53 protein-coding genes (1 of these 53 running past the window's edge) are annotated in these 57,671 nt (G+C 51.6%); 46 read left to right on the forward strand and 7 right to left on the reverse strand.

What is annotated here, in order from left to right; translation table 11 throughout:
• From CLFS41_RS07920 to CLFS41_RS07960, 9 genes are all read left to right on the forward strand, one after another.
• Positions 1–219, forward strand: a 219-nt coding sequence (locus tag CLFS41_RS07920; RefSeq protein ID WP_045091080.1) for an IS200/IS605 family transposase, incomplete at its 5' end; no start/stop codon positions are given.
• A 234-nt stretch (positions 220–453) separates the two neighbouring features.
• Positions 454–1,425 (forward strand): cation diffusion facilitator family transporter, encoded by a 972-nt coding sequence (locus CLFS41_RS07925; RefSeq protein ID WP_227161283.1) that lies wholly within the window; start codon positions 454–456, stop codon positions 1,423–1,425.
• 59 nt (positions 1,426–1,484) lie between these two features.
• On the forward strand, positions 1,485–3,518 hold the full coding sequence (locus CLFS41_RS07930; protein WP_045091988.1) for a molybdopterin-dependent oxidoreductase: 2,034 nt from the start codon (positions 1,485–1,487) through the stop codon (positions 3,516–3,518).
• 68 nt (positions 3,519–3,586) lie between these two features.
• Positions 3,587–3,793, forward strand: coding sequence for a DUF378 domain-containing protein (locus CLFS41_RS07935; RefSeq protein ID WP_007869958.1), 207 nt, complete (start codon positions 3,587–3,589; stop codon positions 3,791–3,793).
• Positions 3,794–4,015: 222 nt separating this feature from the next.
• Entirely contained in the window at positions 4,016–5,038 is a 1,023-nt protein-coding gene (locus tag CLFS41_RS07940; RefSeq protein ID WP_045091989.1) for a GGDEF domain-containing protein, read from the forward strand.
• 15 nt (positions 5,039–5,053) lie between these two features.
• Complete coding sequence (locus CLFS41_RS28955) at positions 5,054–5,947, forward strand: DUF1266 domain-containing protein (protein ID WP_007869954.1); 894 nt, start codon at positions 5,054–5,056, stop codon at positions 5,945–5,947.
• Between the two features lie 289 nt (positions 5,948–6,236).
• Positions 6,237–8,183 (forward strand): oligopeptide transporter, OPT family, encoded by a 1,947-nt coding sequence (locus CLFS41_RS07950; protein ID WP_045091990.1) that lies wholly within the window; start codon positions 6,237–6,239, stop codon positions 8,181–8,183.
• A 13-nt stretch (positions 8,184–8,196) separates the two neighbouring features.
• Complete coding sequence (locus tag CLFS41_RS07955) at positions 8,197–8,550, forward strand: PqqD family protein (protein WP_117451190.1); 354 nt, start codon at positions 8,197–8,199, stop codon at positions 8,548–8,550.
• 307 nt (positions 8,551–8,857) lie between these two features.
• Positions 8,858–10,156, forward strand: coding sequence for a DUF1576 domain-containing protein (locus CLFS41_RS07960; RefSeq protein ID WP_045091992.1), 1,299 nt, complete (start codon positions 8,858–8,860; stop codon positions 10,154–10,156).
• A gap of 9 nt (positions 10,157–10,165) precedes the next feature.
• On the opposite strand, the gene CLFS41_RS07965 is transcribed toward CLFS41_RS07960, so the two are convergent.
• Positions 10,166–10,471 (reverse strand): AzlD domain-containing protein, encoded by a 306-nt coding sequence (locus CLFS41_RS07965; RefSeq protein WP_007869944.1) that lies wholly within the window; start codon positions 10,469–10,471, stop codon positions 10,166–10,168.
• Positions 10,461–11,183, reverse strand: coding sequence for an AzlC family ABC transporter permease (locus CLFS41_RS07970; protein ID WP_045091993.1), 723 nt, complete (start codon positions 11,181–11,183; stop codon positions 10,461–10,463). The genes CLFS41_RS07965 and CLFS41_RS07970 overlap by 11 nt, the downstream gene beginning before the upstream one ends.
• A 310-nt stretch (positions 11,184–11,493) precedes the next feature.
• Here CLFS41_RS07970 and CLFS41_RS07975 point away from each other — a divergent pair, with 310 nt between their 5' ends.
• The 10 genes from CLFS41_RS07975 (at position 11,494) to CLFS41_RS08020 (ending at position 23,248) form a co-directional block, all read left to right on the forward strand.
• On the forward strand, positions 11,494–11,979 hold the full coding sequence (locus CLFS41_RS07975) for a MarR family winged helix-turn-helix transcriptional regulator (RefSeq protein ID WP_007869939.1): 486 nt from the start codon (positions 11,494–11,496) through the stop codon (positions 11,977–11,979).
• Positions 11,980–12,075: 96 nt separating this feature from the next.
• Positions 12,076–13,827, forward strand: a complete 1,752-nt coding sequence (locus CLFS41_RS07980; RefSeq protein ID WP_007869936.1) for an ABC transporter ATP-binding protein — start codon at positions 12,076–12,078, stop codon at positions 13,825–13,827.
• Positions 13,824–15,713, forward strand: coding sequence for an ABC transporter ATP-binding protein (locus tag CLFS41_RS07985; RefSeq protein ID WP_045091995.1), 1,890 nt, complete (start codon positions 13,824–13,826; stop codon positions 15,711–15,713). Before CLFS41_RS07980 ends, CLFS41_RS07985 begins: the two co-directional genes overlap by 4 nt.
• Before the next feature lie 445 nt (positions 15,714–16,158).
• Positions 16,159–16,593, forward strand: a complete 435-nt coding sequence (locus CLFS41_RS07990) for a PTS sugar transporter subunit IIA (protein WP_007869932.1) — start codon at positions 16,159–16,161, stop codon at positions 16,591–16,593.
• A gap of 35 nt (positions 16,594–16,628) precedes the next feature.
• Positions 16,629–17,819 carry a glycoside hydrolase family 88 protein gene (locus tag CLFS41_RS07995; protein ID WP_045091996.1) on the forward strand — a complete coding sequence of 397 codons (1,191 nt, stop codon included), beginning with the start codon at positions 16,629–16,631 and terminating at the stop codon, positions 17,817–17,819.
• 58 nt (positions 17,820–17,877) lie between these two features.
• A complete protein-coding gene (locus tag CLFS41_RS08000; RefSeq protein WP_007869926.1) occupies positions 17,878–18,369 on the forward strand; it encodes a PTS system mannose/fructose/N-acetylgalactosamine-transporter subunit IIB in 492 nt (163 codons plus the stop codon).
• A gap of 23 nt (positions 18,370–18,392) precedes the next feature.
• Positions 18,393–19,181: a PTS sugar transporter subunit IIC gene (locus CLFS41_RS08005; protein WP_040417541.1), complete on the forward strand. Its 789-nt coding sequence runs from the start codon at positions 18,393–18,395 to the stop codon at positions 19,179–19,181.
• Positions 19,171–19,980: a PTS system mannose/fructose/sorbose family transporter subunit IID gene (locus tag CLFS41_RS08010; protein ID WP_007869921.1), complete on the forward strand. Its 810-nt coding sequence runs from the start codon at positions 19,171–19,173 to the stop codon at positions 19,978–19,980. Before CLFS41_RS08005 ends, CLFS41_RS08010 begins: the two co-directional genes overlap by 11 nt.
• A 210-nt stretch (positions 19,981–20,190) precedes the next feature.
• Positions 20,191–22,191 carry an alginate lyase family protein gene (locus tag CLFS41_RS08015; RefSeq protein WP_045091997.1) on the forward strand — a complete coding sequence of 667 codons (2,001 nt, stop codon included), beginning with the start codon at positions 20,191–20,193 and terminating at the stop codon, positions 22,189–22,191.
• 52 nt (positions 22,192–22,243) lie between these two features.
• On the forward strand, positions 22,244–23,248 hold the full coding sequence (locus tag CLFS41_RS08020) for a LacI family DNA-binding transcriptional regulator (RefSeq protein ID WP_007869918.1): 1,005 nt from the start codon (positions 22,244–22,246) through the stop codon (positions 23,246–23,248).
• Between the two features lie 59 nt (positions 23,249–23,307).
• Here CLFS41_RS08020 and CLFS41_RS08025 read toward each other — a convergent pair whose 3' ends face one another.
• From CLFS41_RS08025 to CLFS41_RS08035, 3 genes are all read right to left on the reverse strand, one after another.
• The gene (locus CLFS41_RS08025; protein WP_045091998.1) at positions 23,308–23,826 is read right to left on the reverse strand and encodes an ECF transporter S component; all 519 of its coding nucleotides are present in this window, start codon (positions 23,824–23,826) and stop codon (positions 23,308–23,310) included.
• Between the two features lie 137 nt (positions 23,827–23,963).
• Positions 23,964–24,617, reverse strand: coding sequence for an HAD family hydrolase (locus tag CLFS41_RS08030; protein WP_007869914.1), 654 nt, complete (start codon positions 24,615–24,617; stop codon positions 23,964–23,966).
• A 111-nt stretch (positions 24,618–24,728) separates the two neighbouring features.
• On the reverse strand, positions 24,729–25,703 hold the full coding sequence (locus CLFS41_RS08035; protein ID WP_045091999.1) for an ROK family protein: 975 nt from the start codon (positions 25,701–25,703) through the stop codon (positions 24,729–24,731).
• A gap of 246 nt (positions 25,704–25,949) precedes the next feature.
• On the opposite strand from CLFS41_RS08035, the gene CLFS41_RS08040 reads away from it, so the two are divergent.
• Together CLFS41_RS08040 and CLFS41_RS08045 are read left to right on the forward strand one after the other, a co-directional pair.
• Positions 25,950–26,894, forward strand: a complete 945-nt coding sequence (locus tag CLFS41_RS08040; protein WP_045092000.1) for an AEC family transporter — start codon at positions 25,950–25,952, stop codon at positions 26,892–26,894.
• A gap of 51 nt (positions 26,895–26,945) precedes the next feature.
• Positions 26,946–27,818 carry a DMT family transporter gene (locus tag CLFS41_RS08045; RefSeq protein WP_007869905.1) on the forward strand — a complete coding sequence of 291 codons (873 nt, stop codon included), beginning with the start codon at positions 26,946–26,948 and terminating at the stop codon, positions 27,816–27,818.
• Here the strand turns inward: CLFS41_RS08045 and CLFS41_RS08050 are convergent.
• Positions 27,778–28,794: an asparaginase gene (locus CLFS41_RS08050; protein WP_007869902.1), complete on the reverse strand. Its 1,017-nt coding sequence runs from the start codon at positions 28,792–28,794 to the stop codon at positions 27,778–27,780. The two genes, CLFS41_RS08045 and CLFS41_RS08050, sit on opposite strands and share 41 nt — an antisense overlap.
• A gap of 207 nt (positions 28,795–29,001) precedes the next feature.
• On the opposite strand from CLFS41_RS08050, the gene CLFS41_RS08055 reads away from it, so the two are divergent.
• The 8 genes from CLFS41_RS08055 to ilvC all read left to right on the forward strand — a co-directional run bounded on the left by CLFS41_RS08055 (position 29,002) and on the right by ilvC (position 35,678).
• Complete coding sequence (locus tag CLFS41_RS08055; protein ID WP_007869900.1) at positions 29,002–29,463, forward strand: NfeD family protein; 462 nt, start codon at positions 29,002–29,004, stop codon at positions 29,461–29,463.
• 1 nt (position 29,464) lies between these two features.
• Positions 29,465–30,415: an SPFH domain-containing protein gene (locus tag CLFS41_RS08060; RefSeq protein WP_007869897.1), complete on the forward strand. Its 951-nt coding sequence runs from the start codon at positions 29,465–29,467 to the stop codon at positions 30,413–30,415.
• Between the two features lie 126 nt (positions 30,416–30,541).
• Complete coding sequence (locus CLFS41_RS08065) at positions 30,542–31,936, forward strand: MATE family efflux transporter (protein WP_045092001.1); 1,395 nt, start codon at positions 30,542–30,544, stop codon at positions 31,934–31,936.
• 72 nt (positions 31,937–32,008) lie between these two features.
• Positions 32,009–32,191 (forward strand): HPr family phosphocarrier protein, encoded by a 183-nt coding sequence (locus tag CLFS41_RS08070; protein ID WP_007869891.1) that lies wholly within the window; start codon positions 32,009–32,011, stop codon positions 32,189–32,191.
• 195 nt (positions 32,192–32,386) lie between these two features.
• The gene (gene nudC, locus CLFS41_RS08075; RefSeq protein WP_045092002.1) at positions 32,387–33,220 is read left to right on the forward strand and encodes an NAD(+) diphosphatase; all 834 of its coding nucleotides are present in this window, start codon (positions 32,387–32,389) and stop codon (positions 33,218–33,220) included.
• Positions 33,221–33,237: 17 nt separating this feature from the next.
• The gene (locus tag CLFS41_RS08080; protein ID WP_007869884.1) at positions 33,238–33,906 is read left to right on the forward strand and encodes an HAD family hydrolase; all 669 of its coding nucleotides are present in this window, start codon (positions 33,238–33,240) and stop codon (positions 33,904–33,906) included.
• 144 nt (positions 33,907–34,050) lie between these two features.
• The gene (gene ilvN, locus CLFS41_RS08085; RefSeq protein WP_007869881.1) at positions 34,051–34,554 is read left to right on the forward strand and encodes an acetolactate synthase small subunit; all 504 of its coding nucleotides are present in this window, start codon (positions 34,051–34,053) and stop codon (positions 34,552–34,554) included.
• Positions 34,555–34,667: 113 nt separating this feature from the next.
• Positions 34,668–35,678, forward strand: coding sequence for a ketol-acid reductoisomerase (gene ilvC / locus CLFS41_RS08090; RefSeq protein ID WP_007869879.1), 1,011 nt, complete (start codon positions 34,668–34,670; stop codon positions 35,676–35,678).
• A 135-nt stretch (positions 35,679–35,813) separates the two neighbouring features.
• Here the strand turns inward: ilvC and CLFS41_RS08095 are convergent, their stop codons facing one another.
• Positions 35,814–36,695, reverse strand: coding sequence for a LysR family transcriptional regulator (locus CLFS41_RS08095; RefSeq protein ID WP_007869877.1), 882 nt, complete (start codon positions 36,693–36,695; stop codon positions 35,814–35,816).
• A 553-nt stretch (positions 36,696–37,248) separates the two neighbouring features.
• Between CLFS41_RS08095 and CLFS41_RS08100 the strand changes: the two genes are divergently transcribed.
• The 17 genes from CLFS41_RS08100 to CLFS41_RS08190 all read left to right on the forward strand — a co-directional run.
• Complete coding sequence (locus CLFS41_RS08100; protein ID WP_007869874.1) at positions 37,249–38,442, forward strand: dicarboxylate/amino acid:cation symporter; 1,194 nt, start codon at positions 37,249–37,251, stop codon at positions 38,440–38,442.
• 288 nt (positions 38,443–38,730) lie between these two features.
• Complete coding sequence (hydF, locus tag CLFS41_RS08105) at positions 38,731–39,960, forward strand: [FeFe] hydrogenase H-cluster maturation GTPase HydF (RefSeq protein WP_045092003.1); 1,230 nt, start codon at positions 38,731–38,733, stop codon at positions 39,958–39,960.
• 404 nt (positions 39,961–40,364) lie between these two features.
• Complete coding sequence (nagA, locus tag CLFS41_RS08110) at positions 40,365–41,504, forward strand: N-acetylglucosamine-6-phosphate deacetylase (RefSeq protein ID WP_007869870.1); 1,140 nt, start codon at positions 40,365–40,367, stop codon at positions 41,502–41,504.
• Positions 41,505–41,657: 153 nt separating this feature from the next.
• Complete coding sequence (rimP, locus tag CLFS41_RS08115) at positions 41,658–42,125, forward strand: ribosome maturation factor RimP (RefSeq protein ID WP_007869868.1); 468 nt, start codon at positions 41,658–41,660, stop codon at positions 42,123–42,125.
• 43 nt (positions 42,126–42,168) lie between these two features.
• Positions 42,169–43,341: a transcription termination factor NusA gene (gene nusA / locus CLFS41_RS08120; RefSeq protein WP_007869866.1), complete on the forward strand. Its 1,173-nt coding sequence runs from the start codon at positions 42,169–42,171 to the stop codon at positions 43,339–43,341.
• A 37-nt stretch (positions 43,342–43,378) separates the two neighbouring features.
• Positions 43,379–43,645 (forward strand): YlxR family protein, encoded by a 267-nt coding sequence (locus CLFS41_RS08125; protein WP_207740207.1) that lies wholly within the window; start codon positions 43,379–43,381, stop codon positions 43,643–43,645.
• Positions 43,635–43,970 carry a ribosomal L7Ae/L30e/S12e/Gadd45 family protein gene (locus tag CLFS41_RS08130; protein ID WP_007869863.1) on the forward strand — a complete coding sequence of 112 codons (336 nt, stop codon included), beginning with the start codon at positions 43,635–43,637 and terminating at the stop codon, positions 43,968–43,970. The genes CLFS41_RS08125 and CLFS41_RS08130 overlap by 11 nt, the downstream gene beginning before the upstream one ends.
• A complete protein-coding gene (infB, locus tag CLFS41_RS29365; RefSeq protein ID WP_082082532.1) occupies positions 43,957–47,379 on the forward strand; it encodes a translation initiation factor IF-2 in 3,423 nt (1,140 codons plus the stop codon). The genes CLFS41_RS08130 and infB overlap by 14 nt, the downstream gene beginning before the upstream one ends.
• An 85-nt stretch (positions 47,380–47,464) precedes the next feature.
• Complete coding sequence (rbfA, locus tag CLFS41_RS08150; protein WP_007869850.1) at positions 47,465–47,866, forward strand: 30S ribosome-binding factor RbfA; 402 nt, start codon at positions 47,465–47,467, stop codon at positions 47,864–47,866.
• Positions 47,866–48,834, forward strand: a complete 969-nt coding sequence (locus CLFS41_RS08155; protein ID WP_007869848.1) for a bifunctional oligoribonuclease/PAP phosphatase NrnA — start codon at positions 47,866–47,868, stop codon at positions 48,832–48,834. The genes rbfA and CLFS41_RS08155 overlap by 1 nt, the downstream gene beginning before the upstream one ends.
• Positions 48,835–48,880: 46 nt before the next feature.
• Positions 48,881–49,861: a tRNA pseudouridine(55) synthase TruB gene (gene truB, locus CLFS41_RS08160; protein WP_007869846.1), complete on the forward strand. Its 981-nt coding sequence runs from the start codon at positions 48,881–48,883 to the stop codon at positions 49,859–49,861.
• Positions 49,862–49,865: 4 nt separating this feature from the next.
• Positions 49,866–50,816 (forward strand): bifunctional riboflavin kinase/FAD synthetase, encoded by a 951-nt coding sequence (locus CLFS41_RS08165; protein WP_007869844.1) that lies wholly within the window; start codon positions 49,866–49,868, stop codon positions 50,814–50,816.
• A gap of 159 nt (positions 50,817–50,975) precedes the next feature.
• Positions 50,976–51,242, forward strand: a complete 267-nt coding sequence (gene rpsO, locus CLFS41_RS08170) for a 30S ribosomal protein S15 (protein WP_007869843.1) — start codon at positions 50,976–50,978, stop codon at positions 51,240–51,242.
• 258 nt (positions 51,243–51,500) lie between these two features.
• Positions 51,501–53,621: a polyribonucleotide nucleotidyltransferase gene (locus CLFS41_RS08175; protein ID WP_045092004.1), complete on the forward strand. Its 2,121-nt coding sequence runs from the start codon at positions 51,501–51,503 to the stop codon at positions 53,619–53,621.
• A 43-nt stretch (positions 53,622–53,664) separates the two neighbouring features.
• Positions 53,665–54,366, forward strand: a complete 702-nt coding sequence (locus CLFS41_RS08180; RefSeq protein ID WP_082082533.1) for a hypothetical protein — start codon at positions 53,665–53,667, stop codon at positions 54,364–54,366.
• 165 nt (positions 54,367–54,531) lie between these two features.
• Positions 54,532–56,010 (forward strand): glutamate--tRNA ligase, encoded by a 1,479-nt coding sequence (gene gltX / locus CLFS41_RS08185; protein WP_007869834.1) that lies wholly within the window; start codon positions 54,532–54,534, stop codon positions 56,008–56,010.
• A gap of 21 nt (positions 56,011–56,031) precedes the next feature.
• Positions 56,032–57,671 carry the 5' portion of an ATP-dependent helicase gene (locus CLFS41_RS08190; protein ID WP_045092005.1) on the forward strand. Its footprint extends 187 nt past the window's final position, so only the first 1,640 of its 1,827 coding nucleotides appear in the window; its start codon is at positions 56,032–56,034; the stop codon falls past the right edge of the window.

The following is a 57,671-nucleotide window of genomic DNA, read 5'->3' on the forward strand; positions in this document are numbered from 1 at the left end:
CTCATGATATTCGAGAAGCATGCGAACCTAAAGTATAAGTACGGAAACCGTCATTTCTGGTGCCGTGGATATTACGTGGACACAGTAGGAAAGAATACGGCGGCAATAAAGGCATACATACAAAATCAGATAAAAGAGGATTTGGAATATGACCAGATGTCGTTAGTAGAGTACATAGACCCGTTTACGGGTGAGCCGGTGAAGAAAAACAAGAAGTAAGACTCTTAAGAGTCAGTAGGGAGTCAAAGCAAACCAGTAAGCCCCTTTTGGGGCTAAGCCGGAGTAAGGAAGCACTGAACATGCCCTTTTAAGGGCAGCTGAGAATGTGGTGCAGCAGGCAGACTTTTCAGTGCGCCTTCCGGGCGCAAGCAGGTAACAGCCCCTTATAGGGGCAGAACAAGCCACCGGCTAAGCCGGTGGTCTTGACTGTTTTAATTGGGAGGAAGTGGTTGGATGAGACGGATGTGCATACTGCAGAAGATTCAACAGAGATTACAGCGGGGCCTTCGGGGCCAAGGGAATGGAGGGCGTACGGACAAAGACCTGGCTTTGCATGTGTCCTGGATCAGTATCCTGGTCAATGTTGCCCTTACTATTGGAAAATTGTCGGCCGGTATCCTGGCCCATTCCAATGCAATGATATCGGATGCGGTCCATTCCGCATCGGATGTGTTCAGTACACTGATCGTAATGGCCGGAGTGACTATGGCGGCAAAACAGTCGGATAAAGAACATCCCTTTGGACATGAACGGATGGAATGTGTGGCGGCCCTGTTTTTGGCAGTGGTCCTTCTGGCCATTGGGGCGGGTATTGGGTTTGGAGCGGTGAGGACCATTTTCTGGAATCACGGGACCGCAGCTGTGCCGGGATTTTTGGCCATGGCTGCGGCCGTGGTCTCCATCGGCGTGAAGGAATGGATGTACCGGTATACGAAAAAGGCTGCCTCAGAGATCCGCTCAGGCGCCCTGATGGCGGATGCCTGGCATCACCGCTCAGACGCACTGTCCTCCATCGGAGCCCTGGTAGGGATCGGCGGGGCGCGTCTGGGAATACCCCTTATGGATCCGGCCGCCAGCCTGGTCATCTGTATTTTCATAGGAAAGGCGGCCCTGGATGTGTTAAGGGATTCCCTGAACCAGATGGTGGATAAAGCATGTGATGATGAAACCTCGGATTCCATTAGGATGGCGGCTTTAAGGTCTGACGGTGTGGAGCGGGTGGACGGACTGAAAACACGCCTGTTCGGGCCAAAGGTATATGTGGAGATCGAGATAGCGGTGGACAGGAACATGAAGCTGGAACAGGTCCACCATATTGCGAAAAATGTTCATGACGCAGTGGAGGAGGAATTTCCTCAGGTCAAGCACTGCCTGGTGCAGGTCAACCCTCTTTCGGGGGAGGAGGGGGAGGAAAGATTGGTTTGACGGATGAGGAAAAACTATCTATACTTAACCATGGATAACATGGTTAAGGGAGAGATAAGATGACAGAGTTAAGACATACCCAATGGAAGAAGACAATATGCCCTTATGACTGTCCCACGTCCTGTGGTTTGCTGGCGGAAACAGATGGAAGGCATATCCTGAACATTAAGGGGGATCCGGAGCATCCGGCCGCCAAAGGACTGATCTGCAGGAAAATGCACCGGTATATGGATTCCATCCATTCCCCGGACCGGATCCTCACCCCTCTGCAACGGACAGGGGAAAAGGGGGAGGGGAAATTCATGCCCATCACCTGGGAGGCGGCAGTAGATGAGATAACCGGAAGGTGGAAAGAAATCCTTAAGGAGGAAGGCGGAAATGGAATCCTTCCCTTTTATTACTCCGGGGTCATGAGCGTGGTCCAGCGCAAATGCGGGGATGCCTTCTTTAACAGGATGGGCGCCTGTTCCCTGGTGAAGACCCTGTGTTCTTCGGCCAAGGGGGCGGGATATGAGGCGGTTATGGGCCATACCGGCTGTCTGGATCCCCGTGAGCTTTGTGACAGTGATCTTCTCATAGTCTGGGGCAGCAACATGATGGCTACCAGGCTTCAGGCCATGCCTGCTTTAAAGGCGGCCAGGGGCGGGGGAAAGCGTGTGGTGCTCATAGAGGCCTGTGGGGAGGATATGGCGCCCTATTGTGACCAGATCGTCCTCATACGGCCCGGCACGGACGGGGCCCTGGCTTTGGCCATGATGCATGTGCTTGTAGAGGAGGGACTGGAGGACAGGGAGTTCCTGGAAGAATATGGGGAAGGATTCCCGGAATTTAAGGATACACTGAAGGACTACACCCCAAAGTGGGCGGAGGAGATAACCGGCATTCCCGCCTTGGTGATCCGTTCCCTGGCTCTGGAATATGGCCGTGCATCCCGTCCGGCCATCATACTGGGGAGCGGTCCGTCCCGCTACGGCAATGGGGGGATGACCGTGCGGCTGATCACCATATTGTCTGCATTCACCGGGGCATGGGGAAAACCGGGAGGCGGCCTGTGCGGCTGCAGTCCCACGGCAGGTCCCTATGTGGATGACGCTTTGGTGACCAGACCGGATTTCAGGAAGACGCCGGGCAGGAAGGTAAACCTTAATCTGCTGGGGAATGCGTTAAATGGGGACAGGAACAATGTTCCTGTAAAAAGCCTCTATGTATATGGCAGCAATCCGGTGGGGTCGGTGTGCGGCCAGACCCAGGTGATCAAGGGACTGAGGCGGCCGGATCTGTTTACGGTTGTCCATGAACGGTTTATGACAGACACGGCCCGGTATGCGGACATCATCCTGCCTGCCGCATTTTCCGTGGAGCAGTCGGACTGTTACCTGGCCTACGGATACTGTACCTTCGGGACTGCCTATAAACTGACGGAGCCTGCGGGACAGTGCAAAAGTAACTGGAATACCTTTTCTATCCTGGCTCAGGCCATGGGATATGAGGAGGAGTATTTTAAACGGTCAGAGGAGGAGATGGTAGAGAAACTGTTAGAGGAGCCGGGCCCGGGTCTGGGGCATGTGTCCGGCGAAGAGTGGGAAATACTGAGAAAGGGCGGCGTCATATCCACCCCCTTTGCAGACCACAGGCTGTTTCGCACAGCTTCCGGGAAGATCATGATCGTAAATCCCAAGCAGCCAAACCCCATGCCCTGCTATCTGCCTGCCCACGCAGGAGTATATCCCCTGCGGCTGATCGCGGTGCCAAGCCAGTACACCCTGAACTCCATTTTCCTGGACAGGGAGGAACTGACCGCCGGACGGGGGGCCATGAAACTGATGATCCATCCTGTTGATGCGGACAGCCGGAGAATCCGGGACGGTGATCCGGTTATTGCCTTTAACGAACTGGCAGAGGTGGAATTTACTGCCCGGGTGACAGAACTGGTTGCTCCCGGCACGGCTGCGGCTGCGGGAATTTATTCCATGGCTTCCCGGGGAGCCGGGCTGCTGGTCAATGCGCTCCACCACCAGAGACTGTCGGATATAGGGGAGGCCACCACTTTAAATGATAATAGGATCGATATCCGTTCAGCAGTAAATGTATAAAATTCCATTTTCAGGTACATACTGTAACTGGGTATAAGCCAAATGTCCAAATAAGGAGGTTAACATCTATGGGAAATAAGGCTTTAGATTGTACCGCCCTGACAGTAAGCCTGATTGGGGCAATCAACTGGGGACTGGTAGGATTCTTTAATTTCAACCTGGTATCGTGGATTTTTGGAAACACTTCCTGGATTACCAGGGTCATTTATGCGCTGGTTGGTCTGTGCGGACTGTATCTGATCACTTTTTACTCACGAACAGGACAGGAAGCATAACTGGATACAGCAGAACAGGAACCTGTAAGGCGCGGGGAAAGAAACCCTAAGCCGCGGGTTCCTGTTTTTGTTTTACTGGGCGCTTCCCATATTTCCTGGTAAATCATTACATTTTCCTGAATTTTTTGCCCGCCGTATGTCTATGGATTATAATATGTGCTACAATAGAAAACAACATAAAGTCTGACAGATATATGGCAGATCAAGACAGGGGGTAGAAATATGAGCCAGTATTTATGCCCTGCTTCAGCGCGCGCCAAAAAGAACAAGCTGGAACAGGGGAATATACGATTTTATTCTGAGAAGGAGACAGACTGGCTTACAGGACTTTATAACAGGGAAGCGATGGCCCAGAGGATTACTGCATACATAAGGAAAGGGCTTTCCGGTACCATGATCATGCTGGACCTGGATCATTTTAAACAGGTAAATGACAGGTATGGACATATGGCAGGAGACCGGCTCCTTCAGAGCGTTGCCGCGGTTCTGAAAAAAATGGCCGGAAGCAACAGTCTGGTTGGAAGGGTCGGCGGTGATGAGTTTCTTATCTTTATCAGCAGCGATATGCCGCAGGAGGAGCTGATGGGCAGGTGCCGGAGGATCAGAGAGAGGTTTCAGCACGTTTATCTGAGCCAGTCCACCCTGATCCATCTCAGCCTGACCGTATCCGGCGTGACCAGCACCGGGTTTAAGCGGTACGAGGATATGTACGACTGTGTGTGCAGGAAAGTAAGGGAGATCAAGCGTTCCGAAAAGCAGGAAAAGGAACGGGGAAACGGCCCTGTTCGCAGAAAGCCGGAACTGGTGGAACCGGATATGAGCCTGATTGCAGATGACCTGGGGGAGGATGACCGGGGACCCGGGGCATACTGCCAGGATTACGAGACATTTAAACAGGTATACCGTCTGACCGAACGCAGGCTTCGGAGGGAGATCAGGGGAGTATTTCTGATCCTGTTCACTCTGACGGATCAGGACAAATGTTTTCTTGACATGGAACGGCAGGCCAGGGAGATGGAGCGGCTGGGGGACGGGATCAGGAAAAGTCTTCGCATGGGGGACTTGTATACCCGGTACAGCAGCTGTCAGTACCTGGTCATGGTGTCGGATATTAATGAGGAAGAGGCTGTGATGATCGCACGGAGGATATCAGATGTTTATTACGGCGGGCAGGAGAATGACGGCAGTGTAATACTGCGCTGCAGCTATCCTTTAAAGCCGGAGGATAAAGGATGGAGCGTTTGAGTGGGGAGGCGGGAAATGAAGGGTAAGATAAAAGCAGGAAGAATTTTTGTACTGGCCATACTATGTTCGCTGGCCCTGTGCTTTACCGTGTATGGGAACTGGAAGAACGAGGGCGGCCAGTGGCACTACTATGACAACAATGGGCAGATGGTAAAGAATGATTTTAAAAAGTCGGGGGATACCATGTTTTATCTGGATGAGAACGGAAATATATCCAAGAATTGTGAAAAGGTGATCGGAAACTATCTGTATCAGTTTGACGAACAGGGGAAATTTACCCGCTCCAAGCTGGGAACGGACGGACAGCCCGAGTACCTGGAAGGTGATTATGCCCTGAATCACCGGCAGCAGTATCTGAACAAGACGGCCAATCCATATAATGACGATCAGGTGGTACAGTGGTTTAATGCCACCTATGCCATCCTGACCAAAAGCAACAGCTGTAATATCCGCGCTTACGGCGGTACTCTGATGCTGTCGGGAGTCGAGGGGGAGGACGGGGCTTCCTCGGATGCATATACAAAGGAACAGAACCGGAAAATGCTGTCTTCCAGTTGGGGTGTCACTGACAGGGCCAGCGCGGACGCTGTTCTGGAACGATTGCTGGAATCGGGCGGAGCTACAGGCTCCGCATGGGATTACAGCCGGGCGATGTCCAATCTGGGGTTTTATTATCTGGCCGGTTACTATACCATGGATGAAGCCATGAACCGCTCCCTGGAGGTGGCAAAGACGATCCAGTCCACCTACCACTCATGGGATGAGTTTATATCCAGCTATCTGGCCGGTTACAATGCGTGGGCCGGAAGGGAAGCAGAGGGCCGTGAGTCCATTTATAAAGGGCTTAAGGGAAGCGCCTTTAATCCCTATGCGGTGGATTGGAATCTGGAACTAAAAAAGACCTGGTAGGGGGAGAGTACTGGAATTCATGGATGAGATCCGCGCCTTCCGGGGACCTTCCTTTGCCTGTGAGAAGTAAGATCAAGAGAAAAATGAAATAAAAATAATTTCCGGCCCATATCCTGAAATCTAAAGGTTTAATTAATTAAATAAAGGATATGGGCTAAAAATTTGCCAAAATATGCATTTTAACTTTAGAAATTTCATGTAAATCTTACCATTTTCCTAAAAAATATGGAAATAATTTTTAATCGGTGTTATAATAGGGCGATATTATATTCAAAGGAGTGATAGATACATGAAAGATGAAAATGGTTTTAAACCATTCATACCGGCTGATAAGGTGGTTCCGGAGATAACCTGGGTGTCCATTGTCCTGGGTATTCTTCTGGCGGTGCTGTTTGGCGCGGCCAATGCCTACCTGGGGCTTCGGGTGGGCATGACCGTGTCCGCATCCATCCCCGCAGCCGTTATATCCATGGGGGTGATCCGGGTGATCTTAAAAAGAGATTCCATCCTGGAGAACAACATGGTACAGACCATTGGATCTGCAGGCGAATCAGTGGCTGCAGGTGCGATCTTTACCCTTCCCGCTTTATTTATGTGGATGAGCGAGTGGGGGGAGGGAGCTCCGTCCCTGGTTGAGATCTCCCTCATTGCCCTGTGCGGCGGTGTACTGGGCGTACTCTTTATGATCCCCCTTCGCCAGGCTCTGATCGTAAAAGAACACGGAAACCTTCCCTATCCCGAGGGCACTGCGTGTGCGGAGGTGTTGATCGCTGGAGAGCAGGGCGGTTCCAAGGCCGGTGTTGTGTTTGCCGGAATGGGCATTGCTGCCGGTTATAAGTTCATTGCAGACGGCCTGAAGCTGTTCCCCAGCGATGTGGATTACGATATCCGGAAATACGGCGGCGGCGTAGGAATCTCCGTACTTCCGGCTTTAGCCGGTGTGGGATATATCTGCGGGCCAAAGATTTCTTCTTATATGTTCTCAGGCGGAATCATTTCATGGCTGATCCTGATGCCCATCATCAAGCTGTTCGGCAGCGGCCTTACGGAGCCATTTGCTCCGGCAACTGTCCTGATCAGTGAGATGGGCAGCCAGGCCATGTGGGGTTCCTATATCCGTTATATCGGCGCAGGCGCCGTGGCAGCTGCGGGTATGATCAGCCTGATCAAATCCCTTCCCATGATCGCCGCCACCTTCATGGATTCAATGAAGGATTTAAAGGGCGGACGCCAGACATCCACCCTTCGTACGGACCAGGATATTCCCATGAACATTGTGCTGCTCGGCGTGCTGGCAGCCGTGGTGGTCATCTGGCTGGTGCCGGCAGTTCCCGTAACATTTGTGGGAGCCCTTTTGATTGCTGTATTTGGTTTTCTGTTTGCAGCAGTGTCCTCACGTCTGGTGGGACTGGTTGGTTCCTCCAACAACCCTGTATCCGGTATGGCCATCGCCACCCTTCTGGTATCTGCACTGGTGCTTAAGGCGGTGTCGGGATCTGGCCATGACAGCATGATGGGCGTGATTGCCATCGGGGGTGTCATCTGTGTCATTGCCGCTATAGCAGGGGATACCTCTCAGGATCTAAAGACAGGCTTCCTGGTGGGGTCCACCCCTAAAAAACAGCAGCTGGGCGAGCTGATCGGCGTCATATCCTCAGCCATTGCCATCGGCGGCGTACTCTACCTGTTAAACCAGGCATGGGGATATGGTTCCACAGAACTTCCGGCGCCCCAGGCCATGATCATGAAGACCGTGGTAGAGGGGGTTATGGATGGTAATCTTCCCTGGAACATGATCCTGGCAGGCGGAGCTATTGCTGTTGTGATTGAAATTTTGGGCATTCCCGTTATGCCTGTGGCTGTGGGATTGTACCTGCCTTTGAGGACTACCGCGGCCATCATGGTGGGCGGATTGATCCGCCATTGGTTTGAGAAGCGTAAATTTGCAAAGGAGGAGGACAGGAAGGAAGCCGTGGACAAGGGTATCCTTTATACCTCCGGTATGATCGCGGGGGAAGGCCTGGTGGGTATCCTGCTGGCCGTGTTCGCTATTATTCCGTTCGCCAATCCAAGAGGCGGGAACCTTAGCAATTTCCTGGACCTGTCCGCCATGGATAACGGGCTGGGTGCATTTCTTGTAAGCCCGGGCGCCAAGATTGTTTCCTTGGTCGTATTCGCGCTTCTGATGCTCACCCTGTGCAAATTCACGATCTGGCATAAGGACAATAAGAAATAAAGGATGGTATAAGTTGAGCCGTATAAAGATTAAAGACAGAAATTATCTGGAGCAGATACCTGTCAAAAATCCTGAATTTCCCTGGAAAGAGAACGAACAGGGGATCGTAACCGTGGATATGGTGCATAAAGGTCTGTTTGACAAGCTTGCCCAGAAGCTGTGGATCACGCCCAAAGTCAGCCATATCAAGCTGGACCGGTTCGGAAGCTTTGTATGGAAACAGATTGACGGCAGCCGCAGCCTTATTGAGATCGGGATCCTGGTAAAGGAAGAATTCGGTGACAAGGCGGAGCCTTTGTATGAGCGTCTTGCCAAGTATTTCGACATGCTGAAGAACAACAGGTTTGTTTCCTATAGGAAGCAGTAGATGGTAATAGAACATAACAGAAACAGTTAACAGAAACAAGTGGAATCCGGCCGGAAATAAAAGAGTAAGCCGCTGTCTGACAGTGGGTGAACATTTATTTCCGGCTGTTTTTGTTTGCTGTCATTTCGCGGCGATTTGCAATTTCTTGCGTTTTCCGGATGGTGTTCCGCAGACTGGGCCATCTGCATTTTGCTTTCCCATCCTTCCAATAAGATGATAAATTTGGCATTTAAAGTAAAAAATGTCTTTGCTAAATGCCCCTCTATCAGTTATGATAAATAAAGAGTTGTGATTGGGAGGAAACGATATGAATCAATTGGAGGAGTTCCAGGAGATGAGATCTCTGACGAGGACGCAGAAATTCGGTCTGCTTTCCCTGATTCCGGTCTATTTTATTGTGATAGGGCTGTTGGTTCAGCCCATCCCGGAGATCGGACCCGGCATTGTACGGATCATCAGGGAGCCGGATTTTCTAATTACGGATTATTTTGTTGTGGGCGGTGTGGGGGCTGCCCTGATCAACGCAGGTATGCTGACCCTTATGAGTATAGGGATCATCTACTTTATGGGGATGGATATGGACGGGCATACCATCACTTCCAGCTGCCTGATGTTCGGCTTTTCGCTGTTTGGAAAGAATCTGCTGAATATATGGGCAATTTTGGCAGGGGTATACTTATATGCCAAATACCATAAGACATCCATGAGGCGTTACATCTATATCGGTCTGTACGGTACCAGCCTTTCCCCCATCATTACGCAGCTGATGCAGGTGGGAAGCCAGCCCGTGATCGTGCGCCTGTTCATATCCATTGGTGTGGGACTGATCATCGGCTTTGTGCTGCCGCCTCTCAGTACCCATGTCCACTACGCCCATAAGGGATATTCCCTTTATAATGTGGGATTTGCCGCCGGTATCATTGCCACGGTGATCGTGTCCGTGATCAAGTCCTTTGGCGTGGAGGTGGAGACAAGGCTGATCTGGTCCACGGGCCATAACCGGATGTTTGGAATCCTTTTGTCCCTGCTGTTTGCGGGCATGATCGTATTTGGCGTGGCGGTCAGGGGGAAAGGCATTATAGAGTCCTACTGCAGGATACTGAAATCCTATGGCATCGGCGGTACGGATTATCTGAGGGACGAGGGCGGTGCCACCACTGTTTTTAACATGGGGGTAAACGGACTCTTTGCCACCTTCTTTTCACTTGCAGTGGGGGGAGACTTAAACGGACCCACCATATGCGGGATCTTTACCATTGTGGGCTTCAGCTCCACGGGAAAGCATCTGAGGAATATCGCACCTATTATGCTGGGGGTTTACCTGGCCAGTTTTACAAAGACATGGGAGATCTATCAGCCATCCCCCATGCTGGCACTTTTGTTCTCCACCACCCTGGCGCCTGTGGCAGGGGAGTTCGGGGCAGTAGTGGGAATGATAGCCGGCTTCCTCCACTCATCGGTTGCATTGAATGTAGGGATCGTGTATGGCGGGATGAACCTTTATAACAATGGTTATGCGGGGGGGATCGTGGCCATATTCATGGTGCCGGTGGTGCAGTCCATCAGGGACAGGAGGGCCAGAGCCAGGGGCGGATTGTCACTGTAGCGAAAAACCCTACAGAAACAATTCCAGGACCAGCACGGCAGCGCAGCCGGCCAGGGAGACCTGGAACAGGCTTTTGCCCCTGTAGGCCAGAAGAATGGCTATGGCCAGGGCGGCGGCGCCGGACCATATGGATGCCGTTGCATACAGGATGGCAGGGAAAGTCATGACAGACAGCGTTACATAAGGGACATAATACAGGAAGGACTTTATATAAACATTCTTAATTTCCTTTTTTATCAATGTAAGCGGCAGGAGTCGGATCAGGTAGGTGACTCCTGCCATTACCAGTATATAGAGGTATACGTTATGATTCATTGACCGGTTCCTCCTTTACAGGGAAAAGGATTGCTGCTGCACCTGCAATCATGATGGTGAGTATAATGATCTTAAAGCCTGATGATATGTGGTCCAGGGCCGGGATCCGGGTAAAGAGGAAGCTGAGGGCCATGGATGCCAGGATCACGCCGTTGAGGATACGGTTGCCTTTGGCCGGGGGAATGACCACTGCCAGGAACATTCCGTAAAGGGCCACGTTCAGGGCGCTGAGAAGGCGGGCCGGGAGAAGGTCTCCGGAGATCGCCCCCAACAGGGTTCCCAGGGTCCAGCCGGGCACCGCAACGCATATAAGGCCGTAATTGTAAAAAGGACTCAGCATTCCGGGCCTGCACACGGATACGCCGAATATTTCGTCCGTCACGCCGTAAGCCATGAGAAATCGGTGGAAAGAGGGAATGCCTGATTCCAGTTTCTGCGACAGGGAGCAGGACATGAGGCAGTAGCGCAGATTGATGATCAGCTGGGCCACGGCCATTTCCACAAAGGGGGCTCCTGCCTGGATAATGCCCAGGGCTGCAAACTGGCCTGCGCTGGTAAGGTTGGTAAAGGACATGGCCACAGCCTGCCACGTATCAAGTCCTGCCCCCCGTGCCATGATGCCGAATGTAAAGGATACGGCCAGATAGCCCAGCCCGATGGGAACACCGTCTTTCAGGCCGTATCTGAATTGGGATCCATTGCTATTTTTCATCTTTTCCTCCGATTGAGACGTCCACCCTATTCATGGCGAGTCATAACAAATTTGCCTTGGCGGGAGCCTTGATCCCCTTACGGGATAAAGCCGCCGGCGCCTTTTCCATTATATCAGGAATCTTCCGGATGTAAATTGGGTTTTTGCTAAAAAAGGGGAAATATTGCATGGCACGGCCTGTTACAAATGTGTGAAGTTGATTGACATTCCACTGTGCGTGGCGTAATATTGTTAGGAGGCTAACAGATTAAGGGAATATCCGGAGGCCATTGGAGAAGTGTTTCTTTATCATGAAGGGAGTTTTTGTCTTATGAGCGTACATTCAGGTCCGTCAGATCCCGCGCCGGTCAGGCCAAAGGCGGCCGGAACATTGCCGGTCAATCCCACGGTCCGGCTGATCGCCACGCTTTCCAACCTGGTCAGAAGAAAGATTGACAGTCTGGACTGCATCGCAGGCCTGACCCCGGCACAGAATGGGATCCTTCATTTTATCCTGAGCCGTCATAAGGAGAGGGATCTGTTCCAAAAAGATGTGGAGGAGGAGTTTAACCTGCGCCGTCCCACGGCAACGGAGATCCTGAAGCTGATGGAGAAACGGGGACTTATTTACAGGGAGGAGGCCTCCCACGATGCCAGATGTAAGAAGATCATTGCCACTGAAAAGGGAGCCGGGATGGAGGAGCAGGTACTGCGGGACATCCTGGAAATGGAACATCTGGTCACCAGGGGGATACCCCAGAGGGAGCTTGAGGCATTCATTGCCACCGGTATGAAGATGATAAATAATCTTATGTGATGGGAAAGGGCCTATGGCCGCAAGGGGCGGCATTTACCTAGGCTCTTTAAATTACCTTAAAATCAGGAAAATGAAACAATGAAGGAGGTTTTGACTGTGATAGGGCAACATAAAAAAACGATCCGGACCCTGCTTTCCTCGGTCCGGGAATATAAAAAGCCCTCGCTCCGGTGCCCTGTATTCGTGGTTCTGGAGGTGTTGATGGAGGTGCTGGTGCCGGGTGTAATGGCACTTATCATTGACAGGGGGATCAATGGAGGAAGCATCCATTATATCCTTAAGGTGGGGCTGGTGCTGATCATCATGTCCATGCTGGCCCTGTTTTTTGGGATCATGGCAGGCACCAATGCCGCAAAAGCCTCAGCCGGCATGGCAAAAAATCTGAGAAAGGATATGTTTTACCGCATACAGGATTTTTCATTTGCCAATATTGACCGGTTTTCGCCTTCCAGCCTGGTGACCAGGCTGACCACGGATGTGACCAATGTGCAGAACGCATACCAGATGGTGATCCGAATCGCCATACGTGGGCCCATCATGCTGGTGTTCGCCCTTCTCATGGCGTTGAGGATCAGCAGGGAACTGTCCACTATTTTCTTTGTCATACTTCCCGTGCTGGGGGCAGGGCTGTTCTATATTGTGATCAAGGCCCACCCGTATTTTGAGGCGGTGTTTAAGCGCTATGATGTGCTGAACCGGGTGGTCCAGGAGAACCTAAACGCCATCCGCGTGGTAAAAGCCTATGTGAGGGAGCCTTATGAGGCGGAGAAATTCCACCGCATATCCCAGGATGTGTTTTACCAGTTTAAATATGCGGAAAAAATTGTGGCATGGAACAGTCCGCTGATGCAGTTTTGCATGTACAACTGTATTCTGCTGGTGTCGGGACTGGGAGCCAGGCTGATCGTGGGAAACAGCATGTCCACAGGCGAGCTGACCAGTATGATCATCTATGCGGTACAGATCCTTTCCAGCCTTATGATGCTGTCCATGGTGTTTGTTATGGTCATCATGGCCCGCTCCTCCGCGGAGCGTATTGTGGAGGTGCTGGAGGAGACCAGTACCCTAAATGCCCCGGAACATCCTGTCCATGAGGTGGCTGACGGCAGCATTGACTTTGAACATGTAAGCTTCAGCTACATAGGAGACAAGGAGAAGCTGGCCCTTAAGGATGTGGATATCCATATCCGGTCCGGGGAAACCGTAGGGATCCTGGGCGGTACAGGCAGTTCCAAGACCACTTTGGTACAGCTGATCCCAAGGCTTTATGATGTGACACAGGGAAGACTTTTGGTGGGAGGCCGGGATGTGAGGGAATATGACCTGGAACGCCTCAGGGACCAGGTGGCCATGGTGCTCCAGAAAAATGTCCTGTTCACCGGCACCATCCGCGACAACCTGAAATGGGGGAACCCACAGGCATCGGATGAGGAAATGATCCATGCATGCAGGCTGGCCCAGGCGGATGAGTTTGTACAGCAGTTTCCGGACCGGTATGACACATTTTTGGACCAGGGGGGAACCAATGTGTCGGGGGGCCAGAAACAAAGGCTCTGCATTGCCAGGGCACTGTTAAAAAAGCCCAGGATACTCATACTGGACGATTCCACCAGCGCAGTGGACACCAAGACGGATGCGCTGATCCGAAGGGCTTTCAGAGAGGAGATACCGGATACCACCAAACTGATCATAGCACAAAGGATCTCCTCGGTGGAGGATGCTGATAAAGTGATCGTGCTGAACAACGGCAGGGTGGACGATTTCGGCACTCCCTCAGAGCTCCTTGAGAGAAACAAAATATACAGGGAAGTGTACCAGTCCCAGAAGAAAGGAGGAGAGGAAGAATGAGAAAGGACAATCATTCATTTAAGCTTAACAGCCATTATGCAAGAACGGCAAAGCGGCTCATGGGATATGTGGCCGGCACTTACAGGCTGCAATTTGTCTGTGTACTGATCACTATTGTGGTCAGCGCTCTGGCCAATGTGGCAGGCCCTCTGTTCCTTATGGTTCTGATCGATGACTTTATCACCCCTCTCCTGGGGCGGCAGGGTCCGGATTTTACATCCCTGAACCATGCCATGATGGGGCTGGCCGTATTCTATGTGGTGGGTGTGGCCTGTACCTATATCTATAACCGCCTGATGGTGAATATCGGCCAGGGCGTGCAAAAGAGGATAAGGGATGAGATGTTTGAGCACATGCAGAGCCTTCCCATCCGTTACTTTGACCAGCATCCCCACGGGGAACTGATGAGCCGGTATACCAATGATATCGATACTTTGCGGCAGATGATCAACCAGGCGCTGCCCATGGCATTTTCCTCCCTGATCACCATCATCGCCATCTCAGGGGTAATGATAAGCATCAGCCTTCCCCTGTCCGTGCTGGCAGCGGCCATGGTGATCCTCATGCTGTTTGTCAGCCGTACACTGGCCGGAAGATGCGGGAAACATTTTGTGGCGCAGCAGCTGGCCATCGGCAGGGTGACCGGGTATATTGAGGAGCGCCTAAGCGGCCAGAAGGTGATCAAGGTGTTCAACCACGAGCCGGAGACAAAGGAGGAGTTTGACGCTCTGAATGAAACACTTTTTCACAGTGCCTTTAACGCCAACCGGTATGCCAATGTGATCATGCCGGTGATAACCAATATAGGAAACCTGCAGTTTGTGCTCACGGCCATCACGGGAGGAGTCCTTTCGCTCAGCGGCCTGGCCAGCCTGAGCCTGGGGCAGATCGCCTCCTATCTGCAGTTTACCAAGAGCTTTAACCAGCCCTTTGCCCAGATATCCCAACAGTCCAACTCCATTATCATGGCCCTGGCAGGGGCGGAGCGGATCTTCAACATGATGGATGAGGCGCCTGAGGCAGACCAGGGGGCTGTGACCCTGGTCAATGCCAGGGAAGGGGAGAACGGGGAGCTGACAGAGGTGGGGGAGCGCACCAACATATGGGCGTGGAAATATCCCAATGGCAACGGAACGTTTTCATATACGAAACTTAATGGGGATGTGCGGTTTCAGGATATGGATTTCGGATACGAACCGGGCCGCATGGTGCTGCACAACATAAGCCTGTATGCGAAGCCGGGGCAGAAGCTGGCCTTTGTGGGCTCCACGGGAGCCGGAAAAACCACCATCACCAATCTGATCAACCGGTTCTATGATATACAGAAGGGCTCCATTACCTATGACGGGATCGACATAGGAGAGATACGAAAGGATGATCTGCGCCATTCTCTGGGGATCGTGCTTCAGGACACCCACCTGTTTACCGGAACCATAAGGGAGAACATACGCTACGGCAAGCTGGATGCCACGGATGAGGAGGTTTACGGGGCGGCCATGCTGGCCAATGCGGACCAGTTCATAGGCATGCTGCCGCAGGGATATGACACCATGCTTACAGGAGACGGGGAGGAACTGTCTCAGGGGCAGCGCCAGCTTCTGGCCATTGCCCGGGCCGCCATTGCAGACCCGCCTGTCCTGATCCTGGATGAAGCCACTTCCAGCATTGATACCAGGACTGAGGCCCTGGTCCAGAGCGGGATGGATGAGCTGATGAAGGGCAGGACCGTATTTGTCATTGCCCACAGGCTGTCCACCATCCGCAATTCAGACGCTATCATGGTCCTGGACCATGGCAATATTGTGGAAAGAGGGGATCACGCCAGCCTGATCAGGGAAAAAGGAATCTATTATCAGCTGTATACAGGCGGACTGGAACTGGATTAAAAGCAGTTGATGAATGTATGATGGAATATAAAAAGCAGAAGTATGGGATGGACGGAGAAAGCCGCGCCGTCCCATGCTCCTGCTTTTTTTTGTGTGGTGTCTCTGAGGGAACCGTTTGGACGGGTGCGGCAAGATAGGAATAAAACTTGTAAACCAAACGTGTAAACTTATTTTGTTTACCAAAACAGACGAATAGGAGAGAGCGATGTATAGGATATGGAAATTCCTAAAATTGGAGATTGAAATGTAATATATGCACAAAAAATACTATAAAAACTATGCAAAATAGCAGAAGATAATAAGGGATTCAATTTTCTATTGACATCTATAGTAAAGAATACTATACTTCAATCATGAGTAAACCGGTTTACTAAAAAGCGAAAAAGACAATGAATAACAAGGAAATACAGGTAAACAAGCAATAAACTTAGAAGGGAGTAAAGAAATGACAGGAATCATTGTAACAGGCCATGGACATTTCCCCACAGGGCTCTTAAGCGCCATTGCGCTGGTGGCAGGACGGCCTGAGAATACGGCCGGGGTGGATTTCCCGGAGGGGTGCAGCCCGTCTGATCTAAAGGAAGCCATGATAGGATCCGTAAAAGCCCTGGAGGGAGAGGAGATCCTGATTCTGGCCGACCTGGTGGGCGGAACGCCCTTTAATGTAGCGGCAGCCCTGAGGGAAGAACTGAGGGACAGGCGGATCAAGGTGATGGCAGGTGTCAATATGGCGGGGTTGGTGGAAGCGGTGTTCTCCAGACCCGTGTACGGTCTGGATGAACTGGCGGCAGCCGTGCTGGCAGCGGGCAGAGAGGGGATCAGGGACCTGGACTGCCTGGACAGTGAAGGGCAGGAACCGGAATTCGAGGACGGCCTGTAAAGAATATGATAGTATAAGGATGGGGAAAGGGAGACATGATGAGAGAGATACATGTGGAACCAATCAAAAAAAAGGACATCTACCTTGCAGGCGGACTTCTCTCCAGACAGGAGGTGGAGGAAGCCATTGACCGTGTGGTCGGGCAGGTGCGCTGTAATATGAAGTATTTCGGAACAAAGTTCCCTTCTTCGGCGGCGAAGGACCAGACATACGGCATCATTGAAAATATTGAATGGACAGACGGTTTCTGGACAGGACTTTTGTGGCTGTGCTATGAGTACACCGGGGATGGGGAATTTCGCCGTCTGGCGGAACAGAATGTATCATCATTCCTGAACCGTGTGGAAAAACGCATTGAACTGGACCATCACGATTTGGGATTCCTTTACAGCCTTTCCTGTGTGGCCGGCTATAAGCTGACCGGTTCTGAGGAAGGGAAAAGAGCGGGGCTTCTGGCAGCGGATAAGCTCTTGGAGCGCTTTCAGGAAAAGGGCGGTTTCATCCAGGCCTGGGGAGAGCTGGGAGCCAGGGATAATTACCGTCTGATCATTGACTGCCTTTTAAATATTCCTCTGCTGTACTGGGCATCCCAGGTGACAGGGGATGATACATATAAAAATGCGGCGGTACGCCATTATGAAACCGCCTGCCGGTATGTGATCCGTGAGGATGCCTCCGCATACCACACCTTCTACTTTGATCCTGAAACAGGGGAGCCGGTCAGGGGCGTCACCAGGCAGGGATACAGTGATGAGTCGGCCTGGGCCAGGGGCCAGGCCTGGGGGATATACGGAATCCCGCTGAATTACAGATACACAAGGGACAGCAGTGCGTTGCCGCTGTTTGAGGGAATGACTAATTACTTTCTCAACCGCCTGCCTCAGGATGATGTGTGCTACTGGGATCTGATCTTTACGGACGGGGACTGCCAGTCCAGGGATTCCTCAGCCGCCGCTGTGGCGGTGTGCGGTATCCATGAGATGCTAAAGTACCTTCCCGAGGTACATCCGGAAAAAGAGACCTATCAACACGCAATGCACAGCATCCTGAAGGCGCTGATGACCGGATACACCAATCCGGATATCAGGGAAGGCGCGCCCGTACTTCTTCACGGCGTCTACTCCTGGCATTCGGGAAAAGGGGTGGATGAGGGGAATATATGGGGAGACTACTATTATATGGAAGCGCTGATGCGTTTTTACAAAGACTGGAACTTATATTGGTAAAATAAACCGCTCCGGCGTCTGAAGGACAGATGACGGACAGCCATAGGAGGATATGAGAATGGCAGAACCAAATATTGTAGCATTCAGAATTGATGAGAGGCTGATCCACGGACAGGGACAGCTCTGGATCAAGGCGCTGGGGGTAAACACGGTGATCGTGGCCAACGACTCAGCCAGCGAGGATCCCATGCAGCAGACGCTGATGAAAGCCGTGGTGCCTAAAACTATTGCAATGCGTTTCTTTTCCATCCGGCACACCTGTGATGTGATCATGAAGGCATCCCCGAAGCAGACCATATTCATTGTGTGCAAGACAACCGGGGACGCCCTTAAGCTGGTGGCGGGCGGAGTTCCTGTAAAGGAGATCAATGTGGGCAATATCCATCATGCGCCGGGCAAGGAGGATGTAAGCAAATACATTGCCCTGGGGGAGGATGACAAGGCGGCCCTGCGTAAAATGCGGGATCAATATGGGATCACTTTTAACACAAAGACCACTGCTTCCGGGGATGACGGGGCTGCAAAAGTGGATTTGAATAAATACTTATAAAAAGGAGAATGGAGGGATTGATTGTGACAATCAGTATGTTTCAGTGTTTACTTATCGGTTTATGGACAGCTTTCTGTCTGGCAGGTATGCTGTTCGGTATCTATACCAACAGGTGCCTTGTAATGGCGGCAGGCGTGGGCCTGATCTTAGGGGATCTGCCAACCGGACTTGCCATGGGAGCTGTGGGAGAACTTGCGTTTATGGGATTCGGCGTATCCCAGGGAGGTTCCGTGCCTCCTAACCCCATGGGCCCCGGCATTGTGGGGACCATTATCGCCATTACCATGAAGGATTCGGGGATCGATGTGGGATCGGCCCTGGCGCTTTCCTTCCCCTTTGCAGTTGCATTCCAGTTTGTGATCACAGCCACCTACACATTTGCCACCACGCTCACCAGCTTTGCCTATAAAGCGCTGGACAAAAAGGATTTCAGAGGATTCCGCATTGCGGCCAATGCCACCGTATGCGTGTTCGCGGTGGTTGGTTTTATCATTGGATTTGGCGGCGCCTTCAGCTCCGATGGCCTTTCAAAGGTCATCTCCCTGATTCCGGCCTGGCTCAGCAATGGACTGGGAGTGGCAGGGAAAATGCTTCCGGCCATTGGTTTTGCCATGATCCTCAATGTTATGGCTAAAAAGGAACTGATTCCTTTTGTGCTGCTGGGCTATATCGCGATCGCATACCTGAACCTTCCTGTTATGGGGGTAGCGGTGATCGGAACAGCGATCGCATTACTTGTATTTTTTAACGCAGGCAGAGGATCCGGCGAATCTGTAGAAGAAGTGGAGGTTGAATTTGAAGATGGCATCTAATCAGTTGGAGAAAAAAGATTATTTAAAGACATCCCTGCGGGCGTATTTCCTGCAGAACGGTTTTAACTACGGCAATTACCAGGGCCTTGGATATGCCAATGTGCTGTATCCCTCCCTGCGCAAGATGTATAAGGATGATGATGACAAGCTTCAGGAAGCGCTAAAGGAAAACATTGAGTTTTTTAATACCAACATCCATTTTCTTCCATTTATTACCAGCCTTCATCTGGTAATGCTGGAGAACCGGACGCCTTCCAGCGAGATCCGCAATATCAAAATGGCTCTTATGGGCCCTCTGGCCGGAATCGGCGATTCCCTGGCCCAGTTTTGTCTGGCGCCCCTGTTTGCCACCATTGGAGCGTCACTGGCCATGGACGGCCTGATCATGGGACCCATCCTGTTCTTTGTGGCAATGAACATAATCCTTCTGGCAGCAAAGGTGCTCACAGGAATGTGGGGTTATAAACTGGGAACCAACATCATCGCCACCCTGAGCAGCAAGATGGAACAGATATCAGGGGTTGCAAGCATGATCGGTGTGACGGTCATCTCCGGACTGGCTGTTAACTTTGTAAAGATAACAACACCCATACAGTACGTGGCCAGCATGCCGGGAGACCAGCAGAAGATTGTGGCAATCCAGGATATGATCGATGCCATTGCCCCCAGGCTGCTGCCCGTATTGTTTACCGGGCTGATCTTCTACCTGATCAAGGTGAAGAAGTGGACCACGTATAAACTGGTCATCTTGACCATTGTGATCGGTGTGGTGCTTTCACTGCTGCATATAATTGCATAATGGCTGATGGAATCCGGGGCCGGATCGGGATGGACCTGCCCCGGGTCCGCTGAGGGAGGCGCCTGAACGGCACCTCCCTGTCCCGCATTATGGCGCTTTTTATCCCGCATCTGTCCGGAAAAGAGAGTGCGGAATGGGGGCGGTGCCCTGGGAAAAGAGAAAGCGGGATGGGGCGGTGCCCCGGGAAAAACAGAGGAACGGAGAGAGACTATGAAACAGGACAGATTCATGGCCCTGGCGGAACGGACCAGGGCCTATATAAAACAGTATGATCCGGCATTTGTGACAGAATATATGGTCGCCCACTGCCTGGACGAAGGGGAGAGGATCGTGGAGCAGGCGGAGCTTCTCATGGATCAGACCTTTATATTTGAGGACAGGTGGGATATGGAACCCTGCAGCACGCCCTATACCCTGAAGGAGATGGTGTGGGATCAAAGCCCCAACATGGATCCGGAATGGGTCTTTATGCTGAACCGCCATGAATACCTGCACAAACTTTTGCTGGCATTCCGTTTGACGGGAAAAGGGAAATATATTGAAAAGCTGATGTGGTACATGGACCACTGGATCGCGGGCAATCCCATATTGCCGGAAGGGTCCCTGACCACACGCTCCATTGATACGGGGATCCGGTGTATGAGCTGGCAGTTCCTTCTGGTGCATCTCATAGGGGAAGGGCTGATGGGACAAAGCCAGGCGGAAAAGATACTGGATAGCCTGAGCAGCCAATATCTTTATATGAAGAAAGGATATATTGACAAATATACCCTCAGCAACTGGGGACTGCTCCAGACCGCTGCCATCTGCCATGGTTATCTGTGGTTTGAAGAATATCTGCCCGGGGACGGGCTTAAGGAATGGGCGTGGGAGGAACTGGAAAACCAGCTGGCCCTCCAGGTGCTGGAGGACGGATCCCATTGGGAGCAGTCCATGATGTACCATATGGAGGTGCTCCTGGCATGTATGAGACTGCTGGCCTACTGGAAGGGGGATGTTCCTGCGGATAAGATATGGCTTAAAACAAAGACAGCTAAAATGAGCCGATATGTGATATATGCAGCCGGGCCGGATCATTGCCAGATGGCCCAGTGTGACAGTGATGTGACGGATGTAAGGGATGTGCTGACAAAGGCCGCTGTGCTCACTGGGGACGGGAAATGCCGTTTTGCCGGTTTTGGTTCCATGGACCTTGACAGCGCATGGCTTCTGGGGCGGGATGGGATCTGCGCATATGGGAGGCAAAAACCGCTGATGCCGGAGACCTTGTCCCTTCATGCAGAGGATTCCGGGAACATCTATGTGAGAAGCAGCTGGTCTGAGGACAGCCATTTTACCTATCTTACCTGCGGTTCCCTGGGCAGCAGCCATGGTCATGCGGACCTGACCCACATATCCCTGTATTATGAGGGAAAGCCATTCCTTGTGGACAGCGGACGGTATTCTTATATGGAAGAGGAGCCTTTGCGGCCGGCGTTAAAAAGTGCCCAGGCCCACAATGTCTGTGTGATCGATGGGGAATCCCAGGGGATTCCCAAAGGAGCCTGGGGATATGAGACATACGGGGAATGCCTGAAAAACTATTTCAGGGAGCAGGGACCGGTGCATTACTGTGAAATGGCGTATCACGGGACCCTTACAAGCGGTTCCGGGTATCTTGTGATCCGCCGGGTGCTGACGGCGGACCCCGGCATCTGGCTGATCGTCAATGACATAGAGTGCAGCGGCAGCCATGTGGTGGAGGAGTCCTATCATCTGGATCCCAGAGTGGAGGCATTGGTGGAACCGGGCGGGGAATGGAATCTGCGCGCTGGGAACAGCTGCCTGAAGCTGGCGGGGGCTGCCGGGTTTATAAAAACCGACTGTGTGGTGTCCGAAACCTACAATCATCTTTCCCCGGCTTCCTGCCTGACAAAGAAAAGCAGGTTCACGGACAGGCACAGGGACTGGACCTGTCTGGCGGGAGCGGACATGGAGATGGGCAGTGTGCCTGTGTTCCAGTGGGGGAGTTCTGAACCCGTGCCCGGGACGGAGGTGGTTTCCAGGACCTTCACCTCGCCTTCGGGGGAAAACTGGACCTTCCTGATATGGAACAGGGAAACATGCAAGGGGGGCAAACTGTATCTGTGCAACGGCGTTCCCGTGTATGCAAAGGCAGCTGTGATCCGCAGCCTGAATGGGAATACCACACTTTACCGATTGAGAAATTAATGGTATAGTTATAAAAGTTATAAATCCTGTAAGCTGGGTGGTGGAGGCTGGTATGAAGAAACTGACGATTAATGAAATTGCTGAACGGGCGGGTGTTTCCAAGACAACGGTATCTTTCTATCTCAACGGTAAAACAAACAAGATGTCCGAGGAGACCAAACAGAGGATACAGCATATCATTAATGAAACCGGATATGAGCCCAGTGCGGCGGCCAGGGCCATGAAGGCCAAAAGCAGCGGCCTTATAGGCGTGATCCTGGGGGACAGCTCGGACCCTTACTGCGCACGGGCCTTAAAGGGAGTGGAGGACGCGGCCAGCGCCCAGGGGTATCAGATCATGATGGGCAACAGCGGTCTTGCATTCCAGCAGGAAAAGGACTATGTGGAGCGGATGCTGAAACTGGGGGCGGAGGGATTCATCATCCAGTCCACCTACCGGTTCGGTATGCTGGCCGGTGATCTGGAAAAGAAAAAAAAGCCCATTGTGTACCTGGATGCAAAACCTTATGATTTCAAGGGCAGGTATGTGAAGAGCAATAATTATGACTGTGTTTACCAGGTCATTTCCGAGTGTATAAAAAAAGGATATGAGGATTTCCTTATGATTTCGGACGGGGAGGCGGCCATCAGCGTGGGATTTGAGAACACCCAGGGGTATAAGGACGCCCTCCAGGACGCCTGCAGGGACGGGGGGACCCTGTATCTCCAGGACGGTATCAAATCAGACCAGGTGTATGGGATGCTGAAGGAAAAAGTGGATCTGAACAGAAAAACCCTGATCTATGTGGCCAGCCCGGGCCAGCTCCAGGTGGTGTACCAGGCGATCCGCAATTATCCGGATCATATGGGGCTGTTCCCGGACACGCTGGGCCTGGTGGGGTTTGATGTGGAAGGCTGGACCAGAATGACCACTCCGGCCATATCGGCGATCATCACCCCCGCCTATCAGGAGGGGGTCAGGGCCATGGAAGAACTGATCGATGTGCTGGATGGAAAGAAGCGGGACGGGGATGTAGTGTTTAAAAATATAGTCAAGTGGAGGGGGTCCACCCTCTGACATGCAGCAGGGGCAAAACTGGTTCCATAGGGATACCGGTTTTGCCCCTTTTCAGTTGGTTACGCGGCCATGGCTGCCTCAAGAGGTCTGCGCAGTACGGGATAGAGGGCGCAGGCGATGATGAGCCCGCCGGTTCCCTGGATCAGATTGGAGGGAACACTGGCCAGGGCAGCGCCTGTCCCATAGAGGAAGATCTCGCACAGGAAATATCCTCCCGCCACCACGGCCATATCAATGACCCCGCATCCGGCCACTGCCAGGTAAGAATTCCTGCCCTGGGCCGATAAACCGCGGTAGAGCCTGCTGCTTAAGTAGGCTACCAGTCCCTTGATCACAAAGGTGATGGGCACATAGATAAAATATCCGCCCAGAAGGTCCGCCATGGAGGAACCGATGCCTGCTGCCAGAAATGCCTCGGCCGGTCCCATGAAAATGCCGCAGAGTATCACCACAGCATCTCCGGGATGGATGTAGCCGCCGGTTCCGGGAGTGGGGATGCGGATGGACATGGTGGCCACGCAGGCCAGGGCGGCAAAAAGCGCGCACATAACAAGTTTTTTAGTGGAAAAGCGTTCCATAATACAGAGTCCTCCTTGCTGCCTGAACATGTCAGGATGTTTGTTGCTACCTACTATAATGGAAAAGTGGACTGAACAAAATATCCAGTTAAAGATATTTTGACCAGTCCACTTTTGGGTTTTGCCGGGGAATGCATTTACAACGGTGCAGGACATCCCTGCCTGAACCATCCGGTCATGCTTTCCGGGGAGGCAAAACGGTAGGTGGATACAATGCCATCGGGATGACAGCAGCCCCACAGGGCCAGGGCGCTGTCCACGCCCGCTGCCCTGGCGCAATCCATGTCATAGACGCTGTCGCCCACATAGAGCACCTGGGAGGCATCTGTATCCTCCAGCCACATGTAGGTGTTCATGGGAGCAGGGTGAGGCTTGTGCTGCTTTGTATCGTCCGCAGTAATCACGGTCCGGAACATGCCGCCTATGCCAAAGGGGATAAAGCTGTTTTTATACTGCTCCATGGTTTTGGAGGTGATGATGCCCAGGACATGGCCCTGGGACTTGAGATATTCCAGGAGGGGAAGTATGCCTTCATAGAGGTAGGCCGTGTGCTGATAAGAGTACATATATTGTTCCCAAAGGGGATAGATCTTAAATATCTGTTCCGGGGAACGGATGCCCAGCATCTCGAATGCATTTAAACCCGGAATCCCCAGCACGGGGGTGAGGCGGCTGATTTCCCAGTGCTCCCCGGTTACTTCCCGGATCGCCTTTTGGAGACTGTGCAGTACCGCTGCCGTGGTATCGATCAGTGTGTTGTCAATGTCAAATACAATATGTGGATAGTTCATCTTTCCCTCCCATGGATACTCCCGCCTCTTTAGGCGGCGTGCAATGATTATTCTGTCTTGGAGGGAGCATGGATCTCCTTCCGGGACAATGTTTTCGTGTGATCTCTGTGGTCATGAAACGCTGCGGGCCATGGCAAACAGCCCCCGCTCGTAATCCTTCTGGTAATCTTTGGACAGTTCAATGGAAGGCAGGGCTTTGGCCGGCAGACAGGCAGCACAGCGGGAGCGGATATCATCCAGCCTTCCTTCCAGAAGAGGATTGTGATAAAGGACAACCATGGACGGGTTGACCGTGCATGCGTATACCTGGATCAGTCTGGTGTAAAGCTCCGTCACGTCCGTGACAGTCGGCTGTCTGTCTAATCCTTCCCAGTAACGGTCCATAAAGGGGAGGAAGCAGGGCTCCGTACAGAAGCCGGAAGCGCCGGTCCACAGCCGGTTGTCGATGATCATGCCTCCGCCCATGCCGCATTTGTTCAGGAACAGGGTGATAAGTGAGTTGACGGAGGCCTGCTTTCCGGTCCAGCATCCCATGGTAAGGTAATTCATATCATTCTCAAATACAACGGGAAGGCTGGTCACATCCTTTAGGTGTTCGGGCAGGTTCATCCCCTTTAGACAGTCAAAAACAGTGGATTCCTCCACAATGCCGCGGCTGACCAGGGCCGCGATCCCGATGGAGACGGCGCTGAGACGCCGGTGGCGCTGGATGGCATCCCGGATCAGGGAATCCAGCCGTTCCAGGGAAAAGGATTTAAAACAGAATTCACCGTGGTCAACTGTCTCTTCCCTCATGTCCTTGACATTCCAGCATACCCGTCCGTCCTCTATCTGGATCAGCAGATAGAGGTGGAAGCGGGGGGCCAGCTCATAAAAACACGCGCATCTTCCGCCCGTGGAGGTGCCGGTGCCCTGCTCCAGGAGTTCCCCGGCGGAACACAGTTCATCCACCAGACGTGTCACGGTGGGAAAACTAAGCCCCAGCCGCCTGGATATCTGGCTCTTGGAAACAGAACCTTCCTGGTCCATGAATGCGCGGATCCGATCCAGATTGATTTGCTTGATTGATACAGATTCTTCTGCCATTGAAAATATCCTCCTGGATATTAAAAGAGTTTTTAATATACTTTTTAATATAACATTAATAACTATCTTTATTTAACCACATTTCCATAAAACTGTCAACAGGAAGATTAGAATTTCTAAATACTCTCAGCGCATAAAGATACCCCCCTTTTTGGCTGTTGAGGGTATGGAAAGTCTTGACAAATAAGGCCTTAGAGTATATTGTTACATGATGATGGACAAAAGAGTAAGCGGAGGCGCAGGGACGTGGAGAATCTGATATTTAGTTTAAATGCAACATTGCCGATTTTTATATTGATGCTGCTGGGAGTATTTTTCAGAAAGGTGGGCCTGATGGATGGCCGGTTTGTCAACCAGATGAACCAGTTTGTATTTAAGGCGGCCCTTCCGGTACTGCTGTTTGAAGACCTGGCCGGCTCTGATTTCTTTCATGTCTGGGATACCAGATTCGTGCTGTTCTGCTTTGGCGCTACCCTGGCGGAGATCCTGCTGGCGGGCTGCGTTTCTCTTTTGTTAAAGGATAAAAACCTGAGAGGGGAGTTTATTCAGTCCTGCTATCGCAGCAGCGCAGCCCTTCTGGGAATTGCGTTTATAAAAAATATTTATGGAAATGCGGGGATGGCTCCTCTGATGATCATAGGCAGCGTTCCCCTGTATAATACCATCGCGGTCCTGATCCTTTCCTTTACAAGGCCGGGGCAAAAGAACATGTCAAAGGGAGTGCTGAAGGATACGCTGAAAGGCGTCTGCACCAATCCCATTATTCTGGGGATCCTTGCAGGCATGATATGGTCCGTGATGGGGCTGAAACAGCCGGCCATCATGGAAAAGACAGTTGCAAGCCTTTCGGCAGTGGCAACACCCCTGGGGCTTATGGCCATGGGAGCTTCCTTTGACTGGAAAAAAGCAGGAGAAGCAGTGAGGCCCGCCCTGCTGGCCACGGCCATGAAACTGCTGGTCATGACAGGCGCGTTTCTGCCCGCTGCCATATGGCTCGGGTTCAGGAATGAACAGCTTGTGGCCATTCTGGTGATGCTGGGGTCGGCCACCACGGTCAGCTGCTTTGTCATGGCCAGGAACATGGGCCATGAAGGTGTCCTGACTTCCAGCGTGGTGGCGCTTACCACATGTGCAAGCGCATTTACCCTGACTTTTTGGCTGTATCTGATCAAATCCTTGTCTCTGATCTGATGCATATGATGCAGCAAAGGAGAACTGGATTTTGGACTGGGGGATCTTGAAATGAAAGCAAAATTCGGAGTCATATTTTCCATGGCGGCATTTGGCACCATTGGGGTGTTTGTGAGGAACATACCCCTTGCGTCCGGGGAACTGGCATTGTACCGCGCAGTGATCGCAGTGACGGCCCTTTTGCTGTGGCAGGCATGTACAGGACAATTTATAAAGGTTTTGGACATAAAAAAAGAACTGCCCCTTTTGTTTCTCTCAGGGGCAGCCATGAGTGTGAACTGGATCCTGCTTTTTGAGGCATACCGGTATACCACCGTGGCCATGGCCACGCTCAGCTATTATTTTGCTCCGGTGATCATAACCGTGTCCAGCACCCTGCTGTTCAGGGAACGGCTCACATCCAGGCAGGTGTTCTGTTTTGTCATGTCCACCTTTGGTCTGGTACTGGTGATAGGGGTCAGCAGCGGGGGCGGAAGCAATGACCTGTTGGGTATCCTTCTGGGCCTTGGGGCCGCCCTGTTCTATGCGGCCGTGGTGCTGCTCAATAAAGGGATCCGCAATGTATCCGGCCTGAACCGGACCTTTCTGCAGTTTATTGCCGCCATACTGGTGATGATGCCCTATGTGTTCCTGACAGGGGGCTCCCATCTGGGCAGCCTGGACCTTGCAGGCACGGTGAACCTGCTGGTGGTGGGGATATTCCACACAGGTGTCTGCTACTGCATCTATTTTTCTTCCCTTCGGTATCTGAGAGGACAGGAGGCTTCCATCCTCAGCTACATCGATCCCCTGGTAGCCGTGGTGGTATCGGTCCTTCTGCTCCACGAACGTGTCTTGCCCCTGCAGGCCGCGGGAGGCTGCATGATCCTGGGATTTACCGTGCTCAATGAATGGAATCCTGGTACCAGAGAACATCGCGGTTAATGGTCTCATAGAACAGCCTGCGGATCTCCTCAGGGTCTTTTGTCTGGCCCAGGATCCACATGATCTTAGTCACCACTGCTTCCAGTGTCATATCGTAAGCTTCCAGCAGGCCGAATTCCTGTTTGATATTCCGGCCCACCTCATAAACAGACATATTGCTCCCCTCGTTGGTGACCTGGGTGGTCATTACCACAGTTTTGCCCAGGCCGGTCCACCGGGAAATGGCCCTGTAATAGTCATCTTGCTCATAGGAAGGCAGGCCTCCCACCCCAAAGGACTCAATGATCACAGCGTCATAATGCTCGGCCATATAATCCAGAAGGGACGCGTCCATGGAGGGGATCAGCTTTAGAAGTCCCACATTGGAATCCAGTTCATGGAAGAACTTCACAGTTTCCCGGTCCCTCTCCTTGTCATCCAGATAAAAGATGATGTGGTCCTCCTGGATCACAGCCACATTGGGAAAATTGATACTGGAAAATGCATTATAGCTCTTGGTGCGCTCCTTCTTTCCCCTTGTTCCGGCAATGGCCTTGCCGTCAAATACAATGTTTACATCATGGGCTTTGTCGCAGGAGGCAAAAAACAGGCTGTCCGCCAGATTGGTGCGGGCATCTGTATTTTCCATGTCAATGGGCTTTTGGGCTCCGGTTATGACAATGGGCTTTTGGGAATGCTGGATCAGATAAGACAGGGCGGCGGCCGTGTAGGCCATGGTGTCCGTGCCGTGGGTAATCACAAAGCCGTCATACTGTTCGTAATGTTCTTCAATGGCGGCCGCAATGGTAAGCCAGTGGGACGGCTGTATATTGGTACTGTCTATGTTCAGGATCTGGATGGTGTCGATCTGGCAGTAACTGCGGCTGTCCGGCACATAGGACAGGATCTCGTCCGAGGTGATGACTGGTTTTAAACCGCTTTCCGTTCGCTTGCAGGCAATGGTCCCGCCTGTTCCCAGCATAAGAATACGTTTCATGTGTGATTCCTCTTTTCCTTTGTTTTTCATAGTATAACCTTTATTTTAAATCATATAATAATAAACTGTAACAGACCCCATGGGCTGTTTACAATTATATTAAGAATATTATAAATTTACAATCCCTTGATTGCTTTTAGACATATCTATGGTAGAATAACAGTATAACCAATTTTCTCCAAAGACGCCGTAAAAAGGGGGTTTCATATGTCCGTAACATGGCTTATAGCTTTTGTGGTATTTCTGGTAGTGGAAAGTATGACCGCATCCCTTACCAGTATCTGGTTTGCGGGCGGAGCCCTGGCTGCGTTGGTGGCCCAGGTGTGCGGGGCGCCCTTAAGACCGCAGCTGGCAGTATTTGTGATCGTATCCTTCATACTGTTCATCATGGTCCGCCCGTTTACCGCCAGGTATCTTCACCGAAAAAAGACCGACACCAATGTGGACAGTTTTGCGGGCCGCAAGGCCGTTGTAAAAGGGCGCATTGACAACGAGGCCGGAACAGGAACCGCAATCCTGGCCGGAGAGACATGGCTTGCAAGGGCTGCCGTGGAGGGAGAGACATTTGAACCCAACACGGTGGTGGTCATCACATCCGTCAGCGGCGCCAAGCTGATGGTAAAGGCAGCCCAGCCCGAGCACAGAGTAGAACAACCAAAGGAGGAGTAATATGTTTGCAGCAGTAGGAGGCTTTGTTGTATTTATCATCATCGCGATCGTCATCCTGTTGATCCTGTCCACCTGTATCCGCGTTGTGCCCCAGGCACAGGCGCTGGTAGTGGAACGGCTGGGAGCTTACCAGGGGACTTATGGAGTGGGGATCCATTTCCTGATACCATTTATTGACCGCGTGGCCAAGAAGGTGAACTTAAAGGAGCAGGTGGAGGACTTTCCGCCCCAGCCCGTGATCACCAAGGATAACGTTACCATGCAGATCGACACCGTGGTGTTCTTTTACATCACGGACCCAAAGCTGTATGCCTATGGGGTGGAGCGCCCCTTGCTGGCGATTGAAAACCTGACAGCGACCACGCTGCGTAATATCATCGGCGATCTGGAACTGGACCAGACCCTGACTTCCAGGGAGACGATCAATGCTAAGATGCAGGAGTCATTGGACATTGCAACTGACCCCTGGGGCATCAAGGTGACCAGGGTGGAGCTTAAGAATATCATTCCGCCTTCAGCCATCCAGGAGGCCATGGAGAAGCAGATGAAGGCAGAGCGTGAACGCCGTGAGTCCATTCTCCGCGCAGAGGGTGAGAAGCGGTCCATGATCCTGGTGGCGGAAGGCAACAAGGAATCCGCGGTGCTTAATGCGGAAGCTGAAAAGGAAGCAGCCATCCTTCGGGCGGAAGCTGAAAAGGAAAAGAAGATCAAGGAGGCGCAGGGCCAGGCGGAGGCCATCCGCAGCGTTCAGCAGGCAACAGCGGACGGCATCCGTTTTATCAAGGAAGCGGGAGCGGACAACGCGGTGCTTCAGCTGAAGAGTCTGGAAGCCTTCCAGGCAGCTGCCAACGGAAAGGCCAACAAGATCATTATCCCTTCCGATATCCAAGGGATCGCAGGGATGGTAAAGTCTATTGCGGAAATAGCTGCCAAGGATGAAGGGGCTGAGTAAATTCCGGTAGACAAACGAGGAAAATTGATATAATATGAGAATTAACAGTAGTGCCCATCAGCTTTGTTTGACTGATGGGTGCTATTTTATCTGAAAAAGAATTCCATGGAGAAGCGAGGAACAGGTATGGCACAGGAGGTAAGCACCAAAAACCGTATTACGGAGGGGAGTATTTTCGGACAGCTGCTGCTGTTCTTTTTTCCGATTCTGTTCGGAACATTCTTTCAACAGCTGTATAATACGGCGGACGCCATTGTGGTTGGCCGTTTTGTGGGCAAGGAAGCCCTGGCGGCAGTGGGAGGCAGTACCAGTGTGCTGATCAACCTGCTGGTAGGTTTTTTTGTGGGCCTGTCCAGCGGCGCCACGGTGGTCATTTCCCAGTACTATGGCGCCAGAAAGGCGGATAAGGTGCACTGGGCCGTACATACATCCATTGCCTTTTCCGTCATGGGCGGAATCATCATGATGATTCTGGGAATTCTGGGCTCCTACTGGGCGCTGGAGGCAATGAAGACCCCGGAGGATGTTATGCAGCCTTCCATGATCTATCTCAGGATCTATTTCATAGGCACCATCCCCAACCTGATCTACAATATGGGAGCAGGTATCCTCAGGGCGGTGGGAGACTCCAAGCGCCCTCTGTATTTTCTGATCGCCAGCTGCTTTGTGAACATTGTGCTGGATGTGCTTCTGGTGGCTGTCCTGAAGATCGGTGTGGCCGGTGCCGCCATTGCCACCATCGCGTCACAGCTTCTCAGCGCTGTCCTGGTGGTATGGACCCTGATGAAGACAGAGGACACCTACAAGCTGGAGTGGAAGAAGGTCAGGATCGACCAAAGGATGCTGAGGCGGATCGTGCGGATCGGAATCCCTGCGGGAATGCAATCCATTATGTACAATATCTCCAATATTATCATCCAGGCAGGCGTGAACACACTGGGAACAGACAATGTGACGGCATGGGCCACCTACGGAAAGGTGGACGGCCTGTTCTGGATGATGATCAATGCCCTTGGGATTGCGGCCACCACCTTTGTGGGACAGAATTACGGTGCGGGCCGGATCGACCGTGTGAGGAAAGGCGCCGGAGCCTGTATGGTGGTGGGAGCGGTAATGACAACCATGGCCGGTGCCGCCCTGTATCACTGGGGCCATTATCTGGTACTTATGTTTACAACAGATCCCCAGGTCCAGGAGATCAGCATCCGGCTGCTGCATTTTATGGTCCCCACCTTTATCACATATATTGCCATCGAGATACTGTCCGGTACGCTGAGAGGCGTGGGAGATGCATGGATGCCCCTGATCATCACCGGTGTGGGGATCTGCGGTGTACGCGTGCTCTGGATCATGTTTGCCCTGCCCCATTTCCACAACATCATTGGCGCAGCCTTCTGCTACCCCCTGACCTGGAGCCTGACCAGCGTGTGCTTTATCATCTACTACTATTTTTTCAGCTCCCTGGCCAGGTGGAAAATAAAACCTTTCTGGAAAAAGCTGGAACGGTATAAACCTTTTTAAAAGGGGAAAACTTCCTGTATCAATAAAAATACGGCCCATAACATAAGCCGTATTAGATACAGGAGGTTTTTTATGACAACAAAGGAAATTACATTTAATACAATAGAGGACGTCAAACAGTTTGTAAACCGCGTAGAGCAGTACCCCCAGGACGTGGACGTATGCTGCGGCAGCTGCATGGTGGACGGCAAATCCATACTGGGAATCTTGAGCCTTGGAATCCGCAAAAAACTAAACGTAGTAATACACGATTAAGGAGGGGCGCGCAGGTCTGTGACCTGCCGGCCCAGAAGCCGTACCCTCCCCCCGTCCCGTCCCCATTCTCTTCACGGACTGGCGCCTATCCTTTCAGCCAATTAAATCCCAATTATCTCTTTTACAACCCTCCGATCCTGTGATACAATAGACATCAAACCCGAAAAGGACTTGGAAAGGAAGATGATATAATCTATGATACAGGATATAGCGCCTCATACATATGATCCCACATTCCGCAAAAAGGCGCCGGAGGAACAGGACTTTGTCCTCCATTATGAGTACAATAAGGTTATGCTTTTACGGCAGGGGGAGGGGTACGTGATCCCTACCTTCAGGGATCTTTTGGACGAGGAGGATGTGAGGCCTGGGGCCAGGTATCTGTTCTGTATTGACGACAGGGCCTACTATCTGGTGACGGATATGAAGGTGCCGGAGTTCGGCGGTTACGTCATGGAAGGACTGCCGGTTTTCAGGACCTTTGAACCCCTTTATCAGGCGTTTGCAGGGATAACGGGCAGCCAGCTTTACAGATGGCTCCAGAGCAGGAAGTACTGCGGGGGCTGCGGGCAGAAGATGGCGCCCAGTGAAAAGGAACGGGCCATGGTCTGCCCTGAGTGCGGACAGACGGAATATCCCAAGATCAGTCCGGCCATAATTGTGGCTATTAAAAACAAGGACAAACTCCTCATGTCCAGGTATGCAAGGGGGACTTACCGCAATTACGCTCTGATCGCCGGATTTGTGGAGATCGGTGAGACCTTTGAGGACTGCGTGCGCAGGAAAGTGATGGAGGAAGTGGGACTGAAGGTAAAGAACATACGCTATTATAAGAGCCAGCCCTGGGCATTCTCAGACACGGAGATGATCGGATTTACGGCGGAGTTGGACGGGGACGATACCATACGCCTGGAGGAGGACGAACTCTCGGAGGCCGGATGGTTTACACGGGATGAGATCGTGGAATACGGACCTTATATCAGCGTGGGACATGAGATGATGAAAGCGTTTAAGGACGGGAAAATATAACGGAATGGGAGAAACGGATGGATCATAAGACTCATATATTATTTGATTTGGACGGAACACTGACAGACCCCAAAGAGGGGATCACGAAATCCGTGTGTTATGCCCTGAACCATTACGGGATCCAGGTGGAGGACCTGGATTCCCTTTGCCCCTTTATCGGGCCGCCCCTGACGGACAGCTATAAGAAGTTTTATGGCTTTTCCGATGAGCAGGCCTGGGAGGGCGTGCTCATATACCGGGAGTATTTCAGCAGGCAGGGATGGTATGAGAACAAGGAATATCCCGGAATCAGGGAAATGCTCCAGGCCCTAAAGGACGCGGGCAAAACCCTGCTGGTGGCCACCTCCAAGCCTGAGGAATTTGCAGTGAAAATACTTGAGCATTTTAAACTGGCAGAGTACTTTGATTTTATCGGCGGAGCCAATTTGGATGAGACAAGGTGCAGGAAGGGTGATGTGATCCGGTATGTGCTGGAGTCCAGCGGCCTGGGCCTACAAAAAGAGGCGGTGGACAATGCCGTGATGGTGGGGGACCGGGAACATGATGTGCTGGGAGCCAGGGAGTGCGGCATGGAATGTGTAGGCGTGCTCTACGGATATGGGAGCCGTCAGGAGATGGAAGACTGCCGGGCCGCCCATGTGGTTGAAACTGTTTCAGAACTTGAACAGTTTCTTTTGTCCCTTTAATAAAGGTACTAGTATAACTAAAACTCATAATAACCATTCCTATTATGCAATTGACAAATAGAACAATGGTTGTTATGATTGAAATTACTATATGGAAAGGGCAGGACCATAACTGCCTGAACCATGATGAGAGGGTGGGATTATATGGATGACAGAATCGTGTTATCGCTGCTTGTAGACAATACTGCCGGCGTGCTGGCCCGGGTGGCCGGACTGTTCAGCCGCCGTGGTTACAATATTGAAAGCCTGACCGTTGGTGTCACCGCAGACCCGCGGTATTCCAGGATGACCGTGGTCTCCCTGGGTGATCAGACTGTTCTGGAGCAGATCAAGAACCAGTTAAACAAACTGGAGGATGTAAGGGATATCAAGGAGTTGAAGCCGGACCGTTCCGTGTACAGGGAACTGATGATGGTCAAGGTGAAGGCCAATGCTTCGGACCGCCAGTCGGTCAGCGCTATTTCCAGCATATTCCGTGCAACCATCGTGGATGTGGGCAAGGACTCCCTGACAGTCATGCTGACAGGCGACCAGTCCAAGCTGGACGCGCTCATCAATCTGCTGGAAGATTATGAGATCTTGGAACTGGCCCGTACCGGTCTGACCGGACTTGAGCGAGGCGCTGAAGATATCAGGATGCTTCCGTAGGGATCGGTTGCGGTAAATAAGAGCTTAAGGGGGCGGCCAAGGGCGGACTGAGAGTCGTCGGTTTTGTTGCCTTAACATATACATTTTCAAAGGAATCAAGGAGGAAGAGAGCAATGCCAAAGATTTATTATCAGGAAGATTGTAATTTATCATTACTGGAAGGCAAGACCATCGCTGTCATCGGTTACGGCAGCCAGGGACATGCACATGCATTAAATTTAAAGGAGTCAGGCTGCAATGTAATTGTAGGTCTGTATGAGGGAAGCCGTTCCTGGAAAAAGGCCGAGGAGCAGGGCTTTGAAGTATATACGGCAGCAGAGGCAACCAAGAAAGCCGATGTTATTATGATCCTTATCAATGACGAAAAGCAGGCGGCTATGTATAAAGAGTCCATCGCTCCAAACCTGCGTCCAGGCATGATGCTGATGTTTGCGCACGGTTTTGCCATCCATTTCGGACAGATCGTTCCGCCTAAGGATGTGGATGTGACCATGATCGCGCCAAAGGCTCCGGGCCACACGGTAAGAAGCGAATATCAGAGAGGCAGAGGAACCCCATGTCTGATCGCGGTACATCAGGATGCAACAGGCAAGGCAACCGATATGGCTCTGGCTTATGGTCAGGGGATCGGCGGCGCAAGGGCCGGTATCCTGGAGACTACCTTTAAGGTAGAGACAGAGACAGACCTCTTTGGAGAGCAGGCTGTTCTGTGCGGCGGCGTGTGCGCTCTGATGAAAGCCGGATTTGAGACCCTGGTTGAAGCCGGTTATGCTCCTGAGAATGCATATTTTGAGTGTGTGCATGAGATGAAGCTGATTGTTGACCTGATCTATGAGAGCGGCTTTGCCGGTATGAGATATTCCATCTCCAACACGGCAGAGTACGGCGATTACATCACCGGACCAAAGATTGTGACAGATGAGACAAAGAAGGCCATGAAGAAGATCCTGTCCGATATCCAGGACGGTACTTTTGCAAAAGACTGGCTCACAGAGAACCAGGTAGGCTGTCCTCATTTTAATGCCATGAGAAAGAACGAAGCTGCCCAGCCGCTTGAAAAGGTTGGCTCTGAGCTGAGAAAGCTGTACAGCTGGAATGACACCGATAAGCTGATCAATAACTAATTGCCGGCATCGGGACAGTGGTTACATAGGTAAAAGGCCATAGAAGAAACGATAAAATTGTGGGTATGAGTATGTAATGTATAAAAGGCGGTTTCTCCCCGGCATGGGAGGAACCGCCTTTTGACTGCCTGAACTTTAGTATAAGAACTCCAAAAATGTTCTCAAAGCCAGGGCCTGGTTGGCCGGATGGTAGGAAAAACCAATGGTCCTTCTGTGAATGGGGATTTCCAGGGGGATCTCCACCAGAATGCCGTTGTCCAGTTCCTTTTGGATCAGTTCCTTGATCACGCACCCGATCCCCAGACCGATTTTTGCAAACTCAATGAGCAGGTCCATGGTGGTCACCTCCAGCACCTGCCTGGGTATGATATTGTTATCGGACATATACTCATCCACATGGTGGCGCGTCATGTTGCTGGTATCCAGAAGCATGATGTTGCCGGTCTCAAAAATATTGGTATCCTGTCCCTCTCTTAAGTACAGGTTCTCCAGATAAGAGGGTGTGGTGACAAAGATATCCTGTATGTCCATTACTGGTATGAATGCCAGATCCCTGCGCACGGAGGGTTCGGCCACAAGTCCCAGATCGATTTTCTGCTGTTCCAGACGCGTCAGGGTCTGGGCCGTGGACTGGCTTTCTATGGTCACCTTCATGTGGGGGTACTGGTCAATAAAGGTTTTTAAATAGGGAAGCAGGATATACTTGCACAAGGTGTTGCTCACCCCAATGCGCAAATGGCCGATATCGAACTCCTGGATCCTCTTTAACTCGGATTCACCCCGCTCCAAAGCATCAAATGCTTCCCTGGTGTGCTCGAACAGGATCTCCCCCTCCGCGGTGAGCTGCACGCCCCTGGAGCTGCGGGTAAACAGGGAAAGTCCCAGGCTGTCCTCCAGCTTGCTGATGGCCTTGCTGATGGCCGGCTGGCTGATATAGAGTTCTTTAGCGGCTTTGGAAATATTGCCGGCTTTTGCTACCTCATAGAATATCTTATATTGTGATAGGTTCTGCTCCATCCCTTACCTCCATGCGATATAACAAATTTTCATACCATTTTTTTTTGCTATATGTTTTTATTATAACAATATGGGTGGGGAAATGTAAAGCGCAGATATATAAATTCCAAGTTTTTCAGGTTTTTTTCAAAAACTCCCCGGAGCTGCGGACCGTTTCCTGTTGTCCGGCAGCCCTGCAGTTATTTATTACGGTTTTATGGTTCACCTTATACCCGCAGATGTATATACTTACAATAGATACCCCGGTAGATAAGGGAATCTTAAACAGGGAAACATGTAATGATACAGACATTGACCTGGGGGCATAAAATGTGGTACTCTTTTAGTAACCGGATTCCCAATACAGATCACTGAAAGGGAATTTTGGCAGCGGACCGGATCGTGGCAGGGAATCCACAAAAGGAATGGGAGGTGATGGCTGAGGTTACACCAGAGAAGGCGGCATTGTGACAAGTGGTGTCGAGGCAACACGTAAGAATGTTGGTCTGCCTGGAAATAAAGGGATGAGGGAGACCGGCGAAGGGATCATAAAAATTATGATTGGAGAATAGGTATGAAAAAAATAACAAGTAGTTTACCGTTCCGATTACTGTTGGGGGTTATTCTGGGTATTGTCATTGGCCAGGTTTCCGGCGAAGGTCTTATGCATGTCATTGTAACGATCAAATACATACTGAACCAGGTGATCGTATTCTGCGTTCCGTTGATCATCATTGGATTCATTGCTCCCTCCATTACAAGGCTTGGGAATAATGCGTCCAAAATGCTGGGAGTTGCTGTTTCAATTGCGTATATTTCATCTATCGGCGCTGCGCTGTTTTCCATGGTGGCAGGCTATCTTATAATCCCCCACCTTTCCATTGCCACAGAGGTGGAGGGGCTGAAGGAACTGCCTGAGATCGTGTTCCAGCTGGACATTCCCCAGATCATGCCGGTGATGAGCGCCCTGATCTTTTCACTGCTTTTGGGTCTGGCTGCCACGTGGACCAAAGCAAGGGTGATCACAGATGTCCTGGAGGAATTCCAGCAGATCGTACTGTCCGTTGTAACAAAAGTTGTTATTCCCATTCTTCCTGTATTTATCGCTTTCACCTTCTGTGCATTGTCATATGAAGGAACCATAACAAAACAGCTGCCCGTATTTATCCAGGTGGTCGTCATTGTCATGATCGGGCACTATATCTGGATGGCCCTGCTGTACGCCATCGGCGGAGCATATTCAGGCAAGAACCCCATGGATGTGATCAAGAATTACGGGCCGGCCTATATTACGGCTGTGGGAACCATGTCCTCCGCAGCAACCCTGGCGGTTGCTCTGCGCTGTGCGAAGAAATCCCAGCCTCCTCTGAGGGATGATATGGTGGATTTTGGCATCCCGTTGTTTGCCAACATCCATCTGTGCGGCTCCGTGCTCACGGAGGTGTTCTTCGTTATGACAATATCTAAGATACTTTACGGTTATATCCCGTCCACGGGAACCATGCTTTTGTTCTGTGCCCTCCTGGGAGTATTTGCCATTGGTGCGCCTGGCGTTCCGGGCGGTACGGTAATGGCGTCCCTGGGCCTGATTACAGGCGTTCTCGGGTTTAATGAGACGGGAACAGCCCTGATGCTCACTATTTTTGCCCTGCAGGACAGCTTCGGAACAGCCTGTAACGTAACAGGAGACGGAGCGCTGACCATGATCCTTACCGGCTTTGCCGAAAAGCATGGGATCAAACGGCAGAAAATTGAGAGCGGATTATAAAGGAGAACATGTGTGCCCCATTCCCCTGCCTGCGGTTTGAGATGCCCCGGGCAGGGGTTTTTCCGCCCTGGATCCCAATGCGCCCCGGTGCACCTATGCCCCGGCGCTCCTATGCTCCGGAAAAGGTCCGACAAAGAGAATTCCTTTCCGGGGATTGACAGCCCATGGGGGCTGTAGTAATATGCAATATAATAATGAAAGTAACAGTTGGGTATCAGCTTTTCGGCCAAGAAGATGAGCCGTCCTTAAACAGTTACAAATGAAAAAGGAAAAGAGGAGCAAAAGCGTATGGGAATGAATAACACACCGGCATCGGATCGGGTCCATATTGGGTTCTTTGGAAGGAGAAATGCAGGCAAGTCCAGCGTGCTCAATGCTGTCACGGGCCAGAATCTGGCTGTGGTCTCTAATGTAAAGGGAACCACCACGGACCCTGTGTACAAGGCCATGGAGCTGCTTCCCCTGGGACCTGTGATGATGATCGACACTCCGGGGATCGATGATGAGGGGGAGCTGGGCAGCCTGCGTGTCAGGAAAAGCTATCAGGTGCTGAACAAGACGGATGTGGCTGTCCTGGTGGTGGACCATTGCCATGGCATGACGCCTGAGGACAGCTCCCTTTTAAAACGCATAGAGGAAAAGCGGATCCCCTGTGTGATCGTCTGTAACAAGATGGACCTGGAACAGGAAGATCCTGGGCAGGTGGATTGGAAACAAAGCCTCCCGCTGGTAAAAGTCAGTGCCTTGACCGGTCAGGGGATCGCCGATCTTAAGGAGTGCCTGGCCGCACTGGGAAAGATCCAGGAGAACAGCCGCAGGATTGTGGGAGATCTGCTGGAACCACAGGATTTTGCAGTGCTGGTAGTGCCCATTGACAAGGCTGCTCCCAAGGGACGGCTGATCCTGCCCCAGCAGCAGACCATACGCGATATCCTGGAAGCGGATGCGACTGCCATTGTCCTTAAGGAAAATGAACTGGCAGGGGTGCTGCCGGCGCTGGGGAAGAAGCCCAAAATGGTGATCACGGACAGCCAGGTATTTGCCAGGGTTTCTGCAGATACGCCAAAGGATATTCTTTTGACTTCTTTTTCCATCCTTTTTGCCAGATATAAAGGGGATCTGGAACAGCTGGTGGAGGGCGTGACGGCTCTGGATCACATAGGAAAAGGGGACCGGATACTGGTATCAGAGGGGTGTACACACCACAGGCAGTGCGGTGACATAGGTACGGTGAAGCTTCCGTCCTGGATACAGGGTTTTACGGGAACAGAACCTGAATTTGTATTTACATCAGGAACGGAATTTCCGGACGACCTGGGCGGCTACCGTTTGATCATCCACTGCGGCGGATGCATGCTCAATGAGCGGGAGATGAAGTACAGGATGAAATGCGCCCGGGATCAGTGCGTACCCATGACCAATTATGGGATCACCATTGCATATATACATGGGATCCTGCGGCGCAGTCTGGAACCCTTTCCGCACATAGCCGCTCTTCTGGACCGAAAAGGAATATAAGCAGAAATGAAAGGGAACCATAAACAGTGGTCCGGCAGGTATGCGGTCACTGGTCATGGTTCCTTTTTTGTATCATGTCCGTTCCTTTTCGGTGAAAACCTGTGTGTGTAAAGATAATAAAAAATATTTTTATTTTAAGAACTATATTGAAAAATATTTCTAACGTGTTATACTGTACTCAAAGGATATAAACTAAGGATATAAATAATAGAGGTGGGAGTACCCTCAGTGAACAAGGGCACACACGCCCCAACCGCCGTCTTTTGGCGGCTGGCCGCGTTAACGTCAGTCGGCTACGCCCGGAGACAGTAACGCCGCAGAATCGCAAATCTGTGGTGCAAAACCGTGTACTCCCTTGTCCGCTGAGGGTATCAAAGGGAAAGAAAGAGAAAGGAGAAGATGATATGAGGATTCAGGGTAAGAGGATTTGGATAGGAGGCCAGTTTGTGGCAGCGCAGCTGGAGATTGAAAAGGGAACCATTGAACGCATTTACAATTACGGTACAGGACCTGTGGACCATGATTACGGGGACAAGAGGATCCTTCCGGGATTTATTGATATCCACACCCATGGGGCTTATGATTTTGATACCAATGACGGAGAGCCGGAGGGATTGAGAAACTGGATGAAGCGCATTCCTGAGGAGGGGGTCACCTCTATTCTGCCCACCACCGTGACCCAGATGCCGGAGGTGCTTACAAAGGCGGTTGCAAATGTGGCTGCCGTGGTGGAAGAAGGCTATGAGGGCGCAGAGATCCTGGGGATCCATTTTGAAGGCCCGTTCTTGGACATGGAGTACAAGGGGGCCCAGCCTCCGGAAGCCATTGCCACTGCCTCTGTGGAACAGTTTAAACGGTATCAGGCGGCGGCCGGGGGGCTGATCAAGTATATCACTTTGGCTCCGGAGCGTGATCCGGACCATGCGCTCACAAGATATTGTTCCACCCACGGCGTGGTGGTGAGCATGGGGCATTCCGCGGCCACCTATGAGCAGGCTCTTTTGGGAATTGCCAATGGCGCAACCTCCATGACCCATGTGTACAACGGCATGACGCCGTACCATCACCGCAAGCCGGGGCTGGTGGGAACTGCTTTGAGGGTCAGGGACATTTACGGCGAGATCATATGCGATGGCTGCCATTCCCACCTGGCTGCCCTTAACAATTTCTTCCATTCCAAGGGACGGGATTATTCCATTATGATCAGCGATTCCCTGCGCGCAAAGCACTGCCCTCCGGGAGGACAGTACCAGCTGGGAGGGCACGACATCGAGATCGGGGATGACGGACTGGCACGGCTGAAGGGATCTGACACCATTGCGGGAAGCACCCTGAACATGAACCGGGGACTTAGGATCCTGGTGGAGGAAGCCATGGTTCCCTTTGACACCGCTGTCAATTCCTGTACCATTAATCCTGCCAGGTGCCTGGGGGTGGATAAACGAAAAGGCAGGATCGCAGCCGGATGCGATGGAGACCTGGTGGTGCTGGATGACGATTACAGTGTGATCCAGACCTGGTGCAGAGGACGTGCAATGCTTTAATTTACAGGAATATTTCAACAAAATCCTTGAAAATGCTTGCATTTACCGGAACATGATGGTATAGTGTATACGATAACTAATGTAGATTACTGATAAAGAGTGGACGCCGGTCCACTCTTTCGTTTTGAGTAGAATCAGAAAGGTGGTGTAAGGATGGGAAAAAAGGAAAATTATGAGAGCAGAGTAGAAAAATACCTCCTTCCGCTGATGGATGAGCATCATTTTGAACTTGTGGATGTGGAATATGTAAGGGAAGCAGGTACCTGGTACCTCAGGGCTTATATTGATAAGGAAGGCGGGATCGCTGTGGACGACTGCGAGGTCATCAGCAGAAAGTTAGGCGAATGGCTGGATAAAGAAGATTTTATTGATGAAAGCTATATCCTGGAAGTCAGTTCACCGGGTCTGGGCCGTCCTCTGAAAAAAGAGAAGGACTTTATCAGAAGCATGGGCAAGGATGTGGATGTGCGCCTGTATCGTCAGATTGATAAGCAGAAGGAATTTACAGGTGCCTTAAGTGCATATGATGAAAATACTGTGACGCTGACCATGGAAGACGGCAGCCTCATGGTATTTGAGAAGCCGGACATTGCCCTTATACGGCTGGCACTGGATTTTTAAGCATTTTTAATTCACATGCCCAGGCATGGATAGGAGGATAAACATGAACAAGGAACTGTTGGAGGCAATGGAGGTTTTGGAAAAGGAGAAGAATATCGCCAAGGATACACTGATCGAAGCGATCGAAAACTCCCTGCTCACTGCCTGTAAGAACCATTTTGGAAAAGCCGATAACGTAAAGGTCACAGTGAATCCAAACACCTGTGATTTTGCCGTATATGCTGAGAAGACCGTTGTAGAGAACGTGGAAGACGATATCCTGGAGATCAGCTTGGCGGATGCCAAAATGCTGAGCCCAAAGTATGAGGTGGGAGACACGGTGCAGATCCCCCTGGATTCCAAGAAGTTTGGCCGTATCGCCACTCAGAACGCAAAGAACGTGATCCTGCAGAAGATCCGTGAGGAAGAGCGCAAGGTCCTTTACAATGAGTATTATACCAAGGAAAAGGATGTTATGACAGGTATCGTCCAGCGCTATCTGGGCAGGAACGTGAGTATTAATCTGGGAAGAGTGGACGCGATCTTAAATGAGAGCGAGCAGGTAAAGGGAGAGACGTTCCGCCCCACCGAGCGTATCAAGGTATACGTGATCGAGGTGAAGGATACTCCAAAGGGACCCAGGGTTTCCGTTTCCAGAACCCATCCGGACCTTGTAAAGCGCCTGTTTGAATCTGAAGTTGCGGAGGTGCGTGACGGCACGGTGGAGATCAAGGCCATTGCCAGGGAAGCAGGTTCCAGAACAAAGATCGCTGTAAAATCCAACGATTCCAATGTGGATCCCGTGGGCGCATGCGTGGGCCTTAACGGTGCAAGGGTCAACTCCATTGTAAGCGAACTGCGTGGAGAGAAGATTGATATTATCAACTGGGACGACAATCCCGCGTACCTGATCGAGAATGCGCTGAGCCCGGCCAAGGTGATCTGTGTGGTGGCTGACGAGGAAGCGCGGGAGGCACAGGTGATCGTGCCGGATTACCAGCTGTCCCTGGCCATTGGCAAGGAAGGCCAGAACGCAAGGCTGGCTGCAAGGCTTACAGGCTTTAAGATCGACATCAAGAGCGAGACACAGGCAAGGGAGATGGGGCTCTTTGAGCAGATGGGCCTCCAGTACGGAGACACACCGGCTGCAAGCTTTGAGGAAGAAACGTATGAGGAGCCGGAAAACTACCAGGAATATCAAGAGGACTACCAGGAAGACGTAAACGAACAGGAATAGGGATACTCTGAAAAGATTAGGAGTGATGTATGTGAGCATGAAAAAAGTTCCGCTCAGACAGTGCATAGGCTGTCAGGAGATGAAGAGCAAGAAAGAAATGATAAGAGTTATAAAAACCGCCGAAGATGAGATTGTGTTAGATGCCACCGGCCGTAAGAACGGCAGAGGCGCTTACCTGTGCCCATCGATGGAATGCCTGAAAAAGGCCGTGAAAAGCAAGGGGTTGGATCGGTCCTTTAAAATGCCCATTCCAAAAGAGGTATATGAGACTCTGGAAAAGGAGATGGAAGAGCTTGGTAAATAGCAAAAAGCTGCTAAGCCTGCTTGGCCTTGCAAAGAGGGCAAGGAAAGTGGTCAGCGGAGAATTTTCGACGGAGAAATCTGTAAAGAGCGGAAGGTCGCAAATGGTAATCGTATCGGAAGAAGCTTCGGATAATACGAAGAAAATGTTTACCAATATGTGCACTCACTATAAAGTCCCAATCTATCTGTTTGGAACAAAGGATGAACTGGGGCACGCCATCGGTCAGGAGTTTCGAGCATCCCTGTCCGTGGAAGATGCAGGGTTCGCAAAGTCAATGGCAGAACTAATGAATATAAATGGAGGTAGTTTGAATGAGAGTAAGTGAACTGGCAAATGAACTGGGTAAAACCAGTAAAGAGATATTGGAAATTATAAAACAAAAAGATACTGCTGCCGCTTTGTACGCTGCATCCAATGTTACAAGGGAGCAGGAGAATATTGTGAGATCATCTGTAAATCATAAGAAGGCGGGGGCTGGTCCGAGAACTGAGATGTCAAGGACAGAAGCGCCAAAAACAGAAGGGCCGAGAAGTGAGACACCCAGGACAGAAGCACCCAGGACAGATGTGTCCAAACAGGAGGCGCCTAAGGCGGAAGCTTCTAAAACTGTTTCTGAGTCCACAGGCAGACCTGAGGCGGGAAAGAAAAAACTGACGGCTGTGTTCAGGCCGCAGAATGCCCAGCAGCAGATCAAGCGTCCTGCTCCTCCCAAGCCGCAGCCAAAACCACAGCCACAGCAGCAGGCGCCCAGGGCGGAAGCGCCGGCCCCTGCACCGTCTGTGCAGCAGGAGACGCCGCGTCCTCAGGTTCAGGCTCAGGAAGTTCAGCCGGCCGCTGTAAAGGAAGCGCCCGCTGCCCATCCGGCCGAGACTGCGGCTGCGCCTGAGGCAAGGGATAATAACAGGACACAGAGCCCTTCCCAGGGAGGCGATCAGGGCAACCGCGAGGGAGGTTACCAGGGCAGCCGTGAAGGCGGCTACCAGGGCAACAGACCTCAGGGTCAGGGAAGCTACCAGGGCAACCGCGAGGGAGGCTATCAGGGCAACCGTCAGGGAGGCTATCAGGGCAACCGTGAGGGAGGCTACCAGGGCAACCGTCAGGGAGGCTACCAGGGCAACCGTGAGGGCGGCTATCAGGGCAACCGTGAGGGCGGCTATCAGGGCAACCGCCAGGGAGGCGGCTACCAGGGCAACCGTGAAGGCGGCTATCAGGGCAACCGCCAGGGAGGTTACCAAGGTAACCGTGAAGGCGGCTATCAGGGCAACCGCCAGGGAGGCTACCAGGGCAACCGCGAAGGCGGCTACCAGGGCAACAGACCTCAGGGCCAGGGAGGCTACCAGGGCAACCGCGAAGGCGGCTACCAGGGCAACAGGCCTCAGGGCCAGGGAGGCTACCAGGGCAACCGTGAAGGCGGCTACCAGGGCAACAGGCCCCAGGGCCAGGGAGGCTACCAGGGCAACCGCGAAGGCGGCTACCAGGGCAACAGACCCCAGGGCCAGGGAGGCTACCAGGGCAACCGCGAAGGCGGCTACCAGGGCAACAGACCTCAAGGTCAGGGTGGTTACCAGGGCAACAGACCCCAGGGCCAGGGAGGCTACCAGGGTAACCGTCCAGGCGGTTATCAGGGCAACAGACCCCAGGGCCAGGGAGGCTATCAGGGCAACCGTCCCCAGGGAGGCGGCTATGGCGGCAGACCCCAGGGAGGCTATGCAGGCCGTGGTGATGATAAAGATAAGGATGCAAGGGATAACAGAGGGCCCCGCGGCGATAACCGCCGTCCGGGCGGCGCAAGGGACGGTAAACCCTCCTTTGAGACATCCATCCAGGCAAAACCCACCAGCAACCGTGGTAATAAGAATGCTCACAGAAATGACCGTTACGATAAGAGAGACCGCGTAGAGGACGGAAAGAAGACTCCGAAAACAGGCAAGGGCGCATTTATCATGCCGGTGCCGAAAAAGGAGGATGCAAAGGTTGATGAGGTGAAGACAATCACTCTTCCGGACAGCCTGACCATTAAGGAACTGGCTGACAAGATGAAGCTGCAGCCGTCCGTGATCGTTAAGAAGCTCTTCTTAAAGGGACAGATCGTGACCCTGAACCAGGAGATCGATTATGAGCAGGCGGAAGAAATCGCCATGGAGTTTGATGTACTCTGTGAAAAAGAAGTAAAAGTTGATGTGATCGCAGAACTCTTAAAGGAAGATGATGAGAGCCAGGAGGATATGGTGCCCAGATCACCGGTTGTGTGTGTAATGGGACACGTTGACCATGGTAAGACCTCGCTTTTGGATGCGATCCGTGAGACCAATGTAACTGCAAGGGAAGCGGGCGGCATTACACAGCATATCGGTGCATCCGTCATCGAGATCAATGACCGCAAGATCACCTTCTTAGATACACCCGGACATGAGGCGTTTACAGCTATGCGTATGAGAGGCGCCCAGTCCACTGATATAGCAATCCTGGTGGTTGCCGCAGATGACGGCGTGATGCCTCAGACCGTGGAAGCCATCAACCATGCAAAGGCAGCGGGCGTGGAGATCATTGTTGCCATCAACAAGATCGATAAGCCAAGCGCCAATGTGGATAAGGTAAAACAGGAGCTGTCCGAGTATGAACTGATTTCTGAGGATTGGGGCGGCAGCACGATCTTTGTACCTGTATCCGCGCATACCAAAGAGGGAATTACGGACCTGCTGGAAATGGTTCTCCTGACAGCAGATGTCCTTGAACTTAAGTCCAATCCAAACCGTAAGGGAAGAGGCCTTGTGATCGAGGCTGAGCTGGATAAGGGCAAGGGCCCCGTGGCCACTGTCCTGGTACAGAAGGGAACCTTAAGGGTAGGAGATACCATTGCCGCAGGCGCATGCTTTGGCAAGATCCGTGCCATGATGGATGACAGGGGCCGCAGAGTAAAAGAGGCAGGGCCATCCACGCCGGTAGAGATCCTGGGTCTGAATGATGTGCCCAACGCAGGCGAGGTATTTGTGGCAACAGAGAGCGAGAAGGAAGCAAGAAGCTTTGCTGAGACATTTATCTCAGAGGGCAAGAGCAAACTGATCGAGGATACCAAGGCAAAATTATCCCTGGATGACCTGTTCAGCCAGATCAAGGCAGGCAATGTAAAAGAACTGCCGCTGATCATCAAGGCTGATGTGCAGGGATCTGTGGAAGCGGTTAAGCAGAGCCTTACAAAGCTTTCCAATGAAGAGGTTATGGTAAAAGTGATCCACGGCGGCGTAGGCGCGATCAATGAGTCTGATGTTTCCCTGGCATCTGCCAGCAACGCCATCATCATTGGCTTCAACATCCGCCCGGACGCAACGGCCAAGTCCATTGCCGAGAGGGAGAAGGTGGATATGCGCCTTTACAAGGTGATCTACCAGGCGATCGAGGATGTGGAAGCAGCTATGAAGGGTATGTTGGATCCTGTATTTGAGGAGAAGGTGATCGGCCATGCCGTGATCCGACAGACCTTTAAGGCATCCGGCGTGGGTACCATTGCAGGTTCCTATGTCCTGGACGGCAAGTTCCAGAGAGGATGCAGCTGCAGGGTCAGCAGAGGCAAGGACCAGATCTTTGAGGGTCCGCTGGCATCCTTAAAACGTTTCAAGGATGATGTAAAGGAAGTGGCTGCCGGCTACGAGTGCGGCCTTGTATTTGAGAAGTTTAATGATCTCCAGGAAGATGATGAGATTGAAGCTTACATCATGGTAGAAGTACCAAGATAGATACGCTCATACACACGATGACAGGCGGAACCGGTGAAAGGGTCGGCCTGTCACGCCCTTTCCTGGACGGAAAGAGAGGAGCAACATGCGCAAGAACAGCATAAAGAATACTAGAATCAATGCGGAGGTACTCAGGGAATTGAGTGAGATCATTCGCAATGGCATTAAAGACCCAAGGATCCATCCCATGACAAGTGTGGTTTCCGTGGAAGTCACGCCTGACCTTAAGTACTGCAAGGCATATATCAGCGTACTGGGAAATGAAGACGCGGCAAAGGCAACCATTGAAGGCTTAAAGAGCGCGGAAGGGTATGTGCGCAGGGAACTGGCAAGAAGGATCAATCTGCGCAATACACCGGAACTTAAGTTCATCCTGGATCAGTCCATTGAGTATGGTGTTAATATGTCAAAGCTCATTGATGAGGTCACAAAGGACCTTCACCAAGGGGAAGGACAGGATGAGGAAGGTGAAGAGGAGGAGATCTGATGACAATTTTGGAACAGATGTTAGAGGGTACGGGTTCGGTAGCGATTCTTGGACACATTCGCCCTGATGGGGACTGTCTGGGTTCCGCACTGGGACTGTATAACTATCTCCGCCTTAACTGCCCGGATATCCGGGCAGCAGTGTACCTGGAGGAGGCCTCGGATAAATTCGGCTATCTGAAGGGATTTGATGAAATACGCCACCGGGCGGATGGGGAGAACTATGAGCTCTGCGTCTGCCTGGACTGCGGTGATGTGGGCCGGCTGGGGGAATTTTCCAGCCTGCTTGCACAGGCAAAGAAGAGCCTGTGTCTGGATCACCATGTGACTAACACCCGTTTTGCAGGCAGTAACCTGGTGGTTCCTGAAGCCAGCTCCACCTGCGAAGTCCTTTATGGACAGCTGGATGAGGAAAAGATCGATATCCGGGTGGCGGAATGCCTTTACACGGGGATTGTCCATGACACGGGCGTATTCAAATACTCCTGTACCTCAGGAACCACCATGGAGATCGCAGGAAAACTGATGGCCAAGGGAATTGATTTTGGATCCATCATTGACAACAGCTTTTATAAAAAAACATATATCCAGAACCAGATCCTGGGAAGAGCACTGCTGGAAAGCATTACATTCTTTGACGGAAAGTGTATTTTTAGCGCGATCCGCCAGAATGAGATGGAGTTTTACGGCGTGGACAGCAAGGATATGGACGGGATCATTGACCAGCTGCGCCTCACAGACGGCGTGGAGGTGGCCATTTTCCTGTACCAGACAGGAGCCCAGGAATATAAGGTGAGTATGCGCTCACAAAGCCTTGTGGACGTGAGCCGGATCGCCGCATTTTTTGGCGGGGGCGGCCATGTGCGGGCGGCGGGATGCACCATGACAGGAAGTATCCATGATGTGATCAACAACCTGTCCGGACACATTGCAAAACAGCTGGAACCCGAGGCCGCAGACCGTGCCTGAAAGCAAAGCCCAAACATACTTTGGCACAGAAATAAAGGATAAGACCATGTACCACGGAATCATAAACATATATAAGGAGCCGGGCTATACCTCCCACGATGTGGTAGCCCGGCTCAGAGGGATTTTAAAGCAGAAAAAGATCGGACATACCGGCACACTGGATCCCGCGGCGGAAGGCGTACTTCCGGTGTGCCTTGGCATGGGCACCAGATTGTGTGATATGCTCACAGACCGGTCCAAGACATATGAAGCCGTCATGCTCCTGGGAACAGTGACCGATACCCAGGATACCACCGGAACGGTGTTAATGGAACACAGGGAGTCTGCCATGGATCTGGATGAAAAGGCTGTGACAGAGGCAGTGATGGGATTTCTGGGGGAATATGACCAGATCCCTCCTATGTATTCCGCGCTTAAGGTGGACGGGAAAAAGCTGTATGAGCTTGCCAGGGCAGGGAAAGAGATTGAACGCCAGGCCAGGCGGGTACAGATCCTGGAAATACAGGTGGAGCGGATGGAACTGCCCAGGGTGTGGATGAAAGTCACCTGCTCCAAGGGCACGTATATCAGAACCTTGTGCCATGACATTGGAGCACGGCTGGGATGCGGGGGATGTATGGAACACCTGACGCGGACCAGGGTGGACCGCTTTGAGATCAAAGACAGCCTTAAGCTGGATGAGGTTGAGGCCATCAGGGATGAAGGGCGCCTTGACGCCTGTATCTTCCCGGTAGAAGCAGCCCTGCAGTCATACGCTGTTTTGAAGGTGCGTCCTGAGGCGGATCCTTTGTTATACAATGGAAATCCCTGCTTTAAGAACCAGCTGGATACAGGGGATGACAGGGAGTGGGTAAAGGATCTGGCCGAGGGACAGAAATTCAGGATGTATGACAGCAGGGGCCGGTTTGTGGGCGTTTATGAATACCAGGACAGCAGGCACTGGTGGAAGCCCTGGAAAATGTTCCTGACATCCGGAATGAATGAATTTTTTAAACAGGCCCCAGTACCAGAAGAGAACGAGGAATAGCAGTATGAGGTATATAGCAGACACCACAGAATTTCAGATAGAAGAACCAACCATTGTGACCCTGGGGAAGTTTGACGGAAGACACAGGGGGCACCAGAAGCTTTTGCTCACCATGCAGGAGTTGAAGTCCAGCCTTGGATATCCCACTGCCATCTTCACATTCGGCACACCACCGCTGTCCATGATGAGCGGACAGCCGCAGACCGTGATCACCACCAATCTGGAGAGACGGGCCAACATGGAGAAGATGGGGGTGGATTACCTGGTGGAATATCCCTTTAGTGAGGAAACGCGCCGCATGAAGCCTGAGGATTTTGTAAAAGACATTCTGGCAGGCCGGATGCAGGCAAAGGTGATCGTGGTGGGTCCTGACTGCAGCTTTGGATACAAAGGCGCAGGGGATGCGCGGCTTTTAAAGCAGCTGGAGGAGACCTTGGGATACCGGCTCCATGTGATTGAAAAGGAAAAGGACCATCTGAGGGACATCAGCAGCACCTATATCCGGGAAGAACTGGAAAAGGGAAATGTGGAAAAAGCCAATGCTCTGCTGGGCGAGCCCTATGCGGTCCACGGCGAGGTGGTCCATGGAAACCATATCGGAACAAGCATCCTGGGATTTCCCACCGCCAATCTGCTGCCTCCCTCCATTAAACGGCTGCCGCGGTTTGGAGTGTATGTGTCCCGGGTCCTGGTGGATGGAACCTATTACCGGGGCGTTACCAACATCGGGCGCAAGCCCACGGTGGAGGGCAGAAATCCGGTTGGGGTGGAAACCTATATATTTGATATGCATCAGGACCTTTACGGAAAGGTCATAGAAGTCCAGCTGCTGGCCTTTGACAGGCCGGAGCAGAAATTTTCCTCTTTGGAGGAACTGAAGCAGCGCATCGAGATGGACAAGGTGTTTGCAGCTGATTACTTTGAGCGCCACCCCGAGATCCAGGTAAAGAGATAGGTTAAGAGATAAAAAATAAATGTAAAATTACCGGTTTACAACCAGCTTGGACTGTGCTATACTGAATCGGTATGAAATGACGCCGATGCCCGGTTACCTGGTTACTCCAGCCATTAGCCTGGTTTACGGTGAGACGAATAATATTAAGGAGGAACTACCATGATTTCTAAGGAAAAGAAAGCACAGATCATTGCACAGTATGGCCGCAAGCCTGGAGACACAGGCTCACCGGAGGTTCAGATCGCTATCCTGACAGAAAGGATCACCGAACTGACCGAACATTTAAAGCAGAATCCAAAGGATCATCACTCCAGAAGAGGTCTTCTGATGATGGTTGGACAGAGAAGGGGTCTTCTGGATTACTTAAAGAAGACTGATCTGGAAGGATATCGTGCATTAATCGAGAAGCTGGGTATCAGAAAGTAATTCTGAAGATTAGGGTGGAGGGGACTCCACCCTATATTTGCTTTTTCAAACAGGCAAAAGACATGGAAGTACCAGGGAGAAAGCCATAAGGCATAGTATCATGGGCGGACAAGGGAGAAATTCCGAGACCGCTGATGTACCTGCAGGAATTGACAAAAAGCAAGTCAGGGTCAGGCATTCTGCAGGCAGATCAGTAGTTTCGGCATCTTTTTTGTCTTCCAACTAACAATATTTAATGAAAGAAAAGGAGACACCAATATGTTTAAAAGTTTTAGTATGGACCTGGCAGGACGCAAACTGACCGTGGAAGTGGGCAGGGTGGCAGCACAGGCCAATGGTGCAGCATTCATGCACTACGGCGATACCGTTGTACTTGCAACCGCAACAGCATCCTCAAAGCCAAGGGAGGGAATCGATTTCTTCCCCCTGAGCGTGGAATACGAGGAGAAATTATATTCCGTAGGAAAGATCCCGGGAGGATTTAACAAGAGAGAGGGAAAGGCATCTGAGAACGCTGTCCTTACATGCCGTGTGATCGACCGCCCCATGCGCCCTCTGTTCCCAAAGGATTACCGCAATGATGTTACGCTGGATAATATCGTAATGTCCGTTGATCCGGACTGCAGCCCTGAACTGACCGCTATGCTGGGTTCCGCCATTGCGACCAGTATTTCCGATATCCCCTTTGCCGGACCATGCGCAACCACACAGGTAGGTCTTGTGAACGGAGAGTTTGTCATCAACCCCACAGCAGATCAGAAGCAGGTTTCCGACATGGCTCTGACTGTTGCATCTACCAGGGAAAAGGTGATCATGATCGAGGCCGGTGCCAATGAGGTCCCGGAGCAGCAGATGATCGATGCTATTTTTAAGGCACACGAAGTGAACCAGGAGATTATCCGCTTTATCGACACCATTGTAGCTGAGTGCGGCAAGGAAAAGCATACCTATGAAAGCTGCGCTGTTCCGGAAGAACTGTTTGCAGCCATTAAGGAGATCGTTCCTCCCTCAGAGATGGAGGAGGCTGTGTTTACTGATGACAAGCAGACACGTGAGAGGAACATTGCTGCTGTGACAGAGCGCCTGGAAGAGGCATTTGCCGACAACGAAGAGTGGCTTTCCGTGCTGGGAGAGGCTGTTTATCAGTACCAGAAGAAGACCGTGCGCAAGATGATCTTAAAGGATCACAAGCGTCCGGACGGCCGTGCCATTGATCAGATCCGCCATCTGGCGGCTGAAGTGGACCTTCTGCCCAGAGTACACGGTTCCGGTATGTTCACACGCGGACAGACCCAGATCCTTAACGCCTGCACCCTGGCACCTCTTTCCGATGCACAGAGGATTGACGGCCTGGATGAGAATGAGACCAGCAAGCGTTATATGCACCACTATAATTTCCCGTCCTTCTCCGTTGGCGAGACAAAGCCAAGCAGGGGACCGGGACGCCGTGAGATCGGTCATGGCGCACTGGCAGAAAGGGCGCTGATCCCCGTGCTGCCAAGTGCGGAAGAATTCCCATATGCGATCCGTACCGTGTCCGAGACCATGGAATCCAATGGTTCCACCTCTCAGGCAAGTATCTGTGCATCTACTCTGTCTCTGATGGCGGCAGGTGTGCCCATCAAGGAGATGGTAGCCGGTATTTCCTGCGGTCTGGTGACAGGTGATACGGATGACGACTATATTGTACTCACCGACATCCAGGGCCTGGAAGACTTCTTCGGCGATATGGACTTTAAGGTTGGCGGTACCAAAAACGGTATCACAGCCATCCAGATGGATATCAAGATCCACGGCCTTACAAGACCTATTATCGAGGAGGCCATAACCAGGACCAGAGAAGCCAGAATGCACATTCTGGAGGATGTAATGAAGCCTGTTATCTCCGAGCCCAGAAAGCATTTAAGCCCATATGCTCCAAAGATCAAGCAGATCAGCATTGATCCTCAGAAGATCGGCGATGTGGTAGGCAAGCAGGGTAAGGTGATCAACAAGATCATCGAGGAGACTGGAGTTAAGATCGATATCACAGATGACGGTTCCGTCAGCGTGTGCGGTACGGATGAGACCATGATCGACAAAGCCATCACCATTATTACCGGAATCGTGACAGACATTGAAGCCGGTATGGTATTTAACGGCAAGGTAGTGCGCATCATGAACTTCGGCGCATTTGTGGAGCTGGCTCCCAACAAGGACGGCATGGTCCACATTTCCAAGCTGTCCGACAAGAGAGTGGGCAAGGTTGAAGACGTGGTCAATATTGGAGACGAAGTTACTGTTAAGGTAACTGAGGTTGACAAGATGGGCAGGATCAACCTGACCATGAGACCAAGCGACCTGGCCGGCAAAAAGGAAGAGGCTGAAGCAGAAAAATAAAATTTCTGTTATGATAGCAATATAGAAAGAGGAGAAAAGTATTATGAAAAAAATGAAAACAAAGCTGGCGCTGCTGATGGCAGCAGTCCTGATGATGTGCAGTGTGGTTCTGACAGGATGCCAGAGCAAGCTCGCACCGGCAGATCAGGTAGTGGGAGCCATGTACGACCTGGTGGTAAAGGAAAATGCAATCCCGATGAAGGATCTGCTGGGATTTGCCTCTGAGGATGATGTAAGGTCATCCCTGCTGGCGGAAGACTATACTGAGATGACTGATATGTTAAAGGATCAGCTTGGCGGGCTTGGCATTGACTTCACGGATGAGGAAGTTCAGGAAATGTCCGATATCATGACAGGCCTTTTGAACAAGCTGAGCTACACGGCTGAGATCCAGAGTGAGACAAAGGATGAGACCACCGTCCTTCTCAAAGTGACAGGCTATTCCAGCGATGGTCTGGCTCAGATCATGAACGACCTTATAACCGAGATGCAGACCAACATGGACGAAGAGACCATGGCTGCAGTCATGTCAGGTGACGAGGAAGCCGCCCAGAAGCTGATGCAGGATGTGATCAAGCAGTTTGTGGCAAAGGTTGGAGAGATGGAGCCGTCTGCGGAAACCACTGACGTGACTGTGAAGTGCGAGAAAATGAAGGTGGAAGTAAGCGGCAAGGAAAAGGTTTCATGGATGCCAGTTGATATGGATAAGTTTGCATCCGATCTGGAAGGTGCCATCTTTAAATAAGACGCACAATGAGGCAGTGCCTGGTGGAAAATCAGGCATTGTCTTTTTTTGACCTTCGTTATATAATATTTTTTATGAGTAATAATCAGGGGGATGACAGTGCCCGAGATACAGGCGGGCCCGGTTCATTTCCCTGAAAAAGGAAAATATAGGAGACTGATAAACATGAGCAGAGTAAGGACAAGATATGCACCCAGCCCAACCGGCAGGATGCATGTGGGGAATTTGAGGACGGCATTATATGCCTATCTGATCGCAAAGCATGAGGGCGGGGATTTTCTGCTCCGCATTGAAGATACAGACCAGGAGCGTTATGTGGAAGGCGCTGTGGAGATCATTTACCAGACGCTAAAGGACACGGGGCTGATCCACGATGAAGGCCCGGACAAGGACGGCGGCGTGGGTCCGTATGTACAGAGCGAGCGCCAGGCATCAGGGATCTATCTGGAATACGCCAGGAAGCTGGTTGATAAAGGGGAAGCATATTACTGCTTTTGTACCCCGGAGCGCCTTTCGTCCCTGAAAAAGACAGTGAACGGCGAGGAGATCATGGCTTACGACAAACACTGCCTTGGCCTTTCCAGGGAAGAGGTGGAGGCCAATCTGGCGGCCGGTATGCCCTATGTCATCCGTCAGAATAATCCTGTCACCGGTACCACTACCTTTAAGGATGAGATCTATGGAGACATCACAGTGGATAATTCCGAGCTGGACGATATGGTACTCATCAAGTCGGACGGGTATCCCACCTATAATTTTGCCAATGTGGTGGACGACCATCTGATGGGCATCACCCATGTGGTTAGGGGCAATGAATATTTGTCCTCATCACCCAAGTATAACCGCCTTTATGAGGCATTTGGCTGGGAGGTGCCTGTGTATGTGCACTGCCCGCTGATCACGGACGAGGAACATCATAAGCTGAGCAAGAGAAGCGGCCATTCATCCTTTGAGGATCTTCTGGAGCAGGGGTTTATATCCGAGGCAGTGGTGAATTATGTGGCCCTTCTTGGCTGGTCACCGGAGGATAACCGCGAGATCTTCTCGTTGGAGGAGATGGTAAAGGAATTTGACTACCGCCGCATGAGCAAATCGCCGGCCGTGTTTGACATGACCAAGCTTAGGTGGATGAACAGTGAATATATGAAGGCCATGGATTTTGAACAGTTTTTCCAGATGGCAGAGCCCTATATCAGGGCAGTGATCAAAAAGGACCTGGACCTTAGGAAGATCGCATCCATGGTCAAGACAAGGATCGAGGTATTCCCCGAAATTGCAGGCCATATTGACTTCTTTGAGGAGCTTCCGGAGTATGATGCAGCCATGTACACCCATAAGAAGATGAAGACCAACAGTGAAACCGCGCTAAAGGTACTGACAGACCTTCTGCCTGTACTGGAAGATCAGGAGGATTACAGCAACGATGCTCTTTACTCTGTCCTTTCCGGGTATGTGGAGGAGACTGGGGTGAAGACCGGATTTGTGATGTGGCCCATCAGGACCGCTGTATCCGGCAAGCAGATGACCCCGGCAGGCGCCACTGAGATCATGGAAGTGCTTGGAAAGGAAGAGTCCCTGGCAAGGCTGAGAAAGGGAATTGAAAAACTCCGTGAACAAGTGAACGGCGGAACAGACCGGTCTTAGGAATAGTAAGGACAGTATTGCATGGCATTTAATGAAACTCAAAAAAAGGCGATCCGGCATAGGCAGGGGCCTATGCTGGTGCTGGCAGGACCCGGTTCGGGAAAGACTACGGTCATCACCAACCGGGTCCGCTATCTCACGGAAAAAGCCGGAGTGGACCCGGGACATATACTGGTAATTACCTTTACCAGGGCAGCGGCCAGGGAGATGAAGGAGCGGTATGAACAAATGACCCAGGCAGGATGCAGCAGAGTTTCCTTTGGAACTTTCCATTCTGTCTTTTTTCTGATCCTCAAACTGGCGTACCGGTATCAGGCCGCCAATATTGTGAGGAAGGAACAGAGGATCCAGTTTGTCAGGGGACTTTTGGAACACTGTGACCTGGAGGTGGAGGATGAGGGGGAGTTTATCGCTTCTGTCCTCAGTGAGATCAGCATGGTCAAGGGGGAGCTGATGGACCTGGACCACTATTATGCAAAGAACTGCTCAGAGGATGTATTTAAGCAGCTGTTCCTTGGGTACGAGGAGCAGCTGAGAAAGCGCAGACTCCTGGATTTTGATGATATGCTGGTCATGTGCTATCAGCTGTTTAAAGAAAGGCCGGATATCCTGTCTGCATGGCAGAACAAATACAAGTACATACTAATTGATGAGTTTCAGGACATTAACAGGATCCAGTATGAGATCGTGAGAATGCTGGCTGAGCCTGAGAATAACCTGTTCATAGTGGGGGATGATGACCAGTCCATCTACCGGTTCAGAGGCGCCAAGCCTGAGATCATGCTGGGGTTTGAGCGGGACTATCCCGATGCCCCGCGTCTTTTGCTGGACCAGAATTACCGCTCCAGCCGCCAGATCGTGGAGGCTGCCGGAAATGTGATCCGGCACAACAGAACCCGGTTTCCCAAAGACATACGGGCAGCCAGGGGCAATGGACGCCCCCTGGACATACGTGAGTGGCCTGAGCCCCTGGACGAGAGCCTGGCCATTGCCGGGGAGCTTCGGGACTATGCCTCCATGGGAATTGCCTATGAGGATATGGCCGTGCTCTACCGCACCAATCTGGGGCCGCGTCTGTTGATCGAAAAACTGATGGAATACAATATTCCATTTAATATGCGGGATACGGTTCCCAACCTCTATGACCACTGGATCGTTAAAAATGTACTTTCTTATATAAAAGCAGCAACCGGCGACCTGAGCCGGTCCAATATCCTCACCATCATCAACCGTCCCAAGCGGTATGTGAGCAGGGATGCGCTGGAAGGGCAGATGGTGAACTGGGAGGCGGTCAAATCCTTTTACCAGGACAAAAACTGGATGCTGGACAGAATTGAACAGCTGGAATACGATCTCATCATGCTGAAGACCATGGCGCCTGCAGCTGCTGTAAACTATATCCGCAAGGCGGTGGATTATGATTCATACCTGAGAGAGTATGCCGGGGAGCGCAGGATGAAGCCGGAGGAGCTTCTGGAGGTATTGGACCAGCTTCAGGAGAGTGCAGCTGGGTTTAAGACATACGATGCATGGTTTGCCCATATGGACCATTACAGGGATCAGCTGCTAAAACAAGCCCAGGGGGGAAACGGGCGGGAAAAAGGGGTAAGCCTCATGACCATGCACAGCTCCAAAGGACTTGAATTTCGGGTGGTGTATAT

The organism is Clostridium sp. FS41 (assembly GCF_000954015.1).
Classification (GTDB): Bacteria; Bacillota; Clostridia; order Lachnospirales; family Lachnospiraceae; genus Enterocloster; species Enterocloster citroniae.

Coding starts and splice junctions, on each gene's coding strand:
- rpsO (WP_007869843.1), top strand. CDS start 50,976: ATGATTTCTAAGGAAAAGAAAGCACAGATCATTGCACAGTATGGCCGC.
- CLFS41_RS07975 (WP_007869939.1), top strand. CDS start 11,494: ATGAGCGTACATTCAGGTCCGTCAGATCCCGCGCCGGTCAGGCCAAAG.
- CLFS41_RS07995 (WP_045091996.1), top strand. CDS start 16,629: ATGATGAGAGAGATACATGTGGAACCAATCAAAAAAAAGGACATCTAC.
- CLFS41_RS08050 (WP_007869902.1), bottom strand. CDS start 28,794: ATGAAACGTATTCTTATGCTGGGAACAGGCGGGACCATTGCCTGCAAG.
- rbfA (WP_007869850.1), top strand. CDS start 47,465: ATGCGCAAGAACAGCATAAAGAATACTAGAATCAATGCGGAGGTACTC.
- truB (WP_007869846.1), top strand. CDS start 48,881: ATGTACCACGGAATCATAAACATATATAAGGAGCCGGGCTATACCTCC.
- CLFS41_RS08165 (WP_007869844.1), top strand. CDS start 49,866: ATGAGGTATATAGCAGACACCACAGAATTTCAGATAGAAGAACCAACC.
- gltX (WP_007869834.1), top strand. CDS start 54,532: ATGAGCAGAGTAAGGACAAGATATGCACCCAGCCCAACCGGCAGGATG.
- CLFS41_RS08010 (WP_007869921.1), top strand. CDS start 19,171: ATGGCATCTAATCAGTTGGAGAAAAAAGATTATTTAAAGACATCCCTG.
- ilvN (WP_007869881.1), top strand. CDS start 34,051: ATGGATGACAGAATCGTGTTATCGCTGCTTGTAGACAATACTGCCGGC.
- CLFS41_RS08055 (WP_007869900.1), top strand. CDS start 29,002: ATGTCCGTAACATGGCTTATAGCTTTTGTGGTATTTCTGGTAGTGGAA.
- nagA (WP_007869870.1), top strand. CDS start 40,365: ATGAGGATTCAGGGTAAGAGGATTTGGATAGGAGGCCAGTTTGTGGCA.
- CLFS41_RS07985 (WP_045091995.1), top strand. CDS start 13,824: ATGAGAAAGGACAATCATTCATTTAAGCTTAACAGCCATTATGCAAGA.
- CLFS41_RS08095 (WP_007869877.1), bottom strand. CDS start 36,695: ATGGAGCAGAACCTATCACAATATAAGATATTCTATGAGGTAGCAAAA.
- CLFS41_RS07925 (WP_227161283.1), top strand. CDS start 454: ATGAGACGGATGTGCATACTGCAGAAGATTCAACAGAGATTACAGCGG.
- infB (WP_082082532.1), top strand. CDS start 43,957: ATGAGAGTAAGTGAACTGGCAAATGAACTGGGTAAAACCAGTAAAGAG.
- CLFS41_RS07970 (WP_045091993.1), bottom strand. CDS start 11,183: ATGAAAAATAGCAATGGATCCCAATTCAGATACGGCCTGAAAGACGGT.
- CLFS41_RS08020 (WP_007869918.1), top strand. CDS start 22,244: ATGAAGAAACTGACGATTAATGAAATTGCTGAACGGGCGGGTGTTTCC.
- CLFS41_RS08070 (WP_007869891.1), top strand. CDS start 32,009: ATGACAACAAAGGAAATTACATTTAATACAATAGAGGACGTCAAACAG.
- CLFS41_RS07930 (WP_045091988.1), top strand. CDS start 1,485: ATGACAGAGTTAAGACATACCCAATGGAAGAAGACAATATGCCCTTAT.
- CLFS41_RS08025 (WP_045091998.1), bottom strand. CDS start 23,826: ATGGAACGCTTTTCCACTAAAAAACTTGTTATGTGCGCGCTTTTTGCC.
- CLFS41_RS07960 (WP_045091992.1), top strand. CDS start 8,858: ATGAATCAATTGGAGGAGTTCCAGGAGATGAGATCTCTGACGAGGACG.
- rimP (WP_007869868.1), top strand. CDS start 41,658: ATGGGAAAAAAGGAAAATTATGAGAGCAGAGTAGAAAAATACCTCCTT.
- CLFS41_RS07950 (WP_045091990.1), top strand. CDS start 6,237: ATGAAAGATGAAAATGGTTTTAAACCATTCATACCGGCTGATAAGGTG.
- CLFS41_RS07935 (WP_007869958.1), top strand. CDS start 3,587: ATGGGAAATAAGGCTTTAGATTGTACCGCCCTGACAGTAAGCCTGATT.
- CLFS41_RS08045 (WP_007869905.1), top strand. CDS start 26,946: ATGAAAGCAAAATTCGGAGTCATATTTTCCATGGCGGCATTTGGCACC.
- ilvC (WP_007869879.1), top strand. CDS start 34,668: ATGCCAAAGATTTATTATCAGGAAGATTGTAATTTATCATTACTGGAA.
- nusA (WP_007869866.1), top strand. CDS start 42,169: ATGAACAAGGAACTGTTGGAGGCAATGGAGGTTTTGGAAAAGGAGAAG.
- CLFS41_RS08080 (WP_007869884.1), top strand. CDS start 33,238: ATGGATCATAAGACTCATATATTATTTGATTTGGACGGAACACTGACA.
- CLFS41_RS08000 (WP_007869926.1), top strand. CDS start 17,878: ATGGCAGAACCAAATATTGTAGCATTCAGAATTGATGAGAGGCTGATC.
- CLFS41_RS08100 (WP_007869874.1), top strand. CDS start 37,249: ATGAAAAAAATAACAAGTAGTTTACCGTTCCGATTACTGTTGGGGGTT.
- CLFS41_RS08030 (WP_007869914.1), bottom strand. CDS start 24,617: ATGAACTATCCACATATTGTATTTGACATTGACAACACACTGATCGAT.
- CLFS41_RS08180 (WP_082082533.1), top strand. CDS start 53,665: ATGAAAAAAATGAAAACAAAGCTGGCGCTGCTGATGGCAGCAGTCCTG.
- CLFS41_RS08065 (WP_045092001.1), top strand. CDS start 30,542: ATGGCACAGGAGGTAAGCACCAAAAACCGTATTACGGAGGGGAGTATT.
- hydF (WP_045092003.1), top strand. CDS start 38,731: ATGGGAATGAATAACACACCGGCATCGGATCGGGTCCATATTGGGTTC.
- CLFS41_RS08015 (WP_045091997.1), top strand. CDS start 20,191: ATGAAACAGGACAGATTCATGGCCCTGGCGGAACGGACCAGGGCCTAT.
- nudC (WP_045092002.1), top strand. CDS start 32,387: ATGATACAGGATATAGCGCCTCATACATATGATCCCACATTCCGCAAA.
- CLFS41_RS08125 (WP_207740207.1), top strand. CDS start 43,379: ATGAAAAAAGTTCCGCTCAGACAGTGCATAGGCTGTCAGGAGATGAAG.
- CLFS41_RS08175 (WP_045092004.1), top strand. CDS start 51,501: ATGTTTAAAAGTTTTAGTATGGACCTGGCAGGACGCAAACTGACCGTG.
- CLFS41_RS08035 (WP_045091999.1), bottom strand. CDS start 25,703: ATGGCAGAAGAATCTGTATCAATCAAGCAAATCAATCTGGATCGGATC.
- CLFS41_RS07965 (WP_007869944.1), bottom strand. CDS start 10,471: ATGAATCATAACGTATACCTCTATATACTGGTAATGGCAGGAGTCACC.
- CLFS41_RS08155 (WP_007869848.1), top strand. CDS start 47,866: ATGACAATTTTGGAACAGATGTTAGAGGGTACGGGTTCGGTAGCGATT.
- CLFS41_RS07940 (WP_045091989.1), top strand. CDS start 4,016: ATGAGCCAGTATTTATGCCCTGCTTCAGCGCGCGCCAAAAAGAACAAG.
- CLFS41_RS28955 (WP_007869954.1), top strand. CDS start 5,054: ATGAAGGGTAAGATAAAAGCAGGAAGAATTTTTGTACTGGCCATACTA.
- CLFS41_RS07990 (WP_007869932.1), top strand. CDS start 16,159: ATGACAGGAATCATTGTAACAGGCCATGGACATTTCCCCACAGGGCTC.
- CLFS41_RS08060 (WP_007869897.1), top strand. CDS start 29,465: ATGTTTGCAGCAGTAGGAGGCTTTGTTGTATTTATCATCATCGCGATC.